Here is a 57,671-nt window from a genome sequence, read left to right as displayed (position 1 = left end):
CCGTCGACCGTCGACACTCTGGAGCGAGAGGGAGGTCTGTCGGGGCGTCGACCATCGGAGGTCAGCATCGGTTCGACCCGCGGTACCGACTCTCGAAAATTGGGGACCCGAGTCGCCACCGCGCTGGTCGCGGCGGCGGTGGCCGGCGGCGTGGCGTTCACCGGAGGCGCCCACGCCGATGCCGCACCAACACACGTATCGATCGTCGACGACGTGGCGAACCTCCCGTACCAGGCACTGTTCGCCGCAGGCGTTCAGGTCTACGAGTTCGCCGGGATCTACCGGCAGGACAGCCCGGGCAGCGCCCCGTACTTCTTCACGGTGTTGCGCAAGCTCCACAGTGCAAACCAGGGCGCTCCCGGCACTCGGCGATATGCCTTCGTCGGACGCGGACCCGGTTCGACATTGCCCGAGGCGTTCGGCATGTACCCGGGTCGACGACCGTCGCCGGATCTGCACCTGCGTTGGACATTCCAATTCGACCCGCGCACCCTGACTCCGACGCTCGGCGGCGTGATGCAGTGCCTCTCGCCGCCGACCGTCGGGCCGATCGGCACGCTCGCGGGCGGTGCCGTGGCGACGCACACCTGCCCGAAGTGACTCGACGCGACATCACGCAGGACTCGCGTGCAGTTCCCGCCCGGATGCCACAATCGGGTATGCGCCCCCTCGACCGGCCGCGCCGCGAACTCGTGGCGCTCTATCGCCGCACCGGTGCCGATGTCCCATACGGCGACCCCTTGCCGTCCCACGGCACCGAGATGGAGGGCTGGTTCTGGCGGCTGACCGACCGGGCAACCGGCCGCGCAGTGGTCGCACTGTGCAGTTGCAACCGCCACGACGCCGGGGACTGGTCGACGGCGGCCATCGTGCTCGAGCCCGGCGCCGTCGTCCGCCAGGCGGCGATCGGTGATGCGGTGGCCGATCCTCGCCGGTTCTCCGTCCGCGCGCAGGAACAGGGGAATCACCTCGATGCCAATCGAGGCGGCATCACTCTGACCATCGACGACGTCACCGTCGACCTGCGTGTCGACAACACCCGACCCTGGCCGAAGGCGTTCGGCGGCGGCGGGGTGTTCTCTTCGATCCCGTTCCTCAACCAGTACTGGCACGCTTACTGTCTTGGCGGCCGGGCGTCGGCAACGGTCACCGGACCCGGCGTGGACTGGCGGTTCGACGACGCCCGGCTCTACTGCGAACGCAACTGGGGTGCCGGTTTCCCGCAGCGGTGGTGGTGGGGCGAGGCGCATGACTTCGACGACGACGTGTGCGTCGCGTTCTCCGGTGGGCTACTCGAACTCGGCCCGGTGAAGCAGGAAGTCACCGGAGTGGTCGTGCGCATTGACTCACGGGTGCTGCGCATCACCCCGCCCGCACTGACCAGCTACCACTTCGACCGGGACACCTGGCACTGGCACATCACCGCGCGCACAGTGCGATTCGCCATCGAGCTCGACGGCCACGGTGTCGGAGAACCGCCCGTGCTGCCGGTGCCGATACCGCACGAGCGGCGCAACGTCGACACCGATTACGAATTCCTCGACGGGACCCTGCGCTGCACCGTGCGGGAATGGGGTCGCGTCATCTACGACGGCACCTCGTCGCTGGCGGGACTCGAGATCGGTGACCGCCCAGCGTGAGCGTCGGCCACGCTCGCTCGCTGAGGGTTGACGGGAACGACATCGCGCAAGAACGCCAACTCGTCGGCGACGACGTCCTCGAAGGCATCACCGACGTAGATGTCGAAGTGGCCGTACGGGTAGATCTTCGCTGTGATGTGCGGATTGCCCTGTACCGCACGCGCTGTCGGACCAGATGGGGCAACACTGTCGGTCTCGCAGATCGCCACGAACGTGGGAATGCCGATACGCGACGCCTTCCGCGCGGGCGAGTACGGCGGAATCGCGAGACCGGTACGCGCGGTGACACGATTGGAGAACGACGCCCCGTCGGGCACCAACGAGACGTAGCCGGACTCGGCGTCGGGTGCGGTCATCAGCGCGGCGTCGTGATCATGTCCGGTGAGCCCCACCGTCACCGGGTCGCGACCCACCGCACTCGACGCAAGGTCGGCGATTGCGCGCGCGGTGACCTTTGCCGACGAGATCGGGTCCAGCGCACCCAGGGACGCGATACCGCTGGTGAAAGGGCACTGCGAAATCGCCGCGGCGAGCCCGGGATGACGCGACGCCAACGTCAACGCGTGACCTCCGGAGAACGACGATCCCCACACGACGACCCGAGCGGCGTCGACCCCGTCGAGCGACTTCGCGTAGGTGATCGCGGCGTCGTAGTCGGCGAGTTGTCTGCGCACCGACAGCAGCTGCCTCGGCTCGCCGTCGCTGTCGCCGAAGTGTCGGTAGTCGAAGACAAGGCATGCGTACCCCGCGTCGGCGAAACGCTCGGCGAAGGCGTCGAGCCTCATGGTCTTGACGCCGCCGAGGCCATGCGCCATCACGATGATCGGCGGATTCGGCACATTTGGTCGATAGAGCCAAGCTCGGATGACGACGCCGTCGGACGTGAACTCCACATCGGTGCGCTCTGACCCCATGATCCCTCGTCTCACTCGCGACCCAGATTCCGGTGAGCACAGCTTGTCAGACCGGGTCTTTCGTGTCAGCAACCGGCGGCCTACCCCGAGCGGGTCAGCGCGTCAGCCACGCCGCCCACGAGTACACGACAGCGGCTATCGCGGCCACTGCGAGCGTCAGGTGTTCCAGCGCTGCGCCGAGTACGAAATCCGACGGCAGCAGCGGCACCACGAACGCGCACCACAGGGTGACCAGCACCGTGAATCCGAGTGTGGCCTCGCCGATCACGGCCGTCGTCGTGGCCGCGGCGCGCCGATTACGCCCGACGACGGGCACCAACACGATCAGCACGATGGCCACAATCGACACCACGAGATTGATCCGGATGCCGGACGAGAAAGGCCATTCCACTCGCACGTGTCCGCCCTCGCGCAACGCCTCTGTGTCGAGGGTGTTGCTGAACTGCAAGGCGACCACGATCATCGGCCCCACAGTGCTGTGGGGCGAGAGACAAGGTTCTGCGCAGGCTGCATGATCGACCGGTTGGTGCCCTAGAGCCGCAGCACCTCGCGCAAGCCGAGCAGCAGCAACAACGACGCCAGACCGAACGCCGCACCGTTGAGCTGCTGCTCATGCGCGGCAACCGGACCGTTCGACCGACCCGAAAGGATCGCATAGCTGAACGCGAGGATCAGCAGCGAGAAGAACGCGCTCGTGAACACGATCACGCCGCTCGCCCCTGCAGCCTCGGCATCGTCGTCGCGGGTGTCCTGGTCGAGCGGCAACAGCACCGCCAGCAGCGCGAAGCCCGCGAGCAGGCCGGCCACCGTCGAATACCAGCCCGCTGCCGCAGCGATGTCGAACGAAGCAACCTCGGCGGTCAGCACCGCGCGTCGCCCATCCCTCTCATGAGTTCACACAACTGCATCACCACATTCGGCCTCACGCGCTCGAACACCGCAACCCGAGAGCGCACTTCCGTACGCGATCTGTTCGCCGAGGGGTAGCTCACAGGGTCCGCGTGGATGAATCCCAGCGGTAGCGCTTACCGTGATTGTCATGCGCGTACTCGTCAGTGGAGGGGCCGGTTACATCGGCTCACACACCGTGATCCGACTCGTCGAAGCAGGACACGACGTCGTTGTCGTCGATGATTTCAGCAACGCCAAGCCGACGGTCGTCGGCCGACTCGAGGCCCTGACCGGCGTCCACATACCGGTCCACTCCTTCGACCTCACCGACGTCGACAAGACGGAGAAGTTCTTCGACCACGAGGACGTCGACGCCGCGATCCACTTCGCGGGGTTCAAGGCCGTCGGCGAGTCGGTGGCCAAGCCCCTCGAGTACTACGAGAACAACCTCGGCAGCACCTTCTCTCTGCTGCGCGCGATGCGACGCCACGACGTGCACCGGCTGGTGTTCTCGTCGTCGGCCACGGTCTACGGCGCAGAGCCGGTACTCCCGATGACCGAGGACTCCCCGACGTCGGCGACCAATCCGTACGGCTGGACCAAGGTGATGATCGAGCAGGTGCTGCGCGACGTCGCCGCGAGCGATCCCGCCTGGCGCATCGCCGCGCTGCGCTACTTCAACCCGGTCGGGGCCCACCCGAGCGGACAGATCGGCGAGGACCCCAGTGGCATCCCCAACAATCTGATGCCCTTCGTCGCACAGGTCGCGGTCGGGCGTCGTGAGAAGCTCTCGATCTTCGGCGACGACTACGACACCCCCGACGGCACCGGCGTGCGCGACTACATCCACGTCGACGACCTCGCCGCGGGGCACGTCGCGGCACTGGAACGGATCAGCGCAGGGTCCGAACCGATGTCGACGTGGAATCTCGGTACCGGACAAGGGGTTTCGGTACTGCAGGTGGTGCAGGCCTTCGAACGCGCCAGCGGTAAGCCGATCCCGTATGAGATCGCGCCGCGTCGAGCCGGCGACATCGCGGCGTCGTACGCCGACCCGACCAGGGCGAACAAAGAGCTGAACTGGTTCGCGGGCAAGACAATCGACGACATGTGCGTCGACACCTGGCGTTGGCAGTCGAACAACCCGGAGGGCTACCCAGACGCCTGAGGGTACGGCTCGCGGCAGATCAGCGCGGCCCGGTGAGTACGTTCTCGTTGACCCGATACACCGTGACGTTGCCCTGCCGGAACACTGGCGTCAGCCCCGGCGCGCCATGCTCGCGCAGCGCCAGGAACGGGTCTCCCTGCACGCCGTGCTCCGGGTCGGGGACACCGTTCTGGAACGGCCAATAGCTCGGCGGACTGTCGATGACGTAGTGCACCTTCATGTCGCGGACGATCTGATCGACGTGCGGGTCGGCACCGATTTGGGCTGTCCCCCAGTACAAGTCGCGCTGACGCTCGGAGAACTCGTTTGCCCGGTAGAACGAGAACAACGGGGTCAGCCCGGTCACCGGGTACAGCCACCCGGTGCCCTGATCGAGGTTGTTCAGGATCAGCGCGTCGTGCGCGTCGGGCTGACGATCGAGCCAGTGGTATGCGGCGAGATCGTCTCTGCCGACCAGCTTTTCACCCCGCTCCTTCGACGCGATCTGCGCATTCGACGGGTAGCGCCACACCGCAGCGCCCGCGATCACGACCAGCAGGACGGCGAATGTCACCGGAACAGCCCAACGTCGCTTCGTCGCAACGCGATCACCGGACCCCGATCGCGCCACCCACCGCGATACGGCCAGCGCCGCGATTCCCAGAGCGACGCCCGCGGCCGCCGCACAGAACAGTGCCACCACGAACGTCAGTCGGTGCGGCGAGTTGTAGAAGTAGCCGCCGATCACCCCGAGCGGCGCCGACAGCGGGCCAAGCGAGACAACCGAATTGGCGGTCACCAACACGAAGATCGCCCACGTCACCAGCCCGCCCCAGCACCGTAGCCACAGCAGCGCGAGTGCACCGAGCACGGTGAGGATCACCAGCCCCCACATCGGATAGTCCTGCGTCTGCAGCGGCACCGTGCCGTTGAACAGTGCCTGCGAAAGTCCTTCGAGCACACCGACCGTGTCGACACGGAAGTCGAAGAACGGCAGCGCGTTGGTGTCGGCGACGCGAATTGTGCCGAGCACCACCGGGAAGACCAGCACCACTGTCGCCAGCCCGGCAATCGCCAGGGCGACGAAGTCTCCGACGCGGCTGTGCACGGGCCGACGCAGCGCCTCGAACAGCCACCACACCCCGACGATCACACCCACCAGAATCAGACCGGACGGGTGCGTCGCCGTCACCCCGGAGACCGCGACGGCCGCGGGCAGCACCCGACGTCGATCACGCACCGCACTGATCGTGAGCACCGCGGCGATGGGCGCCATCGACACACCCACGGCATTCGGCAACGACGTCAACTGCACCTCGACATACGGCAGCGACGGGAACAGCGCCGCCACCGCGCCCGCGACACCCGCGATCAACGCCGACGTCGAGGTGTCGAAGCGGTGTCGCGCAAACCAGTACGCCAGCGATGCGACACCCAGCGTGACCGTGACCGCCAACGTCGCGGGCGAATACGTGTTGTACAGCTGGACCGGGTTCGCGCCGGTCAGCGGGAGCTCGAGGGCGCCGAGCGCGTGCCACGTATTCGGGTAGTAGTTGAAGCCGTGGGTGTCGTAGTTCATGAGCTCACCCATGCGCAACGACGACCCGACGCCGGTCTCATGAATCCAGCGCAGCGAACTCGCATGCCAGAGCGAATCCCAGACCTGAGGAATGCTGTTGAGTCCCGCGAAGGCCGTCTTGGCGATGGGCCTGATGCACGTGATCGCGATGATGATCGCCCCGAGTGCGATTCCGATACCGCCACCCAGTGCCGCACGCCAGCTCAGCGGAGCGTCGACCGTCCCGTCCTCCGAGGTCGACGTCGCGGCGGGTGCTGGAGCGATTCGACGTCCCACCCGCGTGCCGAGCAGCGCGGAATAGACCCAGGCCAGCGCAAATGCGACGAGCACGGCGACCAGCGCGGTGATGACGTTCCATTCGAAGCCGATCGCGCCGTAGAGCACGGTCGACACGCTCACGATCGCGAACGTGATGGGCGCGCCTGCCGCGATCGCGACGGGCCAACTCAGCGTCATCCGACGTCCGACACACGCCCCGGGAACAATGAGCAGGACGACGGTCACCACACTCACCCACGCCCCGAGCAGCACTGACACCCGTCCTCTCACTCACCCGGCCGGAACCGGATTCATCCCGGACCGACCAACCGGTCGACCTCGTGCAGGTTACCGCGCCACCCCGATGCCACCGTTGACCGTGTGTCCGTCACCCCTGGACGTCGGGTACTTGTAGTTCTACAATCTTTGTATGTCCACAACTACTTCCGTCGAGCTGACGCCGCGCAGGAAGATGGCAATCCTCGGCACCTGCTGCATGAGTCTGCTGATCGTGTCGATGGACGCCACCATCGTCAACGTCGCCCTGCCTGCGATCCGGACGGACCTGAACGCGAGCGTGTCGTCGTTGCAGTGGGTCATCGACATCTACACGCTGGTACTGGCCAGCCTGTTGATGGTGTCCGGAGCCACCGCCGACCGATACGGACGCAAACGCTTGTTTCAGATCGGTCTGGTCACGTTCGCGATCGGATCGCTGGCGTGCAGCCTGGCGCCGAGCGTCGGGGTTCTCATCGCCGCACGCGCCCTGCAGGCCGTCGGCGGTTCGATGCTCAACCCCGTGGCGATGTCGATCATCACGCAGATCTTCGTCGATCCTCGTGAGCGCGCCCGCGCGATCGGCGTGTGGGGATCGGTAGTCGGGATCTCGATGGCTGCCGGACCGATCGTCGGCGGCGTGCTCATCGACACCATCGGGTGGCGTGCGGTGTTCTGGATCAATCTGCCGATCTGCCTGATCGCGATCGTGCTCACCGCCATCCTGGTGCCCGAATCACGCTCGCCCATCATGCGCACACTCGATCCCATCGGACAGGCATTGGCGATGATCGCTCTCGGCGGCGCTGTCTACGGCCTCATCGAGGGACCTGGCCACGGGTGGGGATCAACACGCACCATCGTCGTATTCGTCGTCGCAGCAGTCGCTTTCGTCGGATTTCTCCTGTGGGAACGACGCCACGACGACCCGTTCATCGACCTCCGATTCTTCGGTAGCGTGCCGTTCGCGTCGGCAACCGTCATCGCCATCTGCGCGTTCGCCAACTGGGGTGGGTTCTTGTTCCTGATGTCGCTCTATCTCCAGGAAGATCGCGGGTTCAGCGCCGTCGGCACCGGCGCCATGCTCGTTCCGCCCGCGGTAGCGGTGTTGATCTGCTCGCCACTCTCCGGGCGCGCGGTGGGTCGCTGGGGCACGCGACCGTCGCTTGTGATTGCCGGGATCGCACTCCTCATCAGTTCGTCGATGATGCTCTTCATCGACGACGCCACCCCGATCCCCCTGCTGGCCTTCATGTTTTTCATCTTCGGACTCGGCTTCGGGATGATCAACGCGCCCATTACCAACTCCGCGGTCGCAGGCATGCCCCGACATCGCGCCGGAGCCGCCAGCGCCGTGGCATCGACGAGTCGTCAGATCGGCGTGAGTCTCGGTGTGGCACTTGCCGGTAGCGTCACCGGTTTGGCCGCGGCGCACACGGCCATCGACTTCTCGACGGCGATGACCGCCATGTGGTGGATCGTGATCGCCTTCAGCGCAGCGATTCTCGTCCTCGGCGTCGTGTCCACGACACCGTGGGCGCTGCGGACCGCGCGGACCGTCTCGGAGCGGCTGATCGAACCGGAGATGTCCCATGCCTGAACCCGAAGCGGCCCACGAGCACGGCACTATGTCGCACGACGAACCTGCGTCACGCGACGAGCCTGGCGGGCACGAAACCGGCCGACACGACGAACTGGTCGCGCAGGTCTGGCGTGAGCTGACTTCGTTCGTGACAGACTCACGCGACGCCTGGCGTCGCACGGTAGTAGCCGAAACAGGCTTGCCGTTCAGCAGGATTCGGGTGTTGAAGCTGTTACGCAACGGTCCGCTGACGATCACCGAGATCGCTCACGCGGCCACCATCGATACCCCTGCGGCGTCGGTCGCGGTGTCCGACCTCGAAGCCGCCGGCTATGTGGTCCGCGAGCCGTCGTCGAGCGACCGTCGTCGAAAAGAGGTGCGCCTCACCGACGCCGGACGCGAGGTTCTCCAGACCGTCTGGGACGTCGACGATCCCGCGCCCGACGTACTCACCACGGCTTCTACCGCCGAACTGGAACTGCTGCACCAGATGTTCACCAGGAGTTCCGAGCGCGAGGCCTGATCCCGGTCAGGCGGCCACGGCGTGCCGACGATGCCCGTACAGCGCGATGGCGAGACACAGCAGTGCCGCGACGATCCCGAAGATGAACATGTGCGTGTAGGTGACCGCGTGCCAGAACTCGGTGATCAACGCCAGCACAGCCGGAATCGCGAACCCCAGGTAGGTGACGCTGTAGAACACCGCGGTGAGGCCGGCGAGGTCGTTGCGGCCGCTGCGAGCCGCGATGCGTTGCACCTCGAGTAGACCTGCGATCATCGCCATGCCGTAGCCGCAGCCGAGAACCGTCGCAGCGACCAGCGACATCCAGATCGTCAACATGTGAGCGGCCAACGCCGCCAACGCCATTCCGACGGCCAGCACCGTGAGTGCGGCGGCGACGCCGCGCACACCGTCGGGGTTGTCGATGCGACGTCCCAGCGACTGGATACCGAAACCCGCCGCAAGTCCGAGCACACAGCACAGCGCGGCGAATGCGATAGGCGCTCCGGCGGTGCGCGCCGACATCAGCGCGGGGATGATCGCGTACGCCGACGCGCATGCGCCGAACACCCAGGGAGCAACCGGCAGCACCACGAACAAGAACCGACGGTGTGCTGCCGACGGGATCTTCAGGTCGTCGACGAGTCGCCCGGGAGTGGCGCTGGGCGAACGTGTTTCGGGCGCGCGGACGAGCAGGAGCACCAAGGCGATCGCCGCGAGCGAGATGTTCACCACGTAGGCGAGCACGTGCGGCCACGGGGCCCACTGAGCCAGCGCACCGGCGACGCCCGCACCGATGCCGAATCCGGCGGTAAGGCTCATCGCGGCGCGTCGGGCCCCGGAGGCCGCGCCGGCGCCGCCACGAACCGACAACTCCGTGATCCAACTGCCACCGACCGCCATCGACAGTCCCAGCGCAATTCCGCTGAACACTCGACCGATCGACAGCAGCACAACGGAATTCGCACCGAGTGCGAGAAGCAGCGACCCCACCGCCGCAAACACCGGCGCGGGCAACATCAGCGGACGGCGCCCGTACCGATCCGACAGCGGACCACCGATCAACAGCGACGGCACGATGCCCACGACATAGAGGAACAGCAACGCATCGACAGCGACGGCCCCGAAGTTGCCCGTTTCGCGGTACATCACGAGCAGCGGCGTGAATTCGTTTCCGCCCCAGGCAGATGCGAAGACGGCGAGCGCCACCGCGATCCACGCGGTGCGACGAACCGTCGGACCGGTCACTGTGGGAGTGGCGTTGTCTGCGGTGGTCGTCACCGTTGTCCTTCCTCTGCGTGGGTGCCGCGCGCGTCGGTCGTGTGGGTGGCGCTCGCGGCGGTCGCGTGCACGGCGTAGACATCGTCGATGCGATGAACACCCGCGACGTGGTCGACGAGCAGTGATGTGAATCTGTCGGCGTCTGCGCATTCGATGGCGTCGACGAGCGCGGTGTGTTCGGCAATGATCCGCGGTGTGACGGTCGGCTCCCGGTGCACGCTCGCGGTGGTCATGCGCCGCTGACGTTCTGCGAGACCGAGGTAGAAGTCGGCAAGTACCCCGTTGGCTCCGGCCGAGACGATGCGCTGGTGGAACTGCGCGTCGACGCGGGCAAAGTCGGCGATGTCGTCCGGCTCTACCTTCGCGTGCGCGGCAAGGTTGCGGCGCAGGTCCGCCACCAGGTCGCCGGTCGGCAGACCGCGAGCGACGAGTCCGCGCACCGCGTGTGACTCGATGAGAATCCGAGCGTCGACAACGTCGCGGGCCTCAGTGTCGGTCACCGGCAGCACCAGCGCGCCGCGCTTCGGGTACAGCCGCATCCAGCCTTCTGCCTGCAACCGAAGGAACGCCTCACGCACCGGGGTGCGACTGACCTCGCAGCGCTGTGCCACCTCGCCCTCGCTGATCAACTCTCCGCCCGCGATGACGTTGGTCAGGATGAGTTCCTTGACCTCCTCGTATACGCGGTCGGCCGCCGATGTCGCGCTCAGATCCAACATAGATACAAGTTGTACTCCCGATTGCTTAGCGAGTCGAATCTTTGTGACCTACTCGGCGACGCGCGATAACGATTTGTCCGACAGAAGCACGACATGCCTCGCCGGCACCGCGCCATGCCGGCTGAGCTGTCCCGTTTTCGGGCTCTCCCGTTCCGGGCTCTCCCGTTTTCAGTCATTTCTGATCCTTCTCGGCGAGCCGACCTGGGCTTTTGCCGCCGGACCCCTCTGAAAATGACTGAAAACGGGAGCGGTCCGGAACCTTTGCGGACGGAGAACGTCCAAATGCCATGGTTATTCGACCTCCGGTGAACCCCGACCTCACTCCCGATGCGCTTCCGCTCGGCGCGATCGATCCCGATGCGGTCAACCTCGGCGTCTTTTCTCGGCCGGAGCTCCGTGCACGCGGGCTCACCGACGCCGACCTGCGCAGAAAGGTACGTCGCGGCGAACTCCTCATTCCCCGCCGCGGCTGGTACGCCCAGCCCGAAGCCGACCCGGACGCCGTGACTGCAGCCAAACGCTATGGCGCACTCTCCTGCGCGTCGGCGCTCACCAAGCACAAGTTGTGGGTGCCGCCCGGATACGACTCGCTGCACGTGCGCGCGGGCAAGAGCGCGTCGCCGAGGCGCGCGGACTACTGCACACTTCCCGGCGCACCACTGCCCGTCACCACCATCACCGACACCATCGGTCTGTCTCTGGTGTGCGCCGCGGGCTGCATGAAAGACGACGACACGATCGCCACACTCGATTCGGCGATGCACACGCTCGGCATCGATGTCGACGACCTTCGGCTGAAGCTTCCCCAGACGAGTCCGCTCATCGAGGCCCTGCTTCTCGAATGCGATCCGCGGTCGATGTCCGGGACCGAGAGTCTGACCCGAGTCCGTTGTCGCCGAGCCGGTTTCGAGGTCGAGGTACAACCCGAAATCTCCGAAGCCGAGCACGCCGACCTGCGGATCGGCCGACTCCTGATCGAATGCGACAGCAAGCTCTACCACCTCAGCCCGGCGAACTACACCAACGATCGACACCGCGACCGCAGATCACTCACACAGGGTCGACCCACCCTCCGGCTGACCTATGACGACGTGCTGTATGGCTGGGACCAAACCCTCGACGACATCACTGAGATCGTGGGCTTTTTCGCGCAGTAACGGGCGCGCTACGCGCCGACGTAACCCTTGTCGTCGCGCTCCTGCCAGGTACACAGGCACACCTCGTTGCCCTCGGCGTCGGCGAGTACCCACCACGAGGGCGCGAACTCGTCCGTGACGAGCGTGCCACCGGCGTCGAGTGCGGCACTCAGTCGGCCCTCCACCTCGTCGTGCGGGATCCAGAAGTCGAGGTGTATCCGGTTGCGTTCCGAGCGCTCGCTGTCCATCTGTTGGAACCAGATTGCGGGGAGACGGCCGGCGGGGTCGACGAGGTCGGCTGCTTCGAGGTCGCGCGCGTCGCCGTCGAGTTGCTTGTAACCGAGCACGGCCGACCAGAAGGGTCGGATCTTGTCGATGTCGAGGGCGTCGATGGCGACGTCGAAGCGGGCCTCCGGTGTGGACAGTGGCTCGAGCTCGAGCTCGCGGGCGATCTGCGCGATGAGGTTCGCCAGCCCGACGTCGGCTTCGGTGATGCGGTGCGCACTGTGCGTCGACAGAGTGAGATGGATTGTGCCGTAACGCAGATCGATGTCGGGGTGGTGGTCGGCGATCTCCGCTTCCTGTGCGATCCGATGGAGGAAGCGCACGCCACGGGCCATCGATCCGGTGTCGTACCCCGCACGCACGCTGTTGCCGATGACCCGCCAGGGGTCGGACAGCCGTGTGGAGGCGTCTGCTGCGGTGACGGGCTTTCGTGGAGAAGGGGCCATAGCCCGACGGTACGGCGGATCGTCGTATGTGGGTCGCGGTTGTGTCCGATCGAGATGAACTGGTTGTCGGGAGTTCACGCAGTTCTTCGTCAACTGCCGCGAGACGGCACATTCTGGGATGATCGAAGGCATGCACACACGCGCATGCCTTCGATGCGCTGGTGCTCGCGGTAGCAGGTCTGGTGGCGACATCATTCGGAGCCGGCGCGGCACTCGCCGACCCGTTCCCGGTGACCACCGACGTGGTGGCCGCCCAACGCGACGGGCTGACCGGGCCCGCCGACGCCGCCCCCGCCGGCGCGAATCGACCCGACTGTCACGATCGATACGACCGCGATCCCGTCATCCTGGTGCACGGCACGACCTCGAATCAGTCGTCAGCGTGGTCATTCCTCGCTCCGACGCTGGCCAACGCGGGTTTTTGTGTCTACACCTTCACCTTCGGCCAGGTACCGGGAAGCGGTTCGGTCGGCGGACTGGCGCCTAGGGCAGAGTCGACGCAGCAACTCGCCACCTTCATCGACCACGTCCGTCGCGCGACCGGGGCGCACACCGTCGACCTCGTCGGACACTCGCAGGGCGCAGCGGTTGCGCAGTCGGTCACGCAGTTGCCCGGCAGGGCCGCACAGATCGGCACCATCGTCGACGTCTCGGGGGCGAATCGCGGGTACTCGTTCGGCGGGAAACCCACGCCGAACGGCGAGGGCGATAACGGACCCAACCACCCGAAGATCCGGTACGTCAACCTCGCCACCACGCACGACGAGGTGGTGTTCCCGCTGCGTAACGCACTGATGGAGCCCGCGCCGAACGTCACGAACGTCGTCGTGCAGAACGTGTGCCCGGCGTCGAAGGTCGGGCATCTGGGCATGATCTACTCGCCGACCGTGGCCGCGCTGGTACAGAACGCACTGGACCCGAGCTCGCCGGTCGCGGTCCCGTGCGGCCGCGACTTCCCATTCTGAGCGCGTGCCCCTTGCCCATCTCGGTGCCGGTTTTGGTTCCACAGACGCGGCTCGCTACACTCGTGAGCGCTGCCTCGCGCAGCACGCCGCCTTAGCTCAGTCGGTAGAGCGATTCACTCGTAATGAATAGGTCAGGAGTTCGATTCTCCTAGGCGGCTCCAGTGCCCTCTGGCCACACCAACGGCTACGATTCTTCGGACGCGGTGACCTTCTGGTGGTCATCACGACCGGAAGGGCAGACGCTGACGCTACCACCGGGACCGCAGCCTATCGGCGGTCCAGGCAGGCAAGACGGACAGGCTGCCGCTCGTGTCCTCGACGCCGAGTATGCCTCCGACGCAGCAATTCTCGACGATGAGAGTCGGCACATAATCTCCCTCTGGCAGCGCGACGACCGCACGTACCAAGAATTTCAACGTGTCGCCCGCGGGGAGTCCGACGACGCGCTCATGGTCGAACGGGCCGACATTCTCGATGTACTGATCGAGCGACATCGGTTGGCGCAAAGAGTGCTCGTTTACCGGGGCGTTCGCAGCGCTCCGAAGGTATTCGGGTTGGATACGAGCGCCCTCAGTGACCTGATTGGCCAGACCGTTCCTCTATCGGGCTACTTCGCAACGTCGGTTCACCGGGCCGTCGCCGCCAACGAGTTCACTCGTCCACCTTCTAGTCCCGGACCGGCGTTGCTTGAGCTCGAGGTGCCCGCTGGAACACCAGCGCTATGGATACCTCCGCTGGGCGACGGTGCGCTCGCATACCAAGGCGAGTTACTGCTCTCGTCGTACGTTGTTCTTCAGATTCTAGGCGTCGACGAAGCGGGATCGCTTCCCACGATTCGCGCCGTCATAGTGACGCACTGATTCGTGTAGCCGTACACTCGGTATGGATCAACGAGAACATGGGTTTGATCTGAAATCTGTGTCGAACCGCGGGATGGAATCATGGGTATTGCGAATCGTCTTTGGGACGACAGCGTCTATGTCCCTGTCGACGTCGATCTCCCGCAGCCCGCAATGGCAGGTCAACTGCTGACCATTCTCCACTTGCTCGATGCGCCCCGCGAGCAGCAGGTCGAAGGTGTTCGAACATGGCTGCAAACAAATGAGCCGAGCAAGGGCCTGCAAATCAGTCTGGAGCGACGCGGACTGGGTGCCCCGCTGAGCCAGCCGTAAACCGCGAACACCAGCGCAACAGTGCTGGCGCCTGATCACCCGTAGTACGCGAACTCGCAGGTCGGGTTGGGCTCGGTCTTGTAGGCGACCAGGCTGCTGCCCATCATGATCGTGCAGCTCACCTCGCCGCCGCCGGTCACGCTGACGCTCGACGAGACCTTGTCGTACACCGGGTAGTCCTTGCTCCACGGCAGCGTCACCGCGGTCTCGGTGGTCTCCGGTCCGCCGTTGATGCGATAGCGGATCGTGACGGGCGTCGAACCGCCGATCACTTTCATCGTCGCGGTGCCCACCGACGGTCCCGTCGGCTGAGCCGCGGAGGACTCAGCAGCGCTAGTCGCAACGTCTGTGGCACTCGAATTCGATTGCGCCACCGGCTCACCCGACGATGAGCAACCAGCAAGTGACAGCACGAGGGCTGCACCACAACAGATTCCGACCTTCGTCCTCTTCGACATGCGAGGAGTGTAATGCGCTGAGCGCCCTATGCCACGCGAGTCATCCACAGGCTCGACGGACAACAACGCACGATGCGGCCGGACCCAGCCCGTGGTCCGACCGCGTCGTGCACTCTTCAGATGATCTCCGGCGAGCAGGATCAGGCAGCGAACACCGCCAGACGTCGGGGCTGTTCCACCGACGAGTAATGCGACGCGTCGCCCTGGATGATCTGACTCTGCTGGCCGTTGACGTCGACGGGCACGTCTCCGGCCAGGGTGATCCGATGCAGCTGACGCTTCTGGTTGCCGAAGTCGGCGATGCCGTAGTGCTGGGTGGCGCGATTGTCCCAGATCACCAGGTCTCCGTAGCTCCAATACCAGCGGAAGGTGTTCTCCAGCTTGGTGATCCGGGCCTGCAGCAGCTGATAGAGATTCGCGAACTCCGACGCCTTCAGGCCACGGAACTCCTTGGCGAAGTGGCCGAGCAGCAGGCTGCGCTCTCCGGTCTCCGGGTGCACGCGGACGACGGGATGCAACGTCTCGTACTCGGAGCTGGTGAACTCGGCGTAGTGCTCCTCCTTCTGCACAACGTCGACGCCGCCGGACGGCTCCTTCTGTCCCACATAGTCGTACAGGTTGGAGTGCGTGGCCCACAGTTCCTCGACGAGCGAACGCAGCGGCTTGGGCAACTGCTCGTAGGCGGCGACGGTCGATGCCCAGGTGGTCGCACCGCCATAGGCAGGCAACACAATTGGCCGCAGCAACGACGCCTTGGGGATGCGATCGACAAAGGTCACGTCCGTGTGCCAACTGTTCGCGGCGCCTTCGATGGTGAGCAGCTGATCACCACGCGACGTCACGGTCGGATGCGGTGCAGTCGGCTCACCGAGCAACGACGCGAACGCGTACTGGGTCTCGTCGTCGAGGTGGTCCTGCCCGGTGAAGGCGATGACCTTGTTGACGGCGAGCGCGGTGCGGATCGCCTCGACCTGCTCGGCGGACAGATCACCGCCGAGACGGACGCCCTCGACCTTGGCGCCGATGTTCTCGCCGAGCTTGGTCACGGTGATCGACGCGTCGTCGTAGAGAGCTTGGGCAGCGGAATCGCTGTCGGTGCGTTGTTCGATGTCGGTCAGTGTCACTGGTGTACTCCTTGGCTGATTTCTTGGCTGATGTCGTCGTTACTTCGATTTCTCCACTGATCGGCGCGCGGCGAAAGGTTCTCGCCCACACCGATTACAACCTTGTGCCGCTGCGGTACTCAGTCGGCGCGATACTCGGTCGACGTAATACTCAGTCGGCGTGATACTCGGCGCTCTCATCGATCTCGCGGCGGACATCGGCCGGAACCCGTACGGCGCCCGGTCGGTAGGTCACCGCGCGCAGTGCGCGGCCGAAGCGGAACACGCCGCGCCGCTCCCGCAGTTCCAGATCGACGGGACCGCGCGCGTCGAGCCCCACGGAGATCCCCGTCCACGGGGCCATGCCCACGAGTTGGAACTGGTTGTCCAACTTGGCGATTACCTCGACTTGCCCGCCGACCGACGCCTCGAGAACGAAGTCCCATCGCACCTGTGGTGTCGCGACGGCACCGAGCGCAAGGGTGTCCACGCCGTCGGGTAGCTCGCCGGACACACGCGCGATGCGGCCGTAGCTGTTGAACACGAAATGCGCTGTGCCGTCTTCGATGTAGAGCAGATAGCCGCCCTGCGGATCACCGTGGGCGACCAGCACACCTTCGTCGGCGCGCGTCCAGTCGCGCAACTCGATCTCGATGTCGAAGTCGCGGTACGCGATGAGCTTGCTCGAACGGTACCGCTCGAGCGTCGGAGTGCCGGCGAGTATGCGCACCGGGTCGCTGTAGCGTTCTTCGTCGGGTCGTCGACGTCCCTGGTCGGCGGGCGAATCGTACAGCGGGAACACAGTATTGCGCCATGCGGCTTCGTCCCACGCGCGAGCGAGTTCTGCAACGACGTCCGGGTGTTCCGCGGCGACGTCGTGCGTCTCCGCGGGATCGGTTGTCACGTCGTAGAGTTCCCACTCCGGGTCGTCGACGCGATCGGGGTCCCTGTGCAGCGACAGCAGTTTCCACCCGTCCCGATAGAACCCGCGGTGTCCGCCGAACTCGGCGTACTGCTCGGTGTGGTCCGAACTCGCTGCCTGATCGCGCAAAAACCCTGCGGCACTGACACCGTCGCGCGATTGCGCGGGTTTACCGTGCCGTTCGGTCGGCGCCTCGACGCCCGCCAACTCGAGCAGCGTCGGCACAAGATCTGTCACGTAGGCATACTGTCGGCGAACACCGCTGTCGTCCGCGTCGCGCGGCAGGCCGTCGGGCCACGACAGCACGAACGGCACCCGCACACCTCCGGCAAAGGTCTGCCCCTTGTAGAAGCGGAAGGGCGTGTTCGACGCCTGGCCCCACCCGCGCGGATAGTGCACACCGAGAGCCGCGCTGCCGATCAGATTCTCGTCATGGGGGACGTCGCGCTCCCAGTCCGACGGCACCGGTCCGTGCACGAATTGGCTGAAGTACGAACGGGTTCCGACCGGACCACCCTCGGCGGTACCACCGTTGTCGGACGTGAACACGATGATCGTGTTGTCGAGTTCGCCGAGCTCGGTCAGGGTGTCGACGATGCGTCCGACGCTCTGATCGACCGAATCAACCATGGCCGCATAGACCTCCTGGTACTTCGCGAAGCGTTCCTGCTCGGCAACGTCGAGCTCATCCCACGGTGGAGCGTCGTAGCCGGGCTCGGTGTTGCGCTCGGCGATCGGAGTGCCCTCGTCGAACAGACCTTGCTCGACCTGTCGGTCGAATCGTCTCTGGCGCACAGCATCCCACCCGTCCGCGTACTTTCCGCGATACTTCTCGAGGTCGGACTCCTTGACCTGGTGCGGACCGTGCATGGCGATATGCGCGAAGTAGAGGAAGAAGGGCTTCTCGGCATCGTGCGCGCGCAGCGACTTGATCTGCGCGACAGCACGATCGGTGAGATCGTCGGTGACGTAGTAGTCATCGGGGTACTCGTCGACGTCGACGACCGAATTGTCGGCGATGAGCTGGTTGGGATAGAAGAACGAGTTCAGCCCTTCGAGCGAACCGTAATAGGAGTCGAACCCGCGCTGCAGCGGCCACGAATCGCGCGTACGGCCGGGGCTCATGTTGGCGTCGCGGGCGAGGTGCCACTTACCGACCGCATACGTCGCATAGCCGTTGGCGCGCAGTATCTCCGGAAGCGAGAGCACGTCGTCGGCGAGTTCGAGGCGCAGACCGGGGAAGCCCGGATCGGAGTTCGCCACACTGCCGTAGCCGGCACGGTGCGGGTTGAGCCTCGTCAGCAGAGCGGCCCGAGCCGGCGAACAGACCGGCGTCGTGTGGTAATTCGACAGTCGAAATCCACGCTCTGCGAGCGCCGCGATGTTGGGGGTATCGATCTCCGCGCCGAACGGCGAGATATCGGAGTAGCCCATGTCGTCGATGAGCACGACGACGATGTTCGGAGCACCCACCGGCGCGCTCGGTTCGGGCTTCCACCAGGGCGTCGACTGCGACGACGTACGACCGACCCGACCCTCGAAACCTTCGTAACCCCGTGCGTAGTCGGGTATTTCGCTGTTTCCGTCTGCCATCGTCACTCCTCCACGATCGTGCGACCACCGCTGTCCGCGGTTGCGCATCACACACCATTCGCACGGCCGGCCGGTCTGTCAACCCTTTCTCCGACGTTGCCGAGAAAGGCGTCATCAGCTTGAAGTCGCCACCCGAATGCCCTCACAGTTGCTCGTATTCGACAACGCACACCGACCCGCGGCCGTGCGTCGTGTGGCCGATGTCGGGATCGGCTCCTGCCGCATCACCGACTACCGCCAGCGTCGCAGCTCCCATCCCATCGGACGGAAGAGAATCCGAAGACCATGCCCACTCGCACACGAGCCGCGCTGCTCGCGCTCGTCGCACTGCTGACGATGGCCACGGCCACCGCGTGCACCTCCGCCGTCGCGCAGCAGCAGAACTCCACAGCGACCGCCCTTCCTCCGGGCCACAAACCGCCGCAGGGCGGCACCCTGCGGGTCGGTGTGCTCAATGACCTGAGCCCGAAGACCTTCCTGCAGATCGGCACCGGCAGCATGAACGGCCACGTGGTGTCGAACGTCTTCGACACCCTGATCCGCTACTCGCGCGACGATCTGACCGTCCGACCGTCGCTGGCCACACGCTGGCAACTCGCCTCCGACGGCCGTTCCCTCGCGCTCGATCTGCGCGACGACGTGCGCTATCACGACGGGCGCGCGTTCACCTCGGCCGACGTCGAGAGCTCACTGAAGGCGTACACCGCTGGGCCGTGGACACCGCAGTTCAAGCGGACCGCCGCGGCCATCACCGGCTACGACACCAGCAATCCGCACCGCGTGGTGCTGACCTTCGATCATCCGCTCAGCAACATCTTCGACCTGCTCGACTCTGCGCCGATCATCGACGGCAACACCCTCGACGGGCTGCGCGCGGGCAAGGTGTTCAACGGAACCGGCCCGTTCCGATTCTCGTCGTGGCAACCGAATTCGGATGTCCGCCTGGTGCGCAACGACTCCTACTGGGGTCCGCGCGCCAATCTCGACGCCATCGACCTCGACATCATCACCGACCAGCAGGCGCTCTACACCCGACTACGCACGGGCCAGATCGACCTCGCCTACGGACTCAACAACCACGACCAGGAATTGGCAACGCGCAGATACGGATTCAACAACATCACCTACACCGGCGCCGAGCAGCAGGAGTACGTGGGAATCAACGTAGCCAATCCAGCGCTCGGCGACGTCCGCCTGCGCAAGGCGATCGCCTTCGCCATCGACCGCGAACGCATCATCAACGACGTCTTCCGCAAGAGTGGCTACGTCGTCAACCTGCCCTGGCCCAAGTGGTCTCCCGCATACGACGCGTCGAAGAACACGACGTACACGCGCGATGTGAAGCGGGCGCGCGAGCTCGTCGCCGAACACGGGCAGGTTGCACCGATCACCCTCGACTACTCCACCCAGGGCGTTGACCGGGTGTTGGCGCAGATCGTGCAGTCGAACCTCAAGGACGTCGGTATCCCGGTCGAGTTGCGCCCCAACGACAACACCGTGCAGTCGTCCAAGCTGATCGGCGGCAAGTTCGACGGAATCTGGTTGCTGCAGCACGCCTTTGCACAGTTCACGCCCTCGACCCTCGCCGTCTCGGCGTACCCGTTCAACGCGGCGAAGAACTCCTCCAACTACGTCAACCCCGACTACACGAAGGCCGCCAACGCGGCCTGGAACGCACCCGATCCGACATCGCCCGCTGCGCTCGCCGCGTATCGACAGCTCGACGACATCTGGTTGAACGATCTGTTCCTCGTCGAGATCGGTGTGGTGTTCCAGCAATCCGCGGCGTCGCCCGCCGTCGGCAATGTCGACTGGGACCGGCGTGCCCAACTGCACCTCGGCGAGACCTACCTCAACACGCAAGGACGGAACTCCTGATGGCCGGATATCTGTTGCGCCGCATACCGACGGCGATCCTGGTGCTGTTCGTGGCCTCGGTGCTGATCTTCGCGATCGTCCGATTGATCCCCGGAGGACCGGAATCAGCGCTCGCAGGACCCGACGCCACGCCCGAACAGTTGGCGGCGATACGCCACGACCTCGGTCTCGACCGCGGCTTCATCGCACAGTACGCCTCCTGGATCGCAGGCATTTTCACCTTCGATCTCGGTAAGAGCTACCAGGTCGGTGGCGAGATCAGCTCACTCGTCTCGTTCGGACTCGTCCACACCATTCTGCTCACCGTCACCGCGCTGATCCTCGCCGTCCTCCTGGCGCTGGCATTGAGTCTGTCGGCGACGATCTTCGACAACCGCATCGTGAACTCCGTTGTCACCGGGGTGAATGCGGTGGCGATCGCGGTTCCGACCTTCGTCGTCAGCACGCTGTTGATCCTGCTGTTCGGCGTCCGCTGGCGCATTCTCCCCTCGGGCGGCACCCCGCCAGACGGACTCTTCAGCCAACCCGGCATCACCACGCAGTACCTCCTGCTGCCTGCCGTCGCCCTGGCGCTCCCGGCCGGCGCCACACTCGCCCGCTTCCTGACCGAAGCGCTGCGCACCGAACTCCGGCAACCGTATGCGACCACCGCACGAGCACTGGGAGTATCGAAGCGCGACATCGTCATTCACAGCGCACTACGCAATGCGCTACCACCGAGCCTGACCGCGCTCGGACTGGTCACCGGAGGGCTCCTCGGCGGCGCGATCCTCGTCGAGGCCATCTTCGGTTGGCCGGGACTCGGCCTCCTGACCGAGCAGGGCATCTTCGCCCGCGACTATCCGCTCGTAGAGGTGCTCGTGCTGCTCTCGGTCGCGGTGTTCGTCGTGCTCCAACTGCTCGCCGACGTACTGCACGCGTGGCTCGATCCCCGAATCCGATTGGCAGGTAACTGATGTCGACCTCACTGACCACCTCGTCCGGCTCGACGTCCGCGACCGGGTCGTCCGCCGCAGACATCGAACCGGGTCTGATCCCGGAGTCGCCCACCGACAAAGAGCGGCGTCGAATCCGGAAGCCGTTGTGGCGCAGTCTCTTCACCGGGGGCGGCCTCGTCGGAAGCGTCCTGGTGCTCGGCATCGTCGCACTCGCGCTGCTCGCACCACTGCTGACGTCGTACGGACCGGACCAGCAGATCGACGGCGCGTACCTGTTGCCGCCGGGTGCCGACCACTGGTTCGGCACCGACGACCTCAACCGCGACGTCGCGACACGGGTGCTCTACGGCATCCGGGTGGATCTGCTGATCATCTTCATCGCCGTACCCATCGGCGCCCTTCTCGGTACCGCGATCGGCGTGCTCTCGGTGTCGCACCCCATCTCAGATGTCATCGCACAGCGCACGTTCGACGTCATCCTCGCCTTTCCCGCTCTCGTCCTCGGCATCGCCCTGACCGCCGTATTGTCGCCCGGCGCAACCACAATCGGAATCGTCATCGTGCTCGCAGAGATTCCCATCTTCGGCCGACTGGCTCGCACGTCGGTGCTACGCGTCAGAGAACTGCCCTACGTGGAGGCGGCGCGTGTGAGCGGCGCGCGCAACAGCTACGTCCTCCGCCGCCACGTACTGCCCAATTCGATCGAGTCACTCGGCGTCCAGTTCGCACTCTCGTTATCGCTCGCCGTCTTCGTCGAAGGGGCACTGAGCTTCCTCGGCATCGGAGTGACTCCCCCGACACCGTCTCTCGGCGGCATTCTGTCGCCCGGGAACAGCTACCTCGAGACCAATCCGTGGTTCTCGGTGGCACCGCTCATCGTGATCACGGCACTCGTCCTCGGTTTCTACCTTATTTCCCAGTCCATTTCGCGCAGCAGGAGGCAGTGAGATGACCAACGCTGCAGAGAACGACCACACAGCAGTTGATCCCGCACCCGCACTGGAGGTCGACTCCCTCGAGTCACCTTCGACTACCCGCGTCCGGCCGTCTCCGACATCAGCCTGCGCGTCAATCGACGCGAGATCGTCGCCCTGGTAGGCGAATCCGGCTCCGGCAAGACCATGACCGCACGCGCGGCGATCGGCCTGCTCCCCGAGCACGCGGTCGCGACCGGCTCGGTCAAGGTCGACGGCGTCGAGGTGTTGAACGCCTCCGAACGCGACCTCAACGCGATCCGCGGCACCGGTGTCGCCATGATCTTCCAGGAGCCGCAGACCGCACTCAACCCCGCCCAGACCGTGGGATGGCAACTGCGCCAGGCGCTGCGGACACATCAATCGATCTCACGACGCGATGCTCGACGCCGCGCCGTCGAATTGCTGTCGCTAGTCGAGATACCCGACCCCGAGCAGCGCGTCGACTACTACCCCCACCAACTCTCCGGCGGTCAGAAGCAGCGCGTGGTGATCGCCCTCGCACTCGCGAACGACCCGGCACTACTCCTCGCCGACGAGCCGACGACGGCGCTCGACGTCTCGGTGCAACGTGAGATCCTTGACCTGCTGCTGCGTCTGCGCGGCAGGATCGACGCCGGAATCCTGCTCATCACACACAATCTCGGCGTCGTCGCCGACATCGCCGACCGCGTCGTCGTCGTCCAGCTCGGCGAGGTCGTCGAACGCGGAACGGTCTTCGACATCTTCGCTCGGCCAACACAGCCGTACACACGTCAACTTCTCGCCGCGGTTCCCAAGCTGCCGACCGTCGACTCCACGGACGACGAGAGTGCCGGGGCGGCATCAGATTTCGACACCGCTGAGGGCGACGGACCCGTTCCCATCGTGGCCGTCGAGCATGTCACCGCGGTGCATCGTGGCGGTTTCGGACGCAAGCCCGTCGTCGCGCTCGACGACGTCTCGCTGCACGTCGATCCCGGCGAGGTCGTCGGGGTGGTTGGCGAATCAGGCTCGGGCAAGACAACTCTCGGCCGGTCTATCGGCGGGCTCACCCATCTCAGTGGTGGCAAGATCCTGGTCGACGGACACGACCTCGACGCCGTCGACCGTGCACAGTTGCGCTCGCTGCGCCACACCATCGCGTTCGTGCCGCAGGACCCGACGGCGTCGCTCGACCCGCGCTTCACCGTCGCCGAGTCGATTCGCGAACCGCTCGACATCCAGCACATCGGAACGCGCGCAGAGCAATCGACCCGCGTCGAGGAGTTGCTCGACGCGGTGCATCTGCCTCGCTCGTTCGCCGACCGACTTCCGCATGAGCTCTCCGGCGGTCAGCGTCAGCGTGTCGCGCTGGCGCGGGCGCTGTCGGTGCGGCCCAAGCTCCTCATCGCCGACGAGCCGACCAGCGCGCTGGACGTGTCGGTGCAGGCACGCGTGCTCGAACTGTTCGCAGAACTACAGCACGAGCTGGGCTTCGCGGCGCTGTTCATCAGCCACGACCTCGCAGTCATCGAGCAGGTGTCTGATCGCGTGTACGTGCTGCGCAACGGGCAGGTCGTCGGACACGGGTCTGCGCGAGACGTGCTGACCCGGCCGCGCGACGAGTACACGCGCGCACTGCTCGACGCCGTGCCGTACCCCGACCCGCAGCGGCGTCGAGAGTCGAGCGCCGCGTTGGCGTGAGGTCCGAGACCCTAGGAATTCTTCGGCTCAGCCTCAGGCGTGTCGGCCGCGCTCTCGTCCCCGGCGCTCTCGCCGCCCGCGGAATCGTCGTCGGCCAGCGGGTCGTAGCCGGGAACGCCTTCGAGCACGGTCAGCTCGTTGTCGATGGCGGCACCGACGGCCTTTGCGTCGTCTTTGATCTTCTTGATGAAGTCCGACATCTCGCTCCCTCGTCAGTGGTCGGGAATCCTACGCACCGCACGACCCCACTGCAGGCCGCGCAGTGACCACCCTACAAGGCCACAGATCATGCTTGTGACCAGACGAGGCGTTGCCTAACGTCATCGCCATGCCCGCACGCCGACTTCCCGACATCACAGCGCTGGAGGTCGTCGTCGCGGTCGGCAGACTCGGCAGCATGGGCGCCGCCGCCCGCGACCTCGGACTCAGCCAGCAGGCCGTCAGCTCGCGCGTGCGCGGCGTCGAGCACGAACTCGGCGTCGAGATCTTCGTACGCTCCCCCGCGGGCGTCGAACCGACCGAGAACGGTCGCCTGGTCCTCGAGTGGGCCAACGCGCTCGTCGAACGGGCAGCCGAGTTCGTCGCAGGCGTCGACACACTGATCGGCAACAGGCACGCGACGCTCGTCGTCGCAGCGTCGATGACCGTCGCCGAGTATTTGGTACCGGGCTGGCTCACCACGCTCACCTCGCGCACCGGAGCACGAATCTCGGTGCGCCCCATGAATTCCGCCGAGGTCATAGAGACGGTGCGGTCCGGCGACGCCGACCTCGGGTTCGTCGAAAGTCCCGGCGAGACAGCCGACCTCGACGCCGCGCTCGTTGCCACCGACGAGTTGTACGTGGTCGCCGCTCCCGGCCATCGGTGGTCACGCACGGGCACGGTGTCGGCAGACGAACTGGCGTCGACGCCGCTGATCCAGCGCGAACCCGGCTCCGGAACACGGATCACCTACGAGAAGGCGCTCTCGGAACTCGGACTCGTCGCCGCCGACCCACTCATCGAACTGCGGTCGGTCACCGCGATCCGGTCGTCGGTGTTGACGTCGAACGGGGTGACGGTGTTGTCGCGACTGTCGATCGCCGACGACATCGCGGCCGGACGCCTCGTGCGCATCAACGTCGACGGGTTGTCGATGGTGCGTCCACTCCGTGCCGTGTGGACGTCGCACATCACCGTGCGCGGACCTGCGCGAGAGCTTCTCGACGTCGCGCTGGCGTCCGCCACCTGATTGTGTGATCACACAGTCCGACTCCGCATATTGAGTGAATAGCACGGTGATTGTGATCCAGAACGCGTGGATTCTGACAACAGTTCAGAAATACAGCCCGTGTTCAGGAGGTACATCATGGCACTCGAGGCCACCGGCACCGTTGCCGAAGGAAGCACCGCAAGGTGGCGTGATCGCAAGCGCTATCTGTGGTTGATCGGTCTGATCGTCCCGTCGTTCGCATTCATCGCCATCGGTGGGTACGAACTAACCGGGTGGGGTGTCTTCCTGTGGGTCGGTCCGATCATCGTGCTCGGCGTGGTCCCGCTGATCGACTTCGTCGCCGGTTTCGACCCGACCAACCCGCCCGACGACGTGATCGAGGAACTCGAGAACGACAAGTACTACCGCTACATCACCTTCGCGTTCCTGCCGATCCAGTACGCGGGCTTCATCCTCTCGATGTATCTCATCGCCACCGCGGACTGGCCGATCATCAACCGCATCGGACTCGCCGTGACACTCGGTTTCATCGGCGGTATCGGGATCAACACCGCGCATGAGCTCGGCCACAAGAAGGAGAGCCACGAGCGGTGGCTGTCGAAGATCGCACTGGCACAGAGCTTTTACGGCCACTTCTACATCGAGCACAATCGCGGACATCACGTGCGGGTCGCCACCCCTGAAGACCCTGCGTCGTCGCGACTCGGTGAGAGCTTCTACCGGTTCTGGTTCCGCACCGTGTCGGGCTCGCTCCGCAGCGCATGGCAGGTCGAGGCAAAGCGATACCGCCGCAAGGACACTCATCCGTTCCATATCGGCAACGACGTACTCAACGCCTGGCTGATGACCGTCGTGCTGTGGGCCGCGCTGACCATCTGGCTCGGCGTCGGGATTCTGCCCTACCTCGTGCTGCAGGCTGTCGTCGGCTTCTCGCTACTCGAAATCGTCAACTACCTCGAGCACTACGGCATGCTGCGGCAGCAGACCAAAGCCGGACGCTACGAGCGCGTGCTTCCCATGCACTCGTGGAACTCCAACAACATCGCGACCAACGTGCTGCTGTATCACCTGCAGCGCCACAGCGATCACCATGCGAACCCCACTCGCCGCTACCAGACCCTGCGCGACTATCGCGAATCACCCGCACTACCAACCGGTTACGCCGGAATGATCGTCCTCGCACTGTTCCCACCCCTGTGGCGCAGGGTCATGGACCACCGCGTCGTCGACCACTTCGACGGCGACGTCCGACTCGCCAACGTCGCTCCCGGAAAGCTCGACCGTCTCACCCGCAGGTTCCCCATTCCCAGCGAGACGACGCTCGACGAGTCGCTCCTCGACGACACCACGCCCGGCGCAATCAACGACGACATCGCCGCGGCCCGCTGCCCCGGTTGCGGTTACACCTACGAGGTCGCGGTGGGCAACGAACTCGAGGGATTCGCCGCGGGTACCGCGTGGAAGGAGATCCCCGACGATTGGACCTGCCCGGACTGCGGTGTGCGCGAGAAGGTCGACTTCATCCCCCTGAAGGAGACCAGCGCATAGTCACCCCGCGACCCGCCTCAGCCGAGGAAGGCGTCGAAATAGTCCAGCGCCAACACCAGATCGCCTGCTCGCTCCCGAATGGGATGTCCGAGCAGGCGTTCTGCTTGCTGTATCCGGTAGCGCACCGTGTTCTTGTGGATACCAAGTGATGTCGCGACCTGGTCTGCACTGTCGGCGGTGGTCAACACGTAGCGGACGGTGCCGCGCAGTTCGTCGAGTTCCGGTGCGGCGAGTCCACGCAGCACCGCACGCGCGAAACGCCCTGCGGCGTCGGGATCTCCGGTCAGGAGAGTCAGCGCGGCGACGTCCTCGTACACGGTCAGCGCGATATGTCGACGCGGCGACAGCGCGACACGTTGCGCCGCACGAGCATCGCGATGCGAACGGACGAATCCCTCGATACCCTCGGCCGCCTCTCCGATCGCAAAGCGAATCTGCGCGGGATCGACGCCACGCGAATCCCACTGTGCCGCAGTGCTTGGCGCCGCATTCAGTGCGAGCCATCCCCACAGTTCGCGGCCTCCCGGCCGTACAACGGCCAGCCGTGCTCCGGGAATCGACGACGCGAGGCGGACGAGTGACGGTTCGAGTCGCTCGATGGAGTCGGCGTCCATCGCGTGCGCGATGACCGCGACCTGTGTGACGCCGGCGATCGGGTGGCCGCCCAGCTCCGCCGAGAGTTCCGTCGAGCCAACGCTTTTCCCATCGAGGACATCGGCGACCAACTCGTAGCGTCGCGCATCGCCGCGTCGTCGAATCCGCTCCACCTCGTCCTGATACAACGCCACGGAGAGTTCGACCGAGGTGGCGAACCAGCGGTTGGCCTTGGTCCAGAACCACACGAGGAGCGACTCGTGATCGAGGTCCTGTGGCGCATGCCCGACAACGTCGACGGCGAAATCCCACGACGCCTCCTGCGCGCTCTGATAGACCTTCAACAGCACCGGCAGTCCGAGATGGTGCCGCGCGATCTGGATCGACAGGTCTCCCGCTGCCGGTACGAGTTCGGTGGCCCCGTCCGCGTCGACGGCCACGCCGCCGAGGAACGCAAGCCAGTGCTCCTCGACCGCGGACACCAGCACCGGACGGATGTCGGCGGGCAGGTCGACGTCGGCGGTAATCGCGTCGACGGTCGTCGAGACCCAGTCGTCGAGCGCAGTCGGGTTCTGCTGGTCGGCGACGAACATCTCCAGCCACTCGGCGATCTCGGTCATCACCCCAAACTGTCAGAGACTGTGTGATTGCACAGTCGAATGCGTCGGATTGGGTGCGATGACCAGTGATTGTGACGCATCTCCCGGTCAAGATGACAACAGATGGTCGTTCACCAGCCCGCTATCGAAGGAGAGAATGATGAGTCACATCCAGGTCGACCGCCCCACCTGCGAGGGCATCGGAATGTGCGAAACACAGGCCAACGAGTACTTCCAGATCGGCGACGACGGCATCGTCGAGGTAGCGACCTCCGACGTTCCCGATAGCGACAGGACGTACGTGCGCGCGGCCGTCGACTCCTGCCCGGTGTCCGCTCTGCGGATGCTCGACTGAGGTGCGCCGTGACTGAACCACGCACGTCATCTGACACGCGGCCGCTCGTCATCGTCGGCGCGTCCTTGTCCGGGGTACGCGCCGCCGAGGGCGCCCGCGCCGAAGGGTGGACCGGCGACATCGTCATGATCGGCGACGAACCGCACCTCCCCTACGACCGCCCACCGCTGTCGAAAGCGATGCTCGACGCCGACAAGCAACCCGAATTGCCCACCCTGCGACGGGCAGAGAGTTGGGAAGCACTCGACATCGACCTTCGGATATCCACCACGGCAACGGGAATCGACGTCGCGCACCGAAGGCTGCTGACCGATGCCGGCCCGATCGAATACCTCTCGCTCGTACTCGCCACCGGACATCGTGCCCGCACGATCGGCGCACTCGACGGATTCGACAACGTCGACACGCTACGTGACTTCGACGACGCGATCGCAGTCCGCGAAACACTCCGCGACGCAACACGTCTGGCGGTCCTCGGTACCGGCTTCATCGGCTCGGAGATCGCATCGGCCGCTGCCGCGCGAGGCATCGACGTCACCCTGATCGGGACGTCGTCGTTCCCGCTCGCGCGCAGCGTCGGCCCGCTCGCCGGGCGCATGCTCGCAGCACTGCACGAGGACGCGGGCCTGACACTCCTGCCCGACTCGGGTCTGGCGGATATTTCCGCGCGCGACAACAGGATCGACTCGATCCGCACATCCTGCGGGCGTGACGTCCCGGTCGACGCAGTCGTCGTCGGTACTGGGTCGACGCCCGCCACCGACTGGCTCGCGGCGAGCACCGTCGAACTCGATCCCGCATCGGGCGCCGTGGTCTGTGATTCGACGATGGCGACCAGCGCGCCAGCGGTGTGGGCGGCGGGCGATGTGGCATCGGTCGACGGCGCTCCCGGCGGCCACTGGACCTCGGCGACCGCACAGGGATTCGTCGCCGGAGCGAATGCGGTTGGCGCGCAGCAGACATATGCGGGAGTGCCGTTCGCCTGGTCGTCGTGGCACGGTCACCGCATCCAGATCGTCGGCGCCACCGAGGCCGACCTGTCGGGAACGGTCACCGAGACCATGGACGACGGCGGCGTCGTGCTCTACTCCGACGGCGACCGCGTGGTCGGAGCAGTGGCCGTGGACGCGCCCGGGCGGATCGCCAAGCTGCGTCGAGCACTGTCGGCGGAGCTCACCGCTACGCGATCCTGACCTGCCCCACGGCCCACTCGACGCCAACAGATCAGCAGGATCGCCACCGCCGCAACGGCATACACGATATGGCTCACAAGCAGGACCATGGGAGTCGACGGCACCACCCCGGTAGAGAAGAAGGCATGCCACGTGTAGGTGAGGAGCATGGCCGACGCCGCGGCCAGCACGTGACGTTGCGACCACCCGTCGCTGCGTGACCACCACCCCAACGACCCCAGCGCCACGACGATCGCCACCACCACCGTCGTATCGGCAATCCATGTGGTGTCGATCGCCGAATCGAGCTGAAAAGCACCCGCGCACAGAAAGATCACCGCGAACACCCACCACAGCGACGGCGCCGATCCACGTCGAGTCCTACCGCGGCTGATCCACACCGGACGGCAGAGCGCGACGACGACACACGATGCCGCGATGATGAAACACGCGAGCAGCTGAGCCGGAGACGCAAGGAAGTGACCGAACTGCGGATAGTTGGTAGCGAAGGTGAACACCGCGCCGAGCACGACGCAGACCCCGGTCACGATCAGCCCACGCCGGCCGAGCCACGGAATGTTCCCCCGTTGTCCCGCAGCCGCTTCGGCCAACGCGATGGGTGTCGCAATACTCCATCCGACGTGTAGGCAAAGGACGTACACCGTCCAGGTGGTCCCGATACCCAGTGCCGGGATGTACCCCTTGTCGAGGAGATGCGCACCGGCGTAGTCGGGATTGAACAGCGACATCGTCAACAGTCCCTCCTCGACGACAGCAAAAGCACTGCCCAGCAGGAGAATTGACGGCCAACACAACCCGCGACGCCGCACGACCTCTCGGATGAGTACGGCGCTTCCGCCGTACCACAACGCCAACGGGATGATCGCGAAGATCATGGTCAGGGGGAAGTCACCGAGAAAGAACTCGGCGACGAGCGGGGCGAGGAAGAAGAGACCGAGCGCCGGATTCCGTAGCCAACTGGGGACAGCGACGCGCCGTGAGGATGTGTCGGTGAGAGTGGACATACAGCGATCATCTCGCCGGGTGATCGGCAGCACCCATGCCATTCGTCATCGAATCCGGTGACATATGTCAGGGGCGGCGAACGCATCGCGCGCTCGCCGCCCCCAGGGGGAGATCAGGCCTTGATCAGATCCGGGTTCTCCTTGTAGACCTCGTTGATCAGCGACATGTCGAAGATCTGCGCGGGCTTGAGGGTGTAGCCCGCCTTGCCCAGCGCCTCGATGTTCTGTGCGATCAGGGCGTCGGTCATCGTCAGCAGACCGTTCTTCTTCGTGTCCTCCGACACGACGAGCGTGTTCTGGGCAGTCGCTTCCTTGATCTGCTCATCGAGGTTGAGATTCAGGTCCTTGCCGTACTTCTCGACGGCGAGCTTCGCCGAACCCGCGGGATCGGCGACGGCGTCGTTCCAACCCTGCACCTCGGCCTTGAGGAACGCCTTGAGCTTGTCGCGCTCGTTGTCGATGGTCTCCTGCTTCACCACGAGTGTCTCGGCGACCAGTGGGAGTCCGAAGTCGGCGAAGAGGAAGTTGGTGTTGGCAAAACCGCTCTCGGCCAACGTGATCGGCTCGTTGGTCACGTAGGCGACCCAGCCGTCGACCTCGCCCTTGGTGAGCGGCGTCGGGTCGTATTGCACCGAGATCTTCTGGACGTCGGACTCTTTCATCCCGTTGGCGGTGAGCAGTGCCTTGAACACATTCTCGTTGGACGCCTGCACGCCGATCTTCTTGCCCGCCATGTCCTGTGGTGTTTTGATCGGCTTCTCGGCCGACGACACGATGCAGAACGGATTCTTCTGGTAGGTGGCCGCGACAGTCATCAGTTTGGCGCCCTGCAGGATCACCGGCGCGGTGAGCTGCGGTGCGGTGGTACCGATCCACACCTTGTTCGACGTCAGGCCGGTCTCGACACCGGTACCCGCGCCGCCACCGGTGATCAACTCAGGCGTGCCCAGACCACCCGCCTTGTAGTACCCCTTCTCCAAAGCCCAGTATTCCCCGGCGAACTCGATGTTCTTCTGCCACGAGAGCTGCACCTTGGGATTGTCCGACGACGCCCCGCCGGACGAGCTACTGCCACTACTGCAGGCCGCGAGCGCCCCGGACACGCCCAGTGCACCCGCGGCACCTCCCGCAAGGAGCGAGTACCGAAGAAAAGCGCGACGATCGAGTCCGCCGCTACGCACGGAATTACTCATTGGGTCTTCTTCCTTTCAGGTGGATCGGGCGAGGATCACCCGACCGGGCTGGCCACGATCAGCAGCCTCAGTTCTGCTGCATACCCATCTGGGCCAGGACAATTGATTCGATGACGCCGACGATCGCGTAGAGGATGATCGACGCAACGGTGATGACGAGCACCGATGCCCACAGCTCGTTGTATGCCGCCGCGGGCAGCGCTTGCTGCAGCGTTGCACCGAGTCCCTTGTTGGTGCCGAGCCATTCGGCGACGGTCGCGCCGACGAGCGCACCGGGAACCGAGATCTTGGCGGCACTGAACAACGAGGGCACTGCCGACGGAATTGCGGAGCGTCGCAACGCAGTCCATCGATTACCGCCGTACACAGCGATCACGTCGTTGATCTGTGTGGGCGCGTTCGCCAGGCCGGTCATGATCATGACGAGCGCGGGAAAGAACACCACGATTCCACCCATCACGGCGACCACCCCGATCCCCCGCCCGACGACGAGCGTGATCAGCGGTGTCATCGCGACCAACGGCACCGAGCGAAGGAGCATCGCTATCGGCATGAATGTCTGTGCGGCAGGCCGTGATACGACGAACAGCGCCGCAACGAGTAGCGCAGCGGTCATTCCCACGACGAAGCCGATTGCGGCGTCGGTCAGGGTGATCGCGAGATTGTCGAAGATCTCCGACCTCGCGTCTGCGGCGCCCGGCTCGGTGAACAGATACTGGAAAACCTGGACCGGGGTGCGTCCGATGATCGGCCCTATGTCGGGGAAGGCGAGCAGGAACAGCCACCAGATCACCAGAATCAACACGAATGACGCGACGAGCGATCCGAGGAACTTGGTGATCTGCCACAGCAGCGCACCGATGTTCGGGCCTGTCGCAACACTTTCCGGGAGCCCGTCTGCTGGAGTCGATGCGTCGGCGACCACCACGTCGGCCGTCGAATCGGTTGTGGGAGCGATCATCCGAACACCTCCTTACCTGCGGCCCACCGCGTCGCGAACCGGGCGACGACGGCGACGATCGCGTACCCGACGCCGGCGACGGCACCACAGATCAGCGCGATCGCCCACACCTGCGGGATGTCGCCGCGCTGCTGCGCCACGATCATCGCAGGACCGGCGCCCCTGTCCGGCATCGCGAGGAACTCTCCGAGAACCGCACCGAGAATCGCAGCCGGTGCCGCTATCTTGATGGCGGCCAACGTGTTCGGAAGTGCAGCCTCGATCCGCACGCGCCGCAACTGCGACCAACGGCCTCCGCCGTAGACGCGGATCAGGTCGAGGCTCGCCTTGTTCGGCGAACGCAGCCCGCTGAGCGTTCCGATCATCGTCGTGAAGAACACCGAGATGGCCGCGAGGAAGATGATCATCGTCTGCACCTGCGCGAAGGCGACCTGGATGATCGGCGCGACGGCGATGATGGGTGTGCAGTAGGAGATGATCGCGAGTTGAGTGGCCAAGCCCTCGATCGGCGGTATCACGATCACCAGAAGTGCCAGCAGGATCGCGAGCAGATTGCCCCAGAAGAAGCCGCGCAACGCCAATTCGATTGTGGACGAGAAGTTCTCGGCGTAGTAGCTCCATCCGGTGTCGGCGATGGTCTGGACAACAGCCCACGGTGTCGGGATCGTTCCGTGGAACCATTCCAACGCTCCGGCGAGCGACCAGAGTACTAGCACGCCGACGATGCCGACGAGTCCCGCGGCCCATCGGTCGGCGCCTGCGACCGTGCGCGCCGACGACGTCCGTTCCACCACGGCGCTAGCCACTCGTGGCCTCGGAGATCGCGTCGGCGTCGGCGGTGTCGGGAACGTCCCTGTCGGGTTCGGATGCGGCGGGCTTCGCAGGACCGTCGGCTGCCTTACCGCCGAACAGCAGGCCGGACAGATGGTCATGCAGCGCATGGAATTCCGGTGTGCGCATCATCTCGGGGACACGCGGTCGGGGCAGGTCGACGGGCACCATCTCCACGACGCGACCGGGGCGCGGACTCATCACCGCGACGACGTCGGAGAGGAAGACCGCCTCGGCGATCCCGTGGGTCACCATGAGTGTGGTGGCGGGCTTCTCGGTCCAGATGCGGAGGAGTTCGATGTTGAGACGCTGACGGGTCATGTCGTCGAGGGCGCCGAACGGCTCGTCGAGCAGCAGCGCGGTGGGTCGCACGACGAGTGCCCGTGCGATCGAAACACGTTGTCGCATACCGCCGGACAGCATGGCAGGCTTGGCCTTCTCGAATCCGGTGAGGCCGACGAGCTCGATCAGGTCCGAGACCAACGCGTCGTCGGACGGCATGCGTCCGACCTGGAGCGGCAACCTGATGTTGGATTCGACGGTCCGCCACGGCAACAGGGCAGAATCCTGAAAAGCGATGCCCAACGAGTGATCTCGCTGCAGCTCGGTCGGCGACTGGCCGTTCATCAACGCGGTGCCCGACGTCGGTTCCTCGAGTCCCGCGAGGATGCGCAGTACCGTCGACTTACCGCATCCGGACGGGCCGAGCAGCGACAGGAACGAACCCTCCGCGGTCTTCAACGACACGTCGGAGAGCGCGGTGACCGTGTTGGTCCCGCGCACCGACCGGCTGGTGAAGGTCTTGGTCAAGCCGGAGATGTCGATGCCGGTGCCCGGCGGACGGTCAGACCCGCGCGACGTCGCCCCCTGTGCAGATGTCATGGGTTGCCACGCTAGAAGCGTTGTGTTTCACCGTGATTACCCGGCGGTTACTCCGGGCGTCGAGCGCGACACGTGGCGCTCCGGCGATCAGTTCGAGCGCATGACCTGTCCGATGGTGGCAACCATCGCGTCGACGGCGAACTTCGGCTTCACGTTCTGGTCAAGGACTTCACGACATTCCAGGACGGCTTCGACACAGCGGAGCAACTGTTCCGGAGACGCATACGCAGCCATCGGAATCGCGATGTCGGCGGCCTTGTCCGGGTGCATCGCCGTGACCTGCGCACCCATCGAGACGACGAGGGCGTCGCGGTAGAGAGCGGCGAGGTCGACGAGTGCACGGTCGAGGGTGTCGCGTCCGACGCGGGTGGCGCGCGACTTCTGCCGCTTCTCGAGCTCCTTGAGCGCACCCGCCGTTCCGCGTGGAGGTCGGGCGGTGCCCTTACCGGTGCCGCCTGCGCCGAGGGCGGTCTTCATCTCCTCGGTCTCGGCTTCGTCGCGTTCGGCACTGATCGCCTTCGCCGCGGCGTCGGCCGACTTCACCAATTCCTCTGCGGCCGCATAGGCCGTCGAATCACGGGTGGCCGCACGTGCGAGCGCCAGCGCCTTGTCGCGTTGCTCGCGAGCCTCGGGGTCGGTGGCAAGGCGGCGGGCACGTCCGATGTGCCCGCCGCAGACCGATGCCGCCCACCGCGCGGCGTCGGCGTCGAGGCCGTCGCGGTCGACGAGGACGCGCTCGATGTCGGCGACGGTCGGCGTTGCGAGCGGGACATGCCTGCATCGCGAGCGAAGCGTGACGGAGATGTCTTCGGGGTCGACAGACGGTGCGCACAGCAGGAAGACCGTGCGGGACGGCGGCTCCTCGACGACCTTCAGCAGCGCGTTGGCCGCCTGCTCGGTCAGCCGATCAGCATCTTCGACGACGACGATCTGCCACCGACCGGTACCCGGCCGCCGCGCGGCAGCCTGCACGATCTCGCGCATCGAGTCGACGGAGAGACTCAGCCCCTGCGGCACGATGTGCCGGACGTCGGCATGCGTCTGAGCCATGACCGTGACGCACGCACGACACTCACCGCACCCGACGACGTCGGGATGCTGGCACTGCAGCGCCGCCGCAAAGCACGTCGCCGCTACCGATCGACCACTTCCGGGCGGCCCGGTGAACAGCCAGGCGTGCGTCATCGACGCGCGGGGCACGACGACGGACGCCGGCGTGGGGCCATCGAAGATCGGGTCGTCGAAGCCTGGGCTGTCGAAGTCTGGGTCGTCGAAGTCGGCAGCGTCCAGGATCGATGCGTCGAGCTCACCAGCGGCGTCGTGTTCGGCGGCGTCGAAGTCAGCGGCAGCGGGGGCGGACGGTCCTGCGTCGAGGCGTGAAGCGAGGACTCTGGCGGCCGTCGCGGCGTCGGTCAGCTCCTGCGCCACTGCCCGCTGGCCGGTCAGCCGGTCGAAGACATTTGTCACATCACCAGCGTAATCCGCAGTTCGGACACCCCAGCTTGTGGATGAACGTTTAACAATTGCAAGCAGCCAGCTACCGTAAAGGGCGTGGTTGAACGTCGATCCAGGCTGTCTTACGGCTTGCACCTGGCCAGATGGCTGGCGCGCACGCCGTGGCCGATCCTCGCTCTCGACCTGTTGCGCGCAAATCTCGTTGGCGCGCTGTTCACCTTCGCGTTTCTCCGCTTCGGTATGCCGTCGCAGGATTCGTTCAAGTTCAACGACATCACCGCACTCAATCAGGGCATCTTCCTCGCCTATCTCCTCCTGGCGATGATCGTGGGCGGCGCGCTGAGTATCAAACTGTCGCTGCCGGTGCTCGTGTGGCACCGACGTCGAACGCGACTCGACAACGACATGGCCCGCAAACGAGCGCTGCGGCTGCCCGTGACGTTGTCGCTGGTCAATCTGGGTCTGTGGGTCATCGGTGGTGTGTTGTTCACCGCGGTCAACCTGACCGTCTCACACAAGGATGCGTTCATCGTTGCCGTCGCCAGCGCGATCGGCGCACTCGTGACCTGCGTGCTCAGCTTCCTCCAGTCCGAGAAGGTGCTGCGCCCCATCACCGTCGCCGCGATGGCCAACAACCCAGACGACGCGATCGCGCCGGGCGTGACCACACGCATCGCCGTCTTCTGGGTGATCAGCGTCGTCGCGCCGATGGTCGTGATCGTCGGCCTGATCCTGCTGCAGCGCATTCACTTCATCGAGACCGACGCCGTCGGATTGCTACGCCCCATCCTGTGGATGTGTTTGGCGTCGCTGGCGTTCAGTCTGCTGGCCATCGTGCGCGTCGTACGCGCCATCAACGACCCCATCAAGCAACTCCGCGCCGCCCAGACCCGAGTGAGTGAAGGTGACCTGAACACCGCCGTCAAGATCTACGACGGTTCCGACCTGGGACTTCTGCAGGCGGGCTTCAACGACATGGTCGCCGACCTGCGTGAGCGGCAGCAGTTGCGCAACCTGTTCGGCCGGTACGTCGGCGAGGACGTCGCGCGCAAGGCCATCGAGACCGGAACAGAACTCGGCGGCGAGGAACGCTACGTCGGCGTGCTGTTCGTCGACATCGTCGGATCGACGCGGCTGGCCGTGAATCGGCCACCACGAGAGGTCGTCGACCTGCTGAACGAGTTCTTCCGGGTGGTGGTGGCCGTCGTCGGACGCCACGGTGGATTCGTGAACAAATTCCAGGGCGACGCCGCGCTCGCCATCTTCGGTGCACCGCTGAACCTCGACGACTTCGCCGGTCAGGCACTCGCCGCGGCGCGGGAGATGCGCCAGGAGTTGTGGGAGACACTCGGCGACACCGACATCGGTATCGGGGTCTCCGCGGGCAAAGCCATCGCCGGCCACATCGGCTCGGAGCAGCGGCTGGAGTACACGGTGATCGGCGACCCGGTCAACGAAGCGGCCCGGCTCACCGAACTGGCCAAGGACGAACCGACCCGCGTGCTGGGCTCGGCCCGCGCGGTGTTCCTCGCCTCGAGCGAGGAGGCGAAGAACTGGGACATCGGCGAAGGTGTCGAGCTGCGCGGCCGCGGCATCGAGACGCTGCTCGCCCGCCCACACCTGTCGCCGTATCGGCGGTAGGGTGCCACCCGCTGATCGAGCGCCCACCCGCTGATCGAGCCCCCACCCGCTGATCGAGCTTGTCGAGATCACCCAACGTGGTTTCGACACGGCAGCTCGCTACGCTCGCGGCCTGCTCAACCAGCGGAGATGCACCCGCTGATCGAGCGCCCCACCGCTGATCGAGCTTGTCGAGATCAACGCGGTTTCGACACCGGCAGCTCGCTGCGCGCCGCCCGACGGCCCTTCCGCGAGTTTCTGCCGCACCCACCGCGCCTCCGCGAGCCTCGGCCGCACCCGGCCACTCTTCCGCGAGATTCTGCCGCACCCGACCGCACTTCCGCGAACCTCGGCCGCACCCGGCGACTCTTCCGCGAGATTCTGCGGACCCGGCGTCGACCTTGTCGTCGAACCAGGCCACCGGTCGACACCGCGCGACGTTCGACGCCGCGCAGGTCCCCGCGCCACCCCGGCCCGCCCGCAGAAACTAGGGGAAAGATCCCTTCCCCCACTCTCTGACCCTTACCCGCGAAACAACCCGGGGAAACGTACACAACCCACGGAAGGATTCCTTCCCCTACTTCCTGCGCCCGCCCGATGACCCTTCCGCGGGCTTCTGCCGCACCCGGCCTGCTCAACCAGCGGAAATGCACCGCTGATTCAGCGCCCACCCGCTGATCGAGCTTGTCGAGATCACTCCTCGGCCGGCGGCGCGCTCTTCTTTCCTGCGGTCTTCTTCGCGGTCGTCTTCTTGGCCGCAGTCTTCTTGGCCGCGGTCTTCTTCGCGGCCGTCTTGGTGGCGGTCTTCTTCGCCGGCGTCTTCTTCGCGGTGGCCTTCTTCTTCGTGGCCTTCTTCGCCGGGCCGCGGGCGCGGCGGTCGGCGAGGAGTTCCATCGCCCGCTCGGGGGTGATGGTCGCGACGTCGTCGCCCTTGCGCAGGCTGGCGTTGGTCTCGCCGTCGGTGACGTACGGGCCGAAGCGGCCGTCCTTGATCACCATCGGCTTGTCGCTGACCTCGTCGTTCTTCTCGAGATCGCGCAGCGGGGGTGCTGCGGCCTGCCGGCCACGACGCTTGGGCTCGGAGTAGATCTTGAGCGCCTCGTCGAGCGTGATCCCGAAGATCTGGTCTTCGTTGGCCAGCGACCGCGAGTCGGTACCCTTCTTCAGATACGGGCCGTAGCGGCCGTTCTGCGCGGTGATCTCGTCGCCGGACTCCGGGTCGGCGCCGACGACCCGCGGCAGCGAGAGCAGTTTGAGCGCGTCGTCGAGCGTGACCGTCGAGATGTCCATCGACTTGAACAGCGACCCCGTCCGCGGCTTGGGTCCGGCCTTCTTCGCGGCCTTCTTGGCCGTCTTCTTCGCGACCGTCTTGGTGGCCGTGCCACCGCCCGCGTGCGCGTCGTCGAGCGGCACCACACCACCCTCGCCACCATCACGAGGGGTCGGACCTGCGGGGATCGTGGACGGGGCAGCGCCGCCACCCGAGCCGTCCTCGTCGTCGTCGGGCGGCAGGATCTCGGTGACGTACGGCCCGAATCGTCCTTCCTTCGCGACGATCTCGTGCCCGCTGACCGGGTCGACGCCGAGCGAACGACCCTCCTGCGGCGTCGAGAACAGCTTCTCTGCCACCTCGAGCGTCAGCTCGTCGGGAGTCATATCCGCAGGTAGATTGGCGCGCTGCAGATCCGGTTCCGCGTCGGGCGACGTCGCAACATTGCGTTCGAGGTACGGCCCGAACCGGCCGACACGCACATAGACCGGGCGGCCCTGCTCGTCGTCGAACAGCTTGATCGAGTTGACCTCGCGGGCGTCGATCTCCTCGAGGTTCACCCCGACGAGCTTCTTCAATCCGCCGTGCTTGGCAATGTCGGAGCCTGCGATCTCGGGCACCTCACCCTGATCACCGCTCGACGACTCGTCGGCCGCCTTGTCGCCGAAGTAGAACTCGGTCAGCCAGCGGGTGCGGTTCTCGTTGCCGTTGGCGATCTGGTCGAGATCGTCTTCGAGCGACGCCGTGAAGTCGTAGTCGACGAGGTTCTCGAAGTACGCCTCCATCAACCCGACGACAGCGAACGCGATCCACGACGGGACGAGCGCGCTGCCCTTCTTCACCACGTAGCCGCGGTCCTGGATGGTCCCGATGATCGACGCGTAGGTCGACGGCCTGCCGATGCCCAGCTCCTCGAGCACCTTGACCAGCGACGCCTCGGTGTAGCGCGCGGGCGGGTTGGTCGAGTGACCGTCGGCCTCGAGGTCGGTGGCCGTGAGGTGCTGCCCCTCGGTGAGCTGCGGCAGCCGCGTCTCGGCGTTGTCGGCCTGGCCACCGGCCTGCTCGTCGACCGTCTCGACGTACGCCGACAGGAAGCCAGGGAACGTGATGGTCCGACCCGATGCCGCGAACGTGCATCGCTCGCCGTTGCCGCCTTGTCCGCTCGCGGTGCCGGCGATACGCAGGCTCAGCGTGGTGCCGCGCGCGTCGGCCATCTGCGACGCGACGGTCCGCTGCCAGATCAACTCGTAGAGCCGGAATTCGTCGGCTTCGAGCTGACCGGCCACCTGGCCGGGAGTCCGGAACGTCTCGCCCGACGGGCGGATCGCCTCGTGCGCCTCCTGCGCGTTCTTGACCTTGCGGGTGTACTGACGCGGAGTGGCATGCACGAAGTCGGCACCGTACAGATCACGAGCCTGTGCCCGCGCAGCGTTGATCGCCGACTCGCTCAGCGTCGTCGAGTCGGTACGCATGTAGGTGATGTAGCCGTTTTCGTACAGCCGCTGCGCGATGCGCATCGTGCGATCGGAGGTGAACCGCAGTTTGCGGCCCGCCTCCTGCTGCAGCGTCGACGTCATGAACGGCGCATACGGCTTACGCGTGTAGGGCTTCTCCTCCACCGAGGTGACCGTCATGTCGGCACCGTCGAGAGCTGTGGCCAGGGCCGTCGCCCGCTCGCGATCAAGTACGACGACGCCGTCGGCGCGCTTCAGGTTGCCGCGTGAATCGAAGTCACGACCGGCGGCGACCCGCGCGTCGTCGACCGATACCAACCGCGACGAGAAGCTGCGCGGGGTCGTCGACTCACCGGCGTCGAGCGTGGCGTCGACGTCCCAGTACTCGGCCGACACGAACGCCATGCGCTCACGTTCACGTTCGACGATGATCCGCGTCGCCACCGACTGCACACGGCCCGCCGACAACTTCGGCATGACCTTCTTCCACAGCACGGGCGAGACCTCGTAGCCGTAGAGACGGTCGAGGATGCGTCGGGTTTCCTGCGCGTCGACCAGGTCGATGTCGAGGTCGCGCGGGTTCTCGGCCGCCGCGCGGATCGCAGGCTCGGTGATCTCATGGAACACCATGCGCTTGACCGGGATCTTCGGCTTGAGCGTCTCGAGCAGGTGCCAGGCGATCGCCTCACCCTCGCGGTCGCCGTCCGTCGCGAGATAGAGCTCGTCGACATCCTTCATCAACGACTTCAGCTCGGAGACCGTCGACTTCTTGTCTGCCGAGACCACGTACAGCGGCTCGAAGTTGTCGTCGACGTTGACACCGAGCCGCGCCCAGGGCTGGCCCTTGTACTTCGCCGGAACGTCGGCGGCGCCGCGCGGCAGGTCACGAATGTGACCGCGCGACGACTCCACGACGTAGTTGCCCCCCAGATACCCCGCAATCTTGCGCGCCTTGGTCGGCGACTCGACGATCACCAGTCGTCGGATCGCTTCTCCTTTTGCGGGCGCGGTGGTGCTGGTCTCGGCCAACGGGTGTCCTTCGGTTTGGACCCGCCCGCCGCGTGCCGGTTGGCTGACGGATGGGGTCTCGTCTCGTTTGAGGTTTGTACCTTATGTATAGCGCCATTTGCACATCCGAATTCACGATGGGCGGGTATCCACCACGCAATTCGACGACGCTGCCGCCCATAACGCCTGGTCAACGCTGAATATGCCGAGCGCGAAACGAAGTGTGTCGTTCGTCAGTCGCCGACGTCCGGCCAGTCCGCACGCGCTCCCGCGAAGTGCGGCGCCTCGCCGACGTACTCGCAGAGACGAGCGAGTCGACGACGACCCGAGATCCGCAATGCGGGCGAATGGATTCGCGTGCCAACAAGAGTAGGTGCAATCCCGGTCCGCATCAGCGCAGTCGCGAGTTGGGCATGGGTATCGGGAGCATGTGGATCGAGTCCGAGCTGGTAGTGCCCGGCATCCGACGATCCCGCGGCGATCGTCCAGAGTCGCAGCGCACGAGGACCGGGAACCCAGCCTGCGGGAACAGCCTTGACCGCACCACGCGACCAGGTGGCGTGCAGGGCGTCGAGCAGCGGTGTGAGTGCGCTGCGTGCGAGCGGATTACCCTCGTCGGACTCGGTGAGCTCGGTGTCGACGCCGCAGGCCTTCATCTCCTCGACCACTGCCGCCGCGCGCCACGGCGCGGTCAGCACGATCGATACGCGCGTACCACCCGCAGCCGACCCGCTACCTGCGACGCGCGACGATTGTCCGTGCGCTGCGAGAAGGCCGCCGAGGTCGTCGAGCGACGGCTCGTCGAGTTCGGCAGAGAAGAACGCCAGTTGGCCCACGCACCAGACAATACTGGTGCCTTGCCTACTGGGACATCGAACAGAGGGACGTCGAACACCAGGACGTCGAACAGAGGGACACCGAACAGAGGGACGCCGAACGCCGGGTCACCGATTGGCGTCGACGGCAAAGGAAGGCTGACAGACGAACGCTCCCGCCCTCGAAAGAGGACGGGAGCGTTGCATCGATCAAGCTCGTCTGTTGAGCCGAAGTCTCAGACGGCGCGGACGCCGGTCGCCTGCGGACCCTTGGTGCCCTGTCCGACCTCGAACTCCACGCGCTGGTTCTCCTCGAGGGTACGGAAGCCGTTGCCCTGGATCTCCGAGTAGTGGACGAACACGTCGTCATTGCCCTCATCGGGAGCAATAAAGCCGAAGCCCTTCTCCGCGTTGAACCACTTCACAGTCCCCTGTGCCATTCCTGCAATCCTTTACATACATTCAAACTGTCCCGACACGCTGGTCACGTGTCGCGGCCGGTCGTACCGCCATACCTCGGAGAACGCCGATGGGAGAGTTCGTGGACGAACACCATTCGGCCTGACAACTTCAGTACCACGGCTGCAACCCGATCCCGCGCGATCACCGCAATCAGCGATGGCCGCCCGGGAGCTGCGGCCAAACTCAGTCAATCATGTTCGAGGCGACTTGGATAGTCGTCGCAATCACTCTGAGCCAAAACCACCCGATTTTTCGACGTTCGAGACCGAAAGGTAACATCGTATGCAAGGAAAACCTGCTGGCTATAGGACATAATCACGCACTCGCACCGATTGGGGCCTCGCGCGCCGAGATCGCCCGGTCACCACGACATTTCGTCTATGCACCACTCCACGTTCGGCACCGAACTTCTTCGTCGCTCACTGGCCGGAACAGATCCGGACTCCAGTCCGGTAACTCATCTCTCGGTAATCGATTCCCGCTCAGCAACTTTCGCGTCCTGGCCCGATTGGATTTCGAACGAGGTCCGTGCCGCTCTCGTCGATAGTGGAATCGAACGACCGTGGATTCATCAGACCGAGGCCGCCGACCACGCATTCGCAGGCCGACATGTATCGATTGCCACCGGAACCGCATCTGGCAAATCGTTGTCGTACCAAATGCCAATTCTGACGACGCTTCTCGCCGAACCACACTCGACCGCACTGTATCTCAGCCCGACTAAAGCTCTCGGTGCCGATCAACTCAAGGCGCTCACGTCGATCATCTCCGGACGCCGCGACTTTTCTCACCTCCAGCCGTGCGCGTACGACGGCGACACCGATTCCGAGATCCGACAGTGGGCTCGAGCACATTCGCGGTGGATCTTCACGAATCCCGACATGTTGCATTTGGGAATACTGACCGGTGTCGCCACGCCCGGCACACACGCCGGCGGCCCGTCGCGCGGCCAATGGCGACAATTCTTCGCGCACCTGCGATACATCGTCGTCGACGAATGTCACCACTACCGTGGGGTGTTCGGCTCCAACACCGCGATGGTGCTGCGTCGACTCTTACGTCTGGCACGTGCGTGCGGTTCGGAGCCGACGGTGATCGCGGCCAGTGCGACAGTCGCCGATCCCGCCGCCGCGCTCGAACGACTCATCGGCGAACCCGCGGTCGGGGTCACACACGACGGGTCGCCGCGTGGCGAGCGGACCGTCGCCCTATGGGAACCCGATTTCGTACCGGGCGTAACCGGCGAGAACGACGCTCCGGTACGGCGATCCGCGGATGCAGAGGCGTCCCGTCTGTTGGCCGACTTCGTCGTCGAGGGCGCTCGCACACTGTGTTTCGGACGCAGCAGACGCGGCGTCGAGATTGCGGCACTGCGGGCTCGTGATCTGTTGTCGCACAGCGCTCCCGACCTCGTCGACAAAGTGGCCGCGTATCGCGCGGGGTATCTCGCCGATGATCGGCGTCGACTCGAGGCCGCCATCTCCGATGGCAGGCTCGTCGGGGTGACGACGACCAACGCACTCGAACTCGGCGTCGACATCACCGGACTCGACGCGGTGATCATCGCGGGCTACCCCGGAACCATCGCCTCGTTCTGGCAGCAGGCGGGACGTGCTGGGCGCCAACGTGAATCCGGCGATGCGCTCGTCGTACTGATCGCACGCGACGACCCGCTCGACACCTATCTGGTCCACCATCCAGACGCGCTGCTCGCCACGCCGGTCGAGGCGCCGGTCATCGATCCGACCAACCCGTACATCCTCGCGCCGCATCTGCTGTGCGCGGCGACCGAGTACCCGTTGGGGGACAACGAGATCGAGCGCTGGGGCGCGCGCGACGCCGTGCAGCAACTCGCCGCCGACGGCCTACTCCGCAAACGGAAGGCGGGCTGGTATCCGGCCGCGGGCGTAGAACCCCACGGCGACATAGACATTCGCGGCGGAATCGGCGGGCAGGTGCTCATCGTCGACGCAACGACGTCGGAACTACTCGGGACCGTCGACGCCGGTCGCGCCCCCGCGACGGTGCATCCCGGAGCGGTACACATCCACCAGGGCGAGAGCTACGTCGTCGACGAACTCGATCTCGACGAGGGACTCGCGCTGGCTCATCCCGAGGAGCCGGATTGGACGACGTCTGCGCGTGAGACCACAGACGTATCGGTGACGTCGGTCGTCTCGTCGAACACCTACGGGCCGCTGTCAGTGGCGTTCGTCGATGTCGACGTCAGCCATCAGGTCGTCGGATATCTTCGATCACTCCCGTCGGGCGAAGTGCTCGACGCCGTCGAACTCGACATGCCGCGTCAGACACTGCACACGCGCGCGGTCATGTACACGCTGACTCCGGAGTCGCTGGCCGAGGTGGGTATTGACGCCACGCGCCTGCCCGGTGCCCTGCACGCCGCGGAGCACGCGGCGATCGGCATGCTGCCCCTCGTCGCGACGTGCGACCGGTGGGACATCGGAGGACTCTCGACCAACCTGCACCCCGACACCGGACTTCCGACCGTCTTCGTCTACGACGGCTATCTCGGAGGCGCCGGATTCGCCGAGCGTGGGTACGCGCAGTTCACGACGTGGATCGCAGCGACCGCGGACGCCATCTCCGAGTGCGGCTGTGAGCTGGGATGTCCGTCGTGCGTGCAGTCACCGAAGTGCGGCAACGGCAATGAGCCGCTCGACAAGGCGGGAGCCCTGAGCGTGCTGCGATCTATCACACACCTCATGCGAGATATGACGCACCTCGCAAGCTGAGTCATTTGTCCACGCCGTTGCGGCGATTTGTCTCTTTTGTCGATCCGACGTGCACAGTCATCGGCGGTGCCGCCGGCGAGTGGCGACGGCGTCCACCTCCGGGGTCCACCTGGCGACCCCGACTACTCACGACTGCTCGCCACCGGTTTCTAGGAGTGACAATGATGAACGCTGCCGTTCGCCCGCGGGCGAGCATGATGGCCCTTGCCGGGTTCTCCGTGGCGAGTGCCGCGGTGATCGGGGCCGTCCCGTCGATGAGCCAGGCAGCCACGTATGCCGCCGCCACGCCCACCGCTGTGACGCAGGACGCTGCTGTAGCGGCCACCGCAGCCCTGGCGGCACCACTCGCCGCAACATTTTCTGCCGCAACACCTTCCGCTGCCGACACCGACCCGCTGGCGATCTACCAGCAGGTGCTCACCAAGGCACAGGCTGCCATCGAGAAGCTGAAGAAGTCGGCGTCGAAGACCGAGTACCCGATCCTCAACCAGCTCCTGGCGAACCAGACCGCGCTGGTCAACGGCATCATCAACGGTGCTGTCGCCGGAGAGTGGAAAGCGGGCAAGGCAGCCGACTTCTCGCCGATCTGGACCCAGATCCAGGCCGCACTCGACGGCCTGGACTCCGCGGGCATCGAAGCCAACGTCACCGCGGCACTCTCCGATCAGCTCCCCAAGCTGCTCGAAGCCGTCTCGACGTCGCTCTCGTCCGGCGACGTCGAAGGCGCGATGAACAACCTGCTGCTCGCCGTGGTCACGCCGGTGTACTCCGTGATCAAGCCGACCAAGGCAGGCGGCGTGGTCCCGACGCTCGTCAAGCTGCTCAACGTTCCGCTGAACGCCGGCCTCATCGCTGCGGGTGCGATCCCGAACGCCGACCTCGCCGCCGCCATCTCGACACCGATCAGCAACGCCATCAAGGTGAACAACGTGATCGGCTCCGACTTCGCCTACATCGGGATGGGGATCATCAGCCCGGTCGCAGGCGGGATCGGCGGCTTCGGTCGCGGCGTGCAGAACGTGATCGACGCCCTGGGCACCAACGATCTCGAAGGCGCGCTGACCGCACTCGTCCAGGCGCCTGCCATCACGCTCGACGGCTTCCTGAACGGCGGCTACGGACCGAGCGTCGGCGGACTAGTGGGCGTCGGCGGACTGCGTGTCGTCAGCGGCGGCTTGCTCGGAGGCGCGCTGCAGCTCATCGGAAAGGACGCCGACGGCAACCGCGCCACCATCATTCCGGGCACCGGCTGGGTGCTTCAGCGCCTTCAGTCGGACATCATCAAGGCCATCACGCCGGTGCCGCCGAAGACCGTGAGCGTCGACATGGCGACGCTGGTCGCGGCCCAGACCGACTCGACCGTGACTGCTTCCGACGCGGCTACCACTGCTTCCGATGCGGCTACGACTGCTTCCGATGCGGCTGCGCCGACGACAACGGTCGCAGATGACACAGAGGCACCCGCCCAGCCTTCCGGCGGCGATACGTCGGGCAGCGTCGAATCATCGGGCACCGCAGATGATTCGAAGTCCGCCACCGACTCGACGTCGAGCAGCACGGGTTCGAGCACCGCGGGCTCGAGCACTAAGGGATCGAGCAGCAAGGGATCGAGCACTGCGAGTTCGAAGGGAACCGGCTCGGCTACCGACGCTGACGCGGCAGACACAAAGAAGTCTGCGGACTCTGCAGCGTCGAAGTCCGGAGCGGACTCGGCAGGAAGCTCAGCGTCGAAGTCCGGAGCGGACTCGGCAGGAAGCTCAGCGTCGAGCGACAACTGATCGACACCCCTCACGACGCCTCGGCGCCCGCGGACACGTTCTCCGCAGGCGTCGGGGCGTTTTTGTGCGTCGTGTTCCGCTTCACAAGCTGAGTCACGCGGCTACCGGCTTGCGCGCATCCCGTCATTTTGCAGTGCGAACGAGGCACCCTCGACGACGGCGCGTCGGGTGGTGGCGGCGCGCTGCAATCGGGTCGCTCGGGGGCGGACGAGGTTCTGGTGCCGCCACTGACAAGGAGTGACCATGAAGAACGCTGTCGTTCGCCCGAGGGTGGGCGCGTTGGCCCTCACGGGAATGTCCATCGCGAGTGCCGCAGTGATCGCAGCCGTCCCGGCGATGAGTCAGGCCGCAACGGTGGCCGCAACCGAGGGGGCAGCGTCGACGACGCAGCTCGTCGCGGACACCGCAACCGTCGGCGCACATGCGGTGACCACCCTGGCCGCCGACGCCGACCCGACGCAGATCTACGCGGACGCCATCCAGCGCGCACTCACGAGCATCAAAGCGCTGCAGGCCAATTCGCCCGATAAAGCACTCCCGATTCTGAGTCAGGTGTTGGAGAACCAGCTCAATCTCGTCAAGGGCGTCGCCGACGGCGCTGTGAACGGCGAGTGGAAGTCGGGCACCAGCCCCGATTTCGCTGCGCTGTGGAAGCAGGCGTCCGAGGCCGCGAGCGGCGTCGGTCCGGGGCTGTCCGGCGCGGTCAAGGACGTTGCCGAAGCACTGCGCAACGACGTTCCGCAGTTGCTCGCCGCCGCCACGGCTGCCCTGAAGGCGGGCGACATCGAGTCGGCGATGAACAACATCCTGTTGGTCGCCGGCGCGCCGATCTACGCGGCAATCAATCCGTCCACCGGATCAGTGATGCCCGCACTGATGAAGATCCTCGACGTGCCGCTCGACGCCGGTCTGGCGCTTGCCGGAGCGATCCCGAACGATCGAATCAGCGCTGCGCTGTCGGAGCCGTTCGCTGCGGGTAAGCGCCTGGTCTATCAGGTACCGGACGTCGTACTCTTCGCCGGAATGGGCATCATCAGTCCGCTGGCCGGTGGCCTCGGGGCGGTCGGGAATGCTGTCCAGACCGTGGTCGACGGCGCCGAAGCCGGTGACATCGGGCAGGTCGCGACCGCGCTGATGCAAGCGCCGGGCGTCATGCTCGACGGCCTCCTCAATGGCGGCTATGGCCCGAGCGTCGGCAACATCATCGGTCTCGGCGACTTCCCGGTCATCAATGGTGGCCTACTGCATCCCGCGCTCGACAGCAGCTTCGACGAGGACGGTCAGCTCAACATCCTCCTGCCGGGCACGCTCGGCGCACTGCAGCACATCGTGACGTCAATCGCGACTGCGCTCGCTCCGCTACCTCCGAAGACGTCGTACACCGTCGATGCGTCGCCGGTCGCGAGCGCGCCGATCGTCAGGGCCGCGACGCCGGTAGCCGCCGAAGCCCAGGGCGCAACGGCCGCAACGGATCTCGCGACGACTACCACCTCGCCGGAAACCACAGACTCCGGTTCGTCCGACGCCGGTGCGGTCACGCCGAGCGAGAGCGTGACGGGGTCGGGTGGCACGGAGGATGGCGTAACGGGGTCGGGCGGCGCCTCTGCACCTGCCACCGTCGGCGACGACGCGACCGGAGCGACCGGAGCGACCGGAGCGACCGACAACTCCCCCGCAGCCGACCCCGGCACGACAATCGGCGCCGACACTGCCGGCACGGGTTCTGCCAGCACGGGTTCTGCGGGCAACGGTTCTGCGGGCACGGGCTCTGCGGGCGCCGGCACCGGAGGAGCTTCGAGCTCCGACGCCACCGCCTCGGCGGACTCCGACGCCACGTCCTCACCGTCGTCGTCACAGGCATCGAGCAGCAACGCGTCGAGCGCGTCATCGACGAGCGGTTCCGCCTCGAAGTAGCAGCTCCACGAACAACGCGGCGCCCACGACCACCTCGGTCGTGGGCGTCGCTGTGTTCTGCCGGCCGGGCACGGCTTGAAGTGCCGACTCCAGCTTCCGGCAACCCGGACATCTGGGCGCCTCCGAGGTGAGCTACATTGTTGTTTGTACTTGCAAGTAACTTAGCTCACAGGGGAGGTGCAGCAGCGGTGGTGTCACACACCCTGACGGCGCGCGACCGACTCCTCGGATCACTGGGCGCATTCGTCTCGTCGCCGACCGACCATTCGATAGCGCTCGTCGGCGAACCGGGAACCGGGCGCACCGCGCTGCTCGCCGCGGCCGAACGTATGGCGTCGGACGCCGGATACCGACTCGCACGACTGAACACGCGCGCAGGCTCCGAGTCGGTTCTATCCGAACTGGCAGCCCACCTCCGCGAATCCGCCACCTCCGAGCACCATTCGGGCATCGCCACGGACGACAACGCCAACGATCTGCGACAGACGTTGCTCAGCCTTGCTCGCCTGCCGCGATCCCACTCGCTTCTCATCGGACTCGACGACGCCGATCGGCTCGACGACGATGCCGCACAAACACTCTCGTACCTGAGTCGACGGCTGACCGGCAGCAGCGTCAAGCTCGTCACCACCTGCGTGCCCGGCGTCGCGGGTCTTCCCAGCCATGCGGTCGACGTCGCGCTCGCGGTCCATCCGCTCGACGCAGCGGCGTCTGATCACTTTCTGCGCCTGCACTTTCCGAGTCTCGATTCCGATGATCGTCGTCGAATCGTGCGTCGCGGAGACGGCCGTCCTCGCGAACTGGTCCGCGCGGGCTATCTCGCCATCGCGTCGACCGAGGCCCCACCATCGACGAGCGACCACACCTCACTCGGGCTCGACCACGACGACGTCGCAGATCTCCTACAGCGATCCGCTGCTCAGGCCCTTCGCCATGGCGACTCCCATACGGCGGCACACACATTCCGCCTCAGCGCCGCACACACCACAGAGCCGTCTGCCAAGGCTCGACGACTCGCCGCGGCGTCGGCTCTGGTATCCGCGGTGAGCGCCGATATCCCCACGGCCAGCGCACTTCTCGACGAAGCGGTGAGCATCGACGCCACGGCGACACGCTCACTCGAGGCGGTCGTCGCGCGCTCGTATCTGTCTGCAAAGGCCCCGGAGTCGATCCGCGAAGCGCAACGGACTTTTGCACGAGCGATTCGCGCACATCCTTCGGAACCGGGCGATCGTATTCTCGACGATGCGCTCTGGTCGCACTACCAACTCTGCCATCTCGACGACCGGCCGGAGCACTGGTCAGAATTCGCGTCTCTGGTGGAACAACACGACACGATCGCACCGGAGTGGGCACTCATTGCGGCGCAGACACTTTCGCCCGATCGCGCGTCCCATGAGTACCTCGACGCCAGACTTGACCGACTGATCGACACCCTGCAGCACTCAGCCGATTCCGCGGACGTGGTGCGCAGCGCGTTTGTCGCGACCTCCCGCAGCAGCAGCTATTGGTGGCGGGCCGCATTGCATCGGGTGTGGACCGACCCACGCACGTCGGTCACCTCCTCGGCTTGTGCCGCATGGATGCTCGGCTCCCACTATCTGGGCGCGGGACGCTGGGACGAGGCGCAGCGGACTCTCGACGGCGGCATGGCTCTCTGCCGGGAGTCGGGCCTGCAACTCTACGCGCTGGCCTATCTGGTCAGAGCACGAAAACTGTTGTCCGCGTATCGCGGAGAGCGCGTCCCGTCCACCTCACTCTCGGCGCCCCAATGGATTTCCAAGGGCGTGGGCGTCACACGACACGACAGCCACCTCCAGGCCGTCACGGCTCTCGGTGCGGGTAATCCGCGAACCGCACTCCGCGTCTTCCGCGCCTCCAAAGACGGACCTGCCGACGTCATCACCCGCGGCGACCGCGCCATCATCGACCTTGCCGAAGCCGCCGCTGAATGCGAATCGCCGTCGGCAACAGCGTCGGTGGCACGGGCGCTCGCCGACGTCGGCTTCGGACCCGACGTCCGGCTCGCATTCCTGCGTGCAGGTTCGTACGCGATCGTCACCGACGATGTCGAGGCGTATCGCTCTGCGATCGCAACGCCCGGCGCCGACCGATGGCCGTTCGACGTGGCGCGAGTGCGCTTGCATTTCGGGCGTCGGTTGCGCATGAACGGCCTCGGTCGCGCCGCGAGAGAGGAACTCTACCAAGCTCTCTCGACGTTCACCGTGCTCGGCGCCGACCACTGGTCTGCTCGAACCGCCGATGAACTACGGTTGCTCGGCGAGTCGGTCACCACCTTCACGCCGCCACGTCGATCCCCACAGATTTCCGCCACGGCACATCGCATCGCCGAGATGGCCGCCTCGGGGATGTCCAACCGTGCCATCGCATCTCGGATGGGTATCGCGCCGAGTACGGTGGGCAGTCATCTCTCGCACGTATACCGGACCGTCGGAGTGAGATCCCGTACGGCGCTACGTGACTGCGCGCTCTTCACCTGACCTGTCGGCCGCGCGACCACCGGGCACTGATCTCGGGACTGCGAGCACGTCGCGCAGCTCCACTCGCGACGTCACTCCCAACTTGGCGTAGATCCGATACAGATGATTGCCAACGGTGCGATGCGAGATGTCGAGTCGTTCCGCGACGGCCTTGTTGGTCAGGCCCGACGCCGCCATGTCTGCGATACGTCGTTCATAGGCGGTCAGTTCCGAGTCTGCCGCCGTGACGTTGCGAGTCGGTGCTGTGGCGTCGAGCTCCGCCTCGGCGCGCGCGGCCCACGGCGTGGCGCCGAGGTCGACGAACGTCGAGAGTGCCGCTCGCAGTTGGGTCCTGGCCGCGACGAGCTCCTGCTTGCGTCGCAGTTCCATGCCGTAGGTGTACTGGATACGCGCATACTCGTACACCCACTGGTCGGCGCCCGGCACTGCCAGCGCCTCCTCGAACAAGGCGTCCGAGTCGTCCGGACTGATCACTGCCCGGCATGCCAGCGCAATCATGTTCAGCCGCGGTGAGATTCGGTCGAGCCGGGCTTCTTCGATGGCTGCGACATGCGCTCGCGCATCGTCGCCTCGACCGGTGCGTGTCGCCGATCGGACCAGATCCAATGCGATCATTCCCGACATCGAGACGTACGGTCCGAGCTGACCCACCGGACTGACCGCCGTCGCGTGGATGTACACCGAACCCACATCTCCGCGCCCACCGGCGACCATCGTCCACAGATGTTCGGCGAACCGGACGAGCACGAAGGCACGCCGCGGTAGAGCCCACGCACGCATGCGCGCCGCGAGTTGCTCCACCACGTCGACCTCACCACGAACCGCGGCCACCATGCCGAGTAGATAGTCGGCGAGCCAGCCGAGGTGATCGTGGCCGTCGACGTCGCAGACCACCTTGGCCCGCTGAGCCAATTCTGTTGTTGTCGACCATCTCCCACGGTGGAACGCTTCCTGAGCCAGCTGCAGCATCGCCCACACCGCCGCGATCGACGGCCTGCTCGCTACGTCGCGGCGGGTGTCTACGCCGTCGATCAGTTCATCGAGTACCACACGACACTCATCGATCCGGTCGAATGTCGCAGCCATCTCGGCGATCTCACCGATCCACAGCGGAGAATGGTCGACCGACAACCCGGTGATCAGCGCGTCCAGAGTTGTCTGCTGGACGACCGACAACGTCGACGGCCCCTTCCAGAGTGCCGCCACAAGTCCCAGTGCCGACGACGCTTCGGGCGCCACCTCGTCGACGATCCGCCGATACCCCTCCCACAACTCCGCACGCCCACCGAGCCAACACAACTCGCGCAACGCCTCGACGGCTTCGACGACCACCGGATCGTCGGGGTCGTGCGGCGCAGTGCGTTCGAACGCATCCATCAGCATCCGATAGGCAGTGTCGACGTCGCCATTGTCGTCGATGACGATGACCGCCGACGCGGCGAGTGCGTCGGTGATCGAGTTCTCGAAATGTCGCTGCCCTGTCTGCATTCCGACGAACATCTCCCGCGCTGCGTCACGATCGACGCGTGCGGCAACCTGCGTTGCACGGGCCAGTCGTCGGTGACGCTCCCGGGGATCACCACTGAGCTCGACGGCCCGCCGGAGCCGGGCCAGCCCCGAACGCCACTCGCCTGTGCACAGATCGGCCTCCGCGGCCACTTCGAGTTGAGCTGCCAGCGCGTCGTCGAATGTGGTTCTTCCCGTTGACATATCGGGTGTGATCCCAGCCGAGCACTGCGGAACTCGCGCGAGTGATCGATACGCCGACGATCGCTCGTCATCGGTTGCCGCACTCATCAGCGCCGATCCGATGAGCGCTGGGGTGAAGCGGATTCGTGGGGGATCTGCCGACGGTGACTCGCCGTCGACGACGCTCAGTTCGATGAGTCCCGCCGTGATCGCCGGGGCGACGACGTCGGAACATGTGCGACTGCCGAGCGTCGCGAGGAGATCCGCGACCGGAGTGTCGGGAGCCAGCGCGTGCATCAACAGCAGGCGTCGTGTCGCGGCCGGAAGGTCGGGAATCTCGGGAACCAGCCTGTCGCGCAACACAGTTGACATCGGAAGTACCGGCGGCAACGACGCCGAGCCGTCGATCTGGTCGTAGCGTAGTTCGGTGGGCAGCGCACGCAGTGCGAGCGGATTGCCTTCGGCGGGTGCCAGGACACGGCGCCGCACGTCGAGCGCCATACTCGGATGGTTCAGAGGTAGCAGCGTCGACGCGGCGTCGCCATCGAGCGGCCCGACGTCGATGATCGTGCTCGGGCCGAACCCGCACCGCATGTGCGTCGGAGCGGTTGCCACGATGGCGACACGTGGCAACCGCGCGATCACGAGCGCCTCGAGCACCGCCGCCGAGCTCTGATCCGCATGATGGAGATCGTCGACGACGATGACGACCGGTGCGCGAGTGGACATCTCGTCAACCAGGGAGACGGCCGCGCCCGCCAACGCTGCGGGCGTTGGTGTTTCTCCGGCGTCGAGTCCGAGAGCGAGACGTAGCGTCGAGACATGCTGCGACGCAACATGTGCCGGATCATCGACGAGATGCAGCAGCAGCACCTGCAGAAGCGCATTGGGGAGGGACTGCTCGAAGGCGACCGCACGTCCGAGCAACACCGACGCTCCGGCTTTGCCTGCACCATCTGCGACGGCAGTCACCAGCGCCGTCTTGCCGACGCCCGGTTCGCCGCGCACCAGCAAGACTCCGGTGCCACCTGCGAACACGGAGTCGATGACATCGGCGAGTTCACGTTGCTCACGTTCGCGGCCGAGCAACGTGCCGCGACGCACTGGCCCAGAGGGCTCTGCGCGGTCGTCGGAACGCTCCGCGACACATTCGGCCGACACCCGATCATCTCCCGTGGGCAACACTGCCCGTAACGAACTCAACAGACGAGAGCGGACCGGACAGGCACTCCCCGCAGAGCGCCCGACCGCTGGTCACGATTTTATCGTCAGGCCGCTGCACCGGCGTCGGCGGGCGTGGAATCTGTGGACGTGGAGTCTTTGGACGCCGAGTCGGCGGACGTGCCGTCTGCCGGTGCGGGATCCGTGGGTGTCGCTTCTGCGGACACGGGGCCTGTCGACGGCTCGGACCCTTCGGCGCTCGGCGTCGGATCGGATTGTGTTCCGGTTCCCGGGTTCTCGACGCCGCTGGGTGCGGGATTCGTCGTCGCCTCGTGCTGTGGCGGGGTGGTTGGGGTCGAATCAGCGCTCGGCGTCGACGGCGTACCAGGAGCGTCGACATCATCGCGGTCGACGTCCGGTGTCGCGTGGGTCGAGGATGCACCGGAACTCGCGGCGACGGAGTCTTGCTCAGCAGCAGAATCCGCTACGACAGGGGCGTCGAGGGTCGCTTCGTCCGGGGCGTTCACAGCCTTGGGCGTCACGGCGCGCGAGGTGGATTGCGGCGGGGCGATCGCGTAGGAGATCGTCTGCGCGATGAGTTGCAGCGCAGGGATCGTGCCGGGCATCTTGATGCCGTCGTCGGAGATCTCGGCATGTCCGAGCAGCCCTCCGGTGGTGATGGACACTCCCGGGAGGTCGAGGCCGATAAAGCCCGCGACGTTCGGTTCGTAGCCCCCGTTGAGCACCCCGTCGACCACGATGGCGGGGGCTTTGAGGAGTGCGGTCACGGTCGCGTCCAGATCGCCTGTCGACAGGCCGTCGACGATCCCCTGGATCGCGGCACCAAGTCCGCCGTACGCACCGACCGCCGGGCCGATCAGTGCGAGGCTACCGAGCAACACGAGGTTGGATCCCTGCGTGTTGATCACATTGACCAGGTTCTGCATCGGAACAGTGATGATGTTGGTAATCGATTGCAGCAGTTCGGGAGTCGTGAGCAGACCGCTTCCGCTGATGATCGGCACGATGGCCGCGAGGAAGACACTGTTCAACGCGCCCTGAATGTTCCCCTCCCGCAACGCTGTACTCGCCTCGCCCAGATATCGCGGAAGCTGCGTCTGCAGTGCCGCAACGATTCCCTCGCCCGCGTTCCCGAGTGCACCACCGAGATTCGACAGCGCCGTCGTCTGGTTACGGACGACCTGGGTGAGGATCGGAGTGAGTCCCTGCTGATCGAAGGTGCCACCTATCTGGGTGATGTTGTCGATGACGCTGTTGATCACCTGCTCGTAGAACTCCGCGGCGCCTCCGCTGACCGCGGTGGGCGCGGTGGGCGCTGCCTGTGCGCTGAGGGCGGCGCGGTCGGCCGCGACCACCGCCGCCGCGGCGTGCGCAGACGGTGCTGTTGCGATCGCGACGGCACTGGCCACTGCGCCTGCCGCCACGATTCCCGCGCCGATTCGATTCCGTGTGTGAGAGCGACTCATGACGTCCATGTGCGTGACTTCTCCTAGACCCTGGATTCGAACGGCTGTGGATTCGAACGGCTGTGGATTCGAACGGCTGTGGATTCGAGCGGTGTCGGCTCGACCTGTCGAACGGATGCCGACGACACTCATCGCAGAAGTCTCAGCGAACTCTCAGGCAACGTCGGGCGAATGGCGAAAGCTGTGGCAAAACTACTCAGCTTGGACGTGTGACCAGTGGCGTCTCGATGGGTACTCGACCCAGGTCAGGTGCGGGCCACGCGGATCCGTGACACGTCGAATTCGACGAATCCGGCCACTACCGCCTGTCACAGACTGTTCTCAGGGATACTTGAACGATGCATGAGGGGACCCCCGATCGTGTGACTCCGTCGCCACTCATTACCCGTGCGCGTCCAGCGTTCTTCCTACTGGCGCGTCCGACGGGATCGGCTGACACTCTGCCCGCGTCGATCGGCGAGCCGGACGTGTTCTACTCCGAGGCACAGGCGCTCGATGCACTCGACATCCACTTCGCCTGGTGTGCCGCCCGTTTCGACGCCCACGTCGTCGACAATGCGCAGTGGTACCTGCAGAGCGCGATGGTCGGGCCACGCATCGCCACCGCGCTCGGCGAGGTCTACCTCGCGGCCGACACCGAGACCGGCGAGGTCCACGCCGCCGCAGGCGCATTCCTCACCGAGAGCGAGGTGGTGCACTGGGCGCCGTTCGTCGACGCGGTGGCACCACGCATCCCGAACAGCCGCATCTCGAGCGCCGGCATTCCCGACGGACCCACGCCCAAGGGAGGTCCTGGCCGACTCCGACTCGCCTACCGCGGCGACGCCGAGGTCTCGTTCTCCCAGGTCTGGTTCGCTCCGATGGATTCGACACGCGTGTACCCCAAACGCATCCACATCGGCGACGACGCTCTCTGAGTTTCACACCCGCACCGACGCCAAGCTCTCGGCAGCCGTTCGGCCGAATGACTCGGTGTCGCATCGCGGCTTCTCGCTGCGATAGTCGGTCAGAGGCCCGCGCTTCGTCCGATTGAGTCATGATCGCGTGTTCACGTCACCGTCGGATCGAGTACCCATCGGGTCCAGTCATCGAGAGGAACGGTCATGTGCATCGATCTACCCGAGACCAGACGACAACGGACACGGCTCGCGAACGCGTGCGTACTCGGTTCTGCCGCAATCGCGTTGGCACTGACAGCGACCGGATGTGGCACGCACCAAAATGCATCCGCGACGCCCACCACGCCATCGGTGGTCATCACGTCGACCGTCACCGCATCTGCGACCGCCCCCGGCACCGAATCTCGCACCGCCCCCGGCAACACGGACCAGACCGACGTCGACTCTGCCGCGCCAGTGAACACCGTAACGGCATCAGCGAACCCGAAAGCACTATCGGGCGCTGGCGCTTTCACCGGGGCGTGGGAGGGTCACACGCGGGACATGAACCTCAAGGCCGACGGCACCGGCGACATGTCGGTATCGATCGGTGTCGCCGACGGCGAGAAGTGGGGGGGGGGGGGGGGGGGGGGGGGGGGGCGGGGGGGGGGCGGGGGGGGCGGGGGGGGGGGGGGGGGGGGGGGGGGGGGGGGGGGGGGGGGGGGG

At 65.7% G+C, this 57,671-nt stretch carries 46 protein-coding genes, 1 tRNA gene and 1 pseudogene (1 of these 48 running past the window's edge); 23 read left to right on the top strand and 25 right to left on the bottom strand.

What is annotated here, in order from left to right; genetic code table 11:
• Nucleotides 1-600, top strand: partial view of a hypothetical protein gene (locus tag A5766_RS08880; RefSeq protein WP_231894587.1) — the 3' portion only. It extends 9 nt beyond the left edge of the window; only the last 600 of its 609 coding nucleotides appear in the window; its start codon lies off the left edge, out of view; the stop codon is at nt 598-600.
• 44 nt (nt 601-644) lie between these two features.
• Nucleotides 645-1,640 carry a tocopherol cyclase family protein gene (locus A5766_RS08875; protein WP_064904299.1) on the top strand — a complete coding sequence of 332 codons (996 nt, stop codon included), beginning with the start codon at nt 645-647 and terminating at the stop codon, nt 1,638-1,640.
• Here A5766_RS08875 and A5766_RS08870 read toward each other — a convergent pair.
• The 3 genes from A5766_RS08870 to A5766_RS08860 all read right to left on the bottom strand — a co-directional run bounded on the left by A5766_RS08870 (nt 1,586) and on the right by A5766_RS08860 (nt 3,421).
• Nucleotides 1,586-2,554 (bottom strand): alpha/beta hydrolase, encoded by a 969-nt coding sequence (locus A5766_RS08870; protein WP_005206728.1) that lies wholly within the window; start codon nt 2,552-2,554, stop codon nt 1,586-1,588. The genes A5766_RS08875 and A5766_RS08870 overlap by 55 nt on opposite strands.
• 94 nt (nt 2,555-2,648) lie before the next feature.
• A complete protein-coding gene (locus A5766_RS08865; protein WP_005206729.1) occupies nt 2,649-3,017 on the bottom strand; it encodes a hypothetical protein in 369 nt (122 codons plus the stop codon).
• A gap of 68 nt (nt 3,018-3,085) precedes the next feature.
• Nucleotides 3,086-3,421 (bottom strand): hypothetical protein, encoded by a 336-nt coding sequence (locus tag A5766_RS08860; RefSeq protein ID WP_005206730.1) that lies wholly within the window; start codon nt 3,419-3,421, stop codon nt 3,086-3,088.
• Nucleotides 3,422-3,593: 172 nt separating this feature from the next.
• Here A5766_RS08860 and galE point away from each other — a divergent pair, with 172 nt between their 5' ends.
• Nucleotides 3,594-4,613, top strand: a complete 1,020-nt coding sequence (gene galE / locus A5766_RS08855) for a UDP-glucose 4-epimerase GalE (RefSeq protein WP_039855954.1) — start codon at nt 3,594-3,596, stop codon at nt 4,611-4,613.
• A gap of 19 nt (nt 4,614-4,632) precedes the next feature.
• Here galE and A5766_RS08850 read toward each other — a convergent pair whose 3' ends face one another.
• Nucleotides 4,633-6,702, bottom strand: coding sequence for a DUF6541 family protein (locus A5766_RS08850; RefSeq protein WP_064904296.1), 2,070 nt, complete (start codon nt 6,700-6,702; stop codon nt 4,633-4,635).
• A gap of 157 nt (nt 6,703-6,859) precedes the next feature.
• Between A5766_RS08850 and A5766_RS08845 the strand changes: the two genes are divergently transcribed.
• Together A5766_RS08845 and A5766_RS08840 are read left to right on the top strand one after the other, a co-directional pair.
• Nucleotides 6,860-8,305: an MFS transporter gene (locus tag A5766_RS08845; protein WP_039855955.1), complete on the top strand. Its 1,446-nt coding sequence runs from the start codon at nt 6,860-6,862 to the stop codon at nt 8,303-8,305.
• Nucleotides 8,298-8,810 (top strand): MarR family winged helix-turn-helix transcriptional regulator, encoded by a 513-nt coding sequence (locus A5766_RS08840; protein ID WP_082965479.1) that lies wholly within the window; start codon nt 8,298-8,300, stop codon nt 8,808-8,810. The genes A5766_RS08845 and A5766_RS08840 overlap by 8 nt, the downstream gene beginning before the upstream one ends.
• Before the next feature lie 6 nt (nt 8,811-8,816).
• Here the strand turns inward: A5766_RS08840 and A5766_RS08835 are convergent, their stop codons facing one another.
• Both A5766_RS08835 and A5766_RS08830 read right to left on the bottom strand, forming a co-directional pair.
• Complete coding sequence (locus tag A5766_RS08835) at nt 8,817-10,070, bottom strand: MFS transporter (RefSeq protein WP_442902951.1); 1,254 nt, start codon at nt 10,068-10,070, stop codon at nt 8,817-8,819.
• Nucleotides 10,067-10,789, bottom strand: a complete 723-nt coding sequence (locus A5766_RS08830; protein ID WP_064904286.1) for a GntR family transcriptional regulator — start codon at nt 10,787-10,789, stop codon at nt 10,067-10,069. Before A5766_RS08830 ends, A5766_RS08835 begins: the two co-directional genes overlap by 4 nt.
• 287 nt (nt 10,790-11,076) lie before the next feature.
• Here A5766_RS08830 and A5766_RS08825 point away from each other — a divergent pair, with 287 nt between their 5' ends.
• The gene (locus tag A5766_RS08825) at nt 11,077-11,946 is read left to right on the top strand and encodes a type IV toxin-antitoxin system AbiEi family antitoxin domain-containing protein (protein WP_005206737.1); all 870 of its coding nucleotides are present in this window, start codon (nt 11,077-11,079) and stop codon (nt 11,944-11,946) included.
• Nucleotides 11,947-11,954: 8 nt separating this feature from the next.
• Here A5766_RS08825 and A5766_RS08820 read toward each other — a convergent pair whose 3' ends face one another.
• Complete coding sequence (locus tag A5766_RS08820) at nt 11,955-12,656, bottom strand: VOC family protein (protein ID WP_005206738.1); 702 nt, start codon at nt 12,654-12,656, stop codon at nt 11,955-11,957.
• A 182-nt stretch (nt 12,657-12,838) separates the two neighbouring features.
• Between A5766_RS08820 and A5766_RS08815 the strand changes: the two genes are divergently transcribed.
• A complete protein-coding gene (locus A5766_RS08815; RefSeq protein ID WP_231894586.1) occupies nt 12,839-13,621 on the top strand; it encodes an esterase/lipase family protein in 783 nt (260 codons plus the stop codon).
• 85 nt (nt 13,622-13,706) lie between these two features.
• Nucleotides 13,707-13,782, top strand: a tRNA-Thr gene (locus A5766_RS08810).
• An 87-nt stretch (nt 13,783-13,869) separates the two neighbouring features.
• On the opposite strand, the gene A5766_RS08805 is transcribed toward A5766_RS08810, so the two are convergent.
• The gene (locus tag A5766_RS08805; RefSeq protein WP_156527415.1) at nt 13,870-14,127 is read right to left on the bottom strand and encodes a hypothetical protein; all 258 of its coding nucleotides are present in this window, start codon (nt 14,125-14,127) and stop codon (nt 13,870-13,872) included.
• Nucleotides 14,128-14,562: 435 nt separating this feature from the next.
• Here A5766_RS08805 and A5766_RS08795 point away from each other — a divergent pair, with 435 nt between their 5' ends.
• On the top strand, nt 14,563-14,793 hold the full coding sequence (locus tag A5766_RS08795) for a hypothetical protein (RefSeq protein WP_005208351.1): 231 nt from the start codon (nt 14,563-14,565) through the stop codon (nt 14,791-14,793).
• Between the two features lie 35 nt (nt 14,794-14,828).
• Here the strand turns inward: A5766_RS08795 and A5766_RS23815 are convergent, their stop codons facing one another.
• From A5766_RS23815 to A5766_RS08780, 3 genes are all read right to left on the bottom strand, one after another.
• A complete protein-coding gene (locus A5766_RS23815) occupies nt 14,829-15,251 on the bottom strand; it encodes a hypothetical protein (protein WP_039856744.1) in 423 nt (140 codons plus the stop codon).
• Nucleotides 15,252-15,391: 140 nt separating this feature from the next.
• Nucleotides 15,392-16,375 (bottom strand): TauD/TfdA dioxygenase family protein, encoded by a 984-nt coding sequence (locus tag A5766_RS08785; RefSeq protein ID WP_064904279.1) that lies wholly within the window; start codon nt 16,373-16,375, stop codon nt 15,392-15,394.
• A 151-nt stretch (nt 16,376-16,526) separates the two neighbouring features.
• The gene (locus A5766_RS08780) at nt 16,527-18,869 is read right to left on the bottom strand and encodes a sulfatase-like hydrolase/transferase (RefSeq protein ID WP_005208348.1); all 2,343 of its coding nucleotides are present in this window, start codon (nt 18,867-18,869) and stop codon (nt 16,527-16,529) included.
• A 285-nt stretch (nt 18,870-19,154) separates the two neighbouring features.
• Here A5766_RS08780 and A5766_RS08775 point away from each other — a divergent pair, with 285 nt between their 5' ends.
• The 4 genes and pseudogenes from A5766_RS08775 (at nt 19,155) to A5766_RS08760 (ending at nt 24,324) form a co-directional block, all read left to right on the top strand.
• A complete protein-coding gene (locus A5766_RS08775) occupies nt 19,155-20,747 on the top strand; it encodes an ABC transporter substrate-binding protein (protein ID WP_005208347.1) in 1,593 nt (530 codons plus the stop codon).
• Nucleotides 20,747-21,703 carry an ABC transporter permease gene (locus A5766_RS08770; RefSeq protein ID WP_005208346.1) on the top strand — a complete coding sequence of 319 codons (957 nt, stop codon included), beginning with the start codon at nt 20,747-20,749 and terminating at the stop codon, nt 21,701-21,703. The genes A5766_RS08775 and A5766_RS08770 overlap by 1 nt, the downstream gene beginning before the upstream one ends.
• A complete protein-coding gene (locus A5766_RS08765) occupies nt 21,703-22,632 on the top strand; it encodes an ABC transporter permease (protein ID WP_064904277.1) in 930 nt (309 codons plus the stop codon). Before A5766_RS08770 ends, A5766_RS08765 begins: the two co-directional genes overlap by 1 nt.
• Before the next feature lies 1 nt (nt 22,633).
• Nucleotides 22,634-24,324: pseudogene (locus A5766_RS08760) on the top strand (dipeptide ABC transporter ATP-binding protein).
• Nucleotides 24,325-24,335: 11 nt separating this feature from the next.
• Here A5766_RS08760 and A5766_RS08755 read toward each other — a convergent pair.
• On the bottom strand, nt 24,336-24,524 hold the full coding sequence (locus tag A5766_RS08755) for a hypothetical protein (protein ID WP_005208343.1): 189 nt from the start codon (nt 24,522-24,524) through the stop codon (nt 24,336-24,338).
• Between the two features lie 128 nt (nt 24,525-24,652).
• On the opposite strand from A5766_RS08755, the gene A5766_RS08750 reads away from it, so the two are divergent.
• The gene (locus A5766_RS08750) at nt 24,653-25,555 is read left to right on the top strand and encodes a LysR family transcriptional regulator (protein WP_039856742.1); all 903 of its coding nucleotides are present in this window, start codon (nt 24,653-24,655) and stop codon (nt 25,553-25,555) included.
• A 117-nt stretch (nt 25,556-25,672) separates the two neighbouring features.
• On the top strand, nt 25,673-27,085 hold the full coding sequence (locus tag A5766_RS08745) for a fatty acid desaturase (protein WP_005208341.1): 1,413 nt from the start codon (nt 25,673-25,675) through the stop codon (nt 27,083-27,085).
• Nucleotides 27,086-27,102: 17 nt separating this feature from the next.
• On the opposite strand, the gene A5766_RS08740 is transcribed toward A5766_RS08745, so the two are convergent.
• The gene (locus A5766_RS08740) at nt 27,103-28,299 is read right to left on the bottom strand and encodes a PucR family transcriptional regulator (RefSeq protein ID WP_005208340.1); all 1,197 of its coding nucleotides are present in this window, start codon (nt 28,297-28,299) and stop codon (nt 27,103-27,105) included.
• A gap of 139 nt (nt 28,300-28,438) precedes the next feature.
• Between A5766_RS08740 and A5766_RS08735 the strand changes: the two genes are divergently transcribed.
• Both A5766_RS08735 and A5766_RS08730 read left to right on the top strand, forming a co-directional pair.
• Nucleotides 28,439-28,633 (top strand): ferredoxin, encoded by a 195-nt coding sequence (locus A5766_RS08735; protein WP_005208339.1) that lies wholly within the window; start codon nt 28,439-28,441, stop codon nt 28,631-28,633.
• An 8-nt stretch (nt 28,634-28,641) separates the two neighbouring features.
• Complete coding sequence (locus tag A5766_RS08730) at nt 28,642-29,826, top strand: NAD(P)/FAD-dependent oxidoreductase (protein ID WP_005208338.1); 1,185 nt, start codon at nt 28,642-28,644, stop codon at nt 29,824-29,826.
• Here the strand turns inward: A5766_RS08730 and A5766_RS08725 are convergent.
• From A5766_RS08725 to A5766_RS08700, 6 genes are all read right to left on the bottom strand, one after another.
• Nucleotides 29,718-30,830 (bottom strand): hypothetical protein, encoded by a 1,113-nt coding sequence (locus A5766_RS08725; protein ID WP_005208337.1) that lies wholly within the window; start codon nt 30,828-30,830, stop codon nt 29,718-29,720. The genes A5766_RS08730 and A5766_RS08725 overlap by 109 nt on opposite strands.
• Nucleotides 30,831-30,943: 113 nt before the next feature.
• A complete protein-coding gene (locus tag A5766_RS08720) occupies nt 30,944-32,023 on the bottom strand; it encodes an ABC transporter substrate-binding protein (protein ID WP_005208336.1) in 1,080 nt (359 codons plus the stop codon).
• Between the two features lie 67 nt (nt 32,024-32,090).
• Nucleotides 32,091-32,984 carry an ABC transporter permease gene (locus A5766_RS08715; protein ID WP_197501387.1) on the bottom strand — a complete coding sequence of 298 codons (894 nt, stop codon included), beginning with the start codon at nt 32,982-32,984 and terminating at the stop codon, nt 32,091-32,093.
• On the bottom strand, nt 32,981-33,790 hold the full coding sequence (locus tag A5766_RS08710; RefSeq protein ID WP_064904275.1) for an ABC transporter permease: 810 nt from the start codon (nt 33,788-33,790) through the stop codon (nt 32,981-32,983). Before A5766_RS08710 ends, A5766_RS08715 begins: the two co-directional genes overlap by 4 nt.
• Complete coding sequence (locus A5766_RS08705; protein ID WP_064904273.1) at nt 33,783-34,697, bottom strand: ABC transporter ATP-binding protein; 915 nt, start codon at nt 34,695-34,697, stop codon at nt 33,783-33,785. The genes A5766_RS08710 and A5766_RS08705 overlap by 8 nt, the downstream gene beginning before the upstream one ends.
• Before the next feature lie 87 nt (nt 34,698-34,784).
• Nucleotides 34,785-36,164: a DNA polymerase III subunit delta' gene (locus A5766_RS08700; RefSeq protein WP_064904272.1), complete on the bottom strand. Its 1,380-nt coding sequence runs from the start codon at nt 36,162-36,164 to the stop codon at nt 34,785-34,787.
• Between the two features lie 84 nt (nt 36,165-36,248).
• On the opposite strand from A5766_RS08700, the gene A5766_RS08695 reads away from it, so the two are divergent.
• Nucleotides 36,249-37,793: an adenylate/guanylate cyclase domain-containing protein gene (locus A5766_RS08695; RefSeq protein WP_064863151.1), complete on the top strand. Its 1,545-nt coding sequence runs from the start codon at nt 36,249-36,251 to the stop codon at nt 37,791-37,793.
• Between the two features lie 99 nt (nt 37,794-37,892).
• Here A5766_RS08695 and A5766_RS24360 read toward each other — a convergent pair whose 3' ends face one another.
• The 4 genes from A5766_RS24360 to A5766_RS08680 all read right to left on the bottom strand — a co-directional run bounded on the left by A5766_RS24360 (nt 37,893) and on the right by A5766_RS08680 (nt 42,759).
• Nucleotides 37,893-38,069 (bottom strand): hypothetical protein, encoded by a 177-nt coding sequence (locus A5766_RS24360; protein ID WP_156527414.1) that lies wholly within the window; start codon nt 38,067-38,069, stop codon nt 37,893-37,895.
• 396 nt (nt 38,070-38,465) lie between these two features.
• Nucleotides 38,466-41,525, bottom strand: coding sequence for a type I DNA topoisomerase (gene topA, locus A5766_RS08690; protein WP_064904270.1), 3,060 nt, complete (start codon nt 41,523-41,525; stop codon nt 38,466-38,468).
• A gap of 212 nt (nt 41,526-41,737) precedes the next feature.
• Nucleotides 41,738-42,340: a hypothetical protein gene (locus tag A5766_RS08685; RefSeq protein WP_005208329.1), complete on the bottom strand. Its 603-nt coding sequence runs from the start codon at nt 42,338-42,340 to the stop codon at nt 41,738-41,740.
• Between the two features lie 215 nt (nt 42,341-42,555).
• Nucleotides 42,556-42,759 (bottom strand): cold-shock protein, encoded by a 204-nt coding sequence (locus tag A5766_RS08680; RefSeq protein ID WP_005171662.1) that lies wholly within the window; start codon nt 42,757-42,759, stop codon nt 42,556-42,558.
• A gap of 402 nt (nt 42,760-43,161) precedes the next feature.
• Between A5766_RS08680 and A5766_RS08675 the strand changes: the two genes are divergently transcribed.
• The 4 genes from A5766_RS08675 to A5766_RS08660 all read left to right on the top strand — a co-directional run bounded on the left by A5766_RS08675 (nt 43,162) and on the right by A5766_RS08660 (nt 51,730).
• Nucleotides 43,162-45,537 carry a DEAD/DEAH box helicase gene (locus A5766_RS08675; RefSeq protein ID WP_064904268.1) on the top strand — a complete coding sequence of 792 codons (2,376 nt, stop codon included), beginning with the start codon at nt 43,162-43,164 and terminating at the stop codon, nt 45,535-45,537.
• Nucleotides 45,538-45,701: 164 nt separating this feature from the next.
• Nucleotides 45,702-47,315, top strand: a complete 1,614-nt coding sequence (locus A5766_RS08670) for a hypothetical protein (protein WP_156527413.1) — start codon at nt 45,702-45,704, stop codon at nt 47,313-47,315.
• 243 nt (nt 47,316-47,558) lie between these two features.
• The gene (locus tag A5766_RS08665; protein ID WP_064904264.1) at nt 47,559-49,229 is read left to right on the top strand and encodes a hypothetical protein; all 1,671 of its coding nucleotides are present in this window, start codon (nt 47,559-47,561) and stop codon (nt 49,227-49,229) included.
• Nucleotides 49,230-49,420: 191 nt separating this feature from the next.
• On the top strand, nt 49,421-51,730 hold the full coding sequence (locus tag A5766_RS08660) for a helix-turn-helix transcriptional regulator (protein WP_231894585.1): 2,310 nt from the start codon (nt 49,421-49,423) through the stop codon (nt 51,728-51,730).
• Here the strand turns inward: A5766_RS08660 and A5766_RS08655 are convergent.
• Nucleotides 51,704-54,580, bottom strand: coding sequence for an AAA family ATPase (locus tag A5766_RS08655; protein ID WP_005208324.1), 2,877 nt, complete (start codon nt 54,578-54,580; stop codon nt 51,704-51,706). The two genes, A5766_RS08660 and A5766_RS08655, sit on opposite strands and share 27 nt — an antisense overlap.
• Nucleotides 54,581-54,687: 107 nt before the next feature.
• Complete coding sequence (locus A5766_RS08650; protein WP_141630943.1) at nt 54,688-56,067, bottom strand: hypothetical protein; 1,380 nt, start codon at nt 56,065-56,067, stop codon at nt 54,688-54,690.
• A 338-nt stretch (nt 56,068-56,405) separates the two neighbouring features.
• Here A5766_RS08650 and A5766_RS08645 point away from each other — a divergent pair, with 338 nt between their 5' ends.
• The gene (locus A5766_RS08645; protein ID WP_005208322.1) at nt 56,406-56,984 is read left to right on the top strand and encodes a hypothetical protein; all 579 of its coding nucleotides are present in this window, start codon (nt 56,406-56,408) and stop codon (nt 56,982-56,984) included.
• Nucleotides 56,985-57,671 lie beyond the last annotated feature (687 nt).

Origin of the sequence: Gordonia sp. 852002-51296_SCH5728562-b, assembly GCF_001665475.1 — a bacterium.
GTDB classification, from domain to species: Bacteria; Actinomycetota; Actinomycetes; order Mycobacteriales; family Mycobacteriaceae; genus Gordonia; species Gordonia sputi.
Note: the sequence above shows the minus strand (reverse complement) of the source record. Positions and strands in the feature narration are given on the sequence as shown.

Bases quoted from the DNA above. Each gene is read 5' to 3' on its own strand.
- A5766_RS08875 (WP_064904299.1), top strand. From the start codon at position 645: ATGCCACAATCGGGTATGCGCCCCCTCGACCGGCCGCGCCGCGAACTC.
- A5766_RS08870 (WP_005206728.1), bottom strand. From the start codon at position 2,554: ATGGGGTCAGAGCGCACCGATGTGGAGTTCACGTCCGACGGCGTCGTC.
- A5766_RS08865 (WP_005206729.1), bottom strand. From the start codon at position 3,017: ATGATCGTGGTCGCCTTGCAGTTCAGCAACACCCTCGACACAGAGGCG.
- galE (WP_039855954.1), top strand. From the start codon at position 3,594: ATGCGCGTACTCGTCAGTGGAGGGGCCGGTTACATCGGCTCACACACC.
- A5766_RS08845 (WP_039855955.1), top strand. From the start codon at position 6,860: ATGTCCACAACTACTTCCGTCGAGCTGACGCCGCGCAGGAAGATGGCA.
- A5766_RS08840 (WP_082965479.1), top strand. From the start codon at position 8,298: ATGCCTGAACCCGAAGCGGCCCACGAGCACGGCACTATGTCGCACGAC.
- A5766_RS08830 (WP_064904286.1), bottom strand. From the start codon at position 10,789: ATGTTGGATCTGAGCGCGACATCGGCGGCCGACCGCGTATACGAGGAG.
- A5766_RS08825 (WP_005206737.1), top strand. From the start codon at position 11,077: ATGGTTATTCGACCTCCGGTGAACCCCGACCTCACTCCCGATGCGCTT.
- A5766_RS08820 (WP_005206738.1), bottom strand. From the start codon at position 12,656: ATGGCCCCTTCTCCACGAAAGCCCGTCACCGCAGCAGACGCCTCCACA.
- A5766_RS08795 (WP_005208351.1), top strand. From the start codon at position 14,563: ATGGGTATTGCGAATCGTCTTTGGGACGACAGCGTCTATGTCCCTGTC.
- A5766_RS23815 (WP_039856744.1), bottom strand. From the start codon at position 15,251: ATGTCGAAGAGGACGAAGGTCGGAATCTGTTGTGGTGCAGCCCTCGTG.
- A5766_RS08780 (WP_005208348.1), bottom strand. From the start codon at position 18,869: ATGGCAGACGGAAACAGCGAAATACCCGACTACGCACGGGGTTACGAA.
- A5766_RS08775 (WP_005208347.1), top strand. From the start codon at position 19,155: ATGCCCACTCGCACACGAGCCGCGCTGCTCGCGCTCGTCGCACTGCTG.
- A5766_RS08770 (WP_005208346.1), top strand. From the start codon at position 20,747: ATGGCCGGATATCTGTTGCGCCGCATACCGACGGCGATCCTGGTGCTG.
- A5766_RS08765 (WP_064904277.1), top strand. From the start codon at position 21,703: ATGTCGACCTCACTGACCACCTCGTCCGGCTCGACGTCCGCGACCGGG.
- A5766_RS08755 (WP_005208343.1), bottom strand. From the start codon at position 24,524: ATGTCGGACTTCATCAAGAAGATCAAAGACGACGCAAAGGCCGTCGGT.
- A5766_RS08750 (WP_039856742.1), top strand. From the start codon at position 24,653: ATGCCCGCACGCCGACTTCCCGACATCACAGCGCTGGAGGTCGTCGTC.
- A5766_RS08745 (WP_005208341.1), top strand. From the start codon at position 25,673: ATGGCACTCGAGGCCACCGGCACCGTTGCCGAAGGAAGCACCGCAAGG.
- A5766_RS08740 (WP_005208340.1), bottom strand. From the start codon at position 28,299: ATGACCGAGATCGCCGAGTGGCTGGAGATGTTCGTCGCCGACCAGCAG.
- A5766_RS08735 (WP_005208339.1), top strand. From the start codon at position 28,439: ATGAGTCACATCCAGGTCGACCGCCCCACCTGCGAGGGCATCGGAATG.
- A5766_RS08725 (WP_005208337.1), bottom strand. From the start codon at position 30,830: ATGTCCACTCTCACCGACACATCCTCACGGCGCGTCGCTGTCCCCAGT.
- A5766_RS08720 (WP_005208336.1), bottom strand. From the start codon at position 32,023: ATGAGTAATTCCGTGCGTAGCGGCGGACTCGATCGTCGCGCTTTTCTT.
- A5766_RS08715 (WP_197501387.1), bottom strand. From the start codon at position 32,984: ATGATCGCTCCCACAACCGATTCGACGGCCGACGTGGTGGTCGCCGAC.
- A5766_RS08705 (WP_064904273.1), bottom strand. From the start codon at position 34,697: ATGACATCTGCACAGGGGGCGACGTCGCGCGGGTCTGACCGTCCGCCG.
- A5766_RS08680 (WP_005171662.1), bottom strand. From the start codon at position 42,759: ATGGCACAGGGGACTGTGAAGTGGTTCAACGCGGAGAAGGGCTTCGGC.
- A5766_RS08675 (WP_064904268.1), top strand. From the start codon at position 43,162: ATGCACCACTCCACGTTCGGCACCGAACTTCTTCGTCGCTCACTGGCC.
- A5766_RS08670 (WP_156527413.1), top strand. From the start codon at position 45,702: ATGAACGCTGCCGTTCGCCCGCGGGCGAGCATGATGGCCCTTGCCGGG.
- A5766_RS08665 (WP_064904264.1), top strand. From the start codon at position 47,559: ATGAAGAACGCTGTCGTTCGCCCGAGGGTGGGCGCGTTGGCCCTCACG.
- A5766_RS08650 (WP_141630943.1), bottom strand. From the start codon at position 56,067: ATGAGTCGCTCTCACACACGGAATCGAATCGGCGCGGGAATCGTGGCG.
- A5766_RS08645 (WP_005208322.1), top strand. From the start codon at position 56,406: ATGCATGAGGGGACCCCCGATCGTGTGACTCCGTCGCCACTCATTACC.